Here is a 57671-nt window from a genome sequence, read left to right on the forward strand (position 1 = left end):
AGCGGCCATGGCTCAAGGGGAAGCGGGCGCAAGAGGCACCGAGCCCACGCGAAGGGCGCATCACGCAGGCGTGCATCGCACGCGTCATACCAGGCTCTCGCAGCGCAACCATATGACCGTTCATTGGCACGAGGTGCTCGATGCTCACGATAGCCTTGCTATGCAGGCGAGCCTGCCTGATAAGTCGTCCATCGTGTGCCGTGTGGGCCTGCTGCTGCTCGCTGGCGGGGCGGGTGCATGGCGCGTGCGCGAGGCGATGAACGCAACGGCTAAGGTGCTCGACATCACCTGCTCTTCGGATGTGAGTCTTACCTCGATCGAGTGCAGCTGCTTTGATGAGACCGGATCGTTCTCAGAGGTCGTCTCCCTTCCTACGACCGGCGTCAATACCGAGCGCATCTGGAACATGGAGCGACTCGTTCGCCGCATCGAATCGGAAGGTGCGGGCTTCACGGTCGGTAGGTTCCACGAGCTTATGGATGAGATCGAACATGCAAAGGGGCGCTACGCGCCTTGGCAGGCGGCCCTCGGCGCTGCGGCGGCATGTGCTGCCTTCGTCTTTTTGCTCGGTGGCGGACCTATCGAGATGGCTTGCGCGTTCGCGGGGGCGGGTGTGGGTGGCTATGTGCGGCGCATCATGCTCGACCGGCACCTGACGCATCTGGCGTGCGTGGGGTGCGGGGTTGCAGCGGCTTGCATGGTGTATCTCGCGGTGCAGCGCCTCATAGGTTTTGCCGTGCCCGCGGCGCTCGACTACAACGCGGGCTATATCGGCGCCATGCTCTTCGTGATTCCCGGGTTTCCGCTTATCAGCAGCGGCCTCGACATCGCAAAGCTCGATTTGCGCTCCGGCACCGAGCGGCTGGTCTACGCGCTTTCCATCATCGTCACGGCGACGCTCGTCGCTTGGCTCATATCCTCGTTCGTGGGCCTCAGACCCGATGAGTTCCAACCCCTCGGCTTGAGCCCGCTCGCGCTTGCGGCGCTCCGCATCGTGATGAGCTTCGTGGGCGTCTTCGGATTCTCGGTGCTGTTCAACTCGCCGGCGTCCATGGCGGCAACAGCCGGCGGGGTGGGCGCTATCGCGAACACGCTGCGGCTGACGCTCGTCGATATGGGCGTCACGCCCGAGGCAGCGGCCTTCGCGGGCGCGCTCGCTGCGGGGCTTCTGGCCTCGGTCGTGGTGCGCCGCTTGGGGTTCCCGCGCATATCCATCACGGTCCCATCCATCGTGATCATGGTGCCGGGACTCTACCTGTATCGCGCGGTCTACTTTATGGGCACCGTTGATGTGGTGGGGTCTATGGAGTGGATCTTTCGCGCGGTGATGATCATCCTGTTCCTGCCCTTGGGGTTGGGCCTTGCACGAGCGCTTACCGACCCTGCTTGGCGCCACTGCAACTGACGTCGCCCCGCGTATGGCCGGAGTTTTCAGGCGGCTGTCCTCGGACGCTCTTGCCCTTAGAGCGCACGAACGATGCGACCGCCGCCGAGCACTCGTTCTCCATCGTAGGCGACCACGGACTGTCCGGGGGCGATGGCGCGCTGGGGTTCATCGAATGAGATGCGAAGCGCTTCGCCCTGCGTGCCGGCAGCCTCATCGGGGTCCGGGATGGCGAGCCGCGCTGCCTGGCCCTCTTGGTGGTAGCGTATGCGCACTTGTAGCGTGGGGGCGTCTTGCTCGCTGCCGCAGGTAGCGACGACGGAGGCGCCCTCGACGGCGGGGACGCACCAGGTCCACGAGTCGGCAACGAGGGCGCTTGCGTAAAGATCGTCCTCGTTGCCTAAGGTGACGGTCCCTGACCGTGCATCGATGCGGGTCACATAGAGCGGATGGGCCGCTGCGACGCCGAGCCCCTTGCGTTGCCCCACGGTATAGCGGATGGCACCGCGATGCGTCCCCAGCAGGTTGCCCGCAGTGTCGACGATGGGGCCCTGCGCCAGCTCACGGCCGCGCCGCCGCTCGATGAAGGCGGCAAAGTCATTGTTGGGAACAAAGCAAATGCCCTGGCTGTCGCGCTTGCGCGCGTTCGCGAAGCCCTGTTCCTCGGCGATGCGCCGCACGTCGCGGTCCTTGACGAGCTCACCCAGAGGGAAGATCACCCGGGCGAGCGCCTCTTGGGAGAGCCCGTAGAGGAAGTAGCTTTGGTCTTTGGTGCGATCGTGCGCCTTGAGCAGGTCGAAGACGCGCCCGCCGCATCCGTCGCGTGCGGTAACGCGCGCGTAGTGGCCGGTAGCGAGATGGGTGCACTCCAGCTCGCGAGCGTGATTCAGCAGAGCGCCGAACTTGATGGCGCGGTTGCAAACCGCGCAGGGGTTGGGCGTGAGCCCCTGCTCATAGGCCTCGACGAACGCCTTGATGACATCGCGCTCAAAGGCTTCACGGCGGTCCAGCACATGGAAGGGCATACCTAGGCGCCGCGCGATCGCGCTTGCGTCGGCGATGTCCGCTTCGTTGCCGCAGGCGCGCCCTCGTCCCGGCGTGTCCTCGTCATAGAGTCGCATGGTCACACCGATGCACTCATAGCCCTGCTCTTTGAGCAGGTAGGCTGCTACGCTCGAGTCGACCCCTCCGCTCAGCGCCACAAGGACGCGCTTTGTCCCCATCCCCTGCATGCTTTCGCGGACTTACGCGAAAAGGGGTGTCGAGAGGTAGCGCTCGCCGGTGTCCACCAGCATGGCCACGATGGTCTTGCCCTCGTTCTCCGGCCTGCGGGCAAGCTCGAGCGCCGCCCAGAGCGCCGCGCCGGAGGAGATGCCCGCGAGCACGCCCTCGGTTGCGCCGAGGCGCTTGCCGGTCGCAAAGGCATCATCGCTCGAAACGGTCATGATCTCGTCGTAGACGTCGGTGTCGAGCACCTCGGGCACGAAGCCCGCGCCGATGCCCTGGATCTTGTGCGGGCCAGCCGCTCCGCCCGAGAGCACAGGGGAGTCCGCCGGCTCGACGGCAACCACGCGCACGTCGGGATTGCGCTCCTTGAGGTAGCCGCCTGCGCCGGTGATGGTGCCGCCCGTGCCTACGCCCGCGACGAAGATGTCGACCGTTCCGTCGGTATCCTCCCAGATCTCGGGGCCGGTGGTGGCGCGGTGCGCGGCTGGGTTCGCGGGGTTCACGAACTGCCCGGCCAGGATGCTCTTGGGCGTGGTGCGTTGGAGCTCTTCCGCGCGGGCGATGGCACCTGCCATTCCCTCGGCGCCTGGGGTGAGCACGAGCTCGGCGCCGTAGGCGCGCATGAGCTGCCGGCGCTCGACGCTCATGGTCTCGGGCATGGCGATGATGACGCTGTAGCCACGTGCTGCGGCGACGGAGGCGAGCCCCACGCCGGTGTTGCCCGACGTGGGCTCGATGATCGTGTAGCCCTCGTGCGGGCGGATGGCGCCCGCCTTTTCGGCAGCGTCGATCATGGCGCGGGCGATGCGGTCCTTTGCCGAGCCTGCCGGGTTGAAGCTTTCGAGTTTCACGAGGACGCGCGCGCCGAGCGCATCCTCGCGCTCGATGTTGGTGAGCTCGAGCAACGGTGTCCTACCAATAAGCTGGTCGATCGAGGTATAGATCTTTCCCATGTAAACCTCCTTAGGCGACGGCGAGGCAGCGCCCCGCCGGATTAATCCTTGTGGGTCTGTACCCATCGTGGGCCACGGCTATGATGGCACATGCATGTTGGATGTGTGCATCCACTTAAGATTTGCGTACTCCCAAGATCGTACACATGATGCTTACGATGATGGCTCCGCCAAACGCAGCGCCGAATCCGTCGATGACGATACCCGTCTCGAGCAGGTTGAGCGAGAGCGAGCTCGCGAGCTGAAGCATGAGGCCGTTCACCACAAGCTGGAAGATGCCGAGCGTGATGATCGTGAGCGGAAGGCAAAGCAACGTCATGATCGGTTTGACGATCGAGTTCACAAGCGAAAGGAAGAGCCCGGTGAATACGTAGCAGAGCCATACCTCTGCTGTTCCCATAACGAAGATGCCGGGTACGATGTAGTCGGCGATCGCGATGGCGATCGAGGTGAAGAGCCAGTTGAGCAAAAACGTCATGAGGTCCTCGCAAGCGGATGGCTGGTACGTTTCGAACGAGATTATGCCCTACCCGGCAGCTGGATTGACACGTAGGGCTGTGGAGAAATGGGGGAGGATATGGGCGAGGGGAGCGCCGTGCGATTCCGTTCCGGACCGGAGGGCGCCCGAGCCGTGCGGTTCACCTGCTTCGATACCATTATCGACCTGCAGGTTTATCCATCCTGCGGCAAGCAGGGCGAGCGGCTTCCGCGTGTCGGGTCCGGAAAGTGCTCGTTTCACATCGATCCTGACTGCCGTGCCGTAGCGCGCGATCGAGCCTCTTGTTGCGGGAGCGTTGTTCCGGACGCTGCCGCCGCGCTCGATGACGCCCTTACCGCGTGCGTCGCGCGTTGCCGGCGCTTCGAGCGCCTCCTCTCCCGTACCGACCCCTCATCCGACATTTCACGTGCTCACGCCGCGTCGCCCGATCCGGCGCCGGTTGCGCCGGAGACAGCCGAGCTTGTTCGTTTGGCGCTCCCATATTGCGCGGGGAGCCGCGGCTGCTTCGACATCACGATGGGCACGGTGACGTCGCTGTGGGATTTCCATGCAGGCATCGTGCCTTCCCGCCGTGCGCTCGCTGATGCGCTCGAGCATGTGGGCGTGGAAGCCGTCGAGGCTTCGCCTGCGGCTGCCATCGCTCCCTGGCTCGCGATCCGCGACCCCAAGGCCGTGCTCGACCTAGGCGGTATCGCCAAAGGCTACATAGCCGACGACCTTGCAGGCCTTCTTACGGCTTGCGGAATCGACCGTATGGCGCTCAATCTGGGCGGCAATGTGGTCGTGCGCGGTAGCGCGCCCGGGGCAGCGATCGCTGCCGAAAACGCAGCCGGTTGCAAGAACGATGCCTCTTGCGGCGAGCAGCGCGCGCCAGATGGCGCGTGCGGGAATCCTATGCCGTGGCATATCGGCATCGCCGATCCGCTCCACCCGGGCAGGCATTGCGCGGTCGTCGAGCTCGATGCAGGGTCAGTGGTCACAAGCGGAACCCGGGAGCGCCGCTTCTCACGCGGCGGGGTCACCTATCATCACATTCTCGACCCGCGTACCGGTATGCCCGCGGTGACCGATGCTGCGAGCGCGACCGTCGTGGCTGAGCGCTCGCTCGACTGCGATGGTTGGTCAACCACGGTGCTCATGCTCGGTGCCCAGAGAGGAATTGATTTTGCGGAGGGGGTTTCGGGCATCGAGGCGCTCACGGTCGATGAATGCGGTCGGGTGCGCTGGACGAGCGGGCTTGCTGGAAAAGTCGCCGTGGGGTAGGCGGGGGTAGGCGCTGCACTTTAGTTCGGTGGTGTGCTACACTGCTTTCGCTGCGCCTTGGCGCTTTGCGTTGGGATTCGGATGTCTGGTGGTGTTGCATGAATATCGAGTCGATGCTGGAGCGCGAGGACGTGCGACAGCTGGTTCACGCCTTCACGCTGCTTGATGGCGAGCGTGAGATAGAGACGTTCCTCGTCGACCTGCTCACTCCGCGGGAATTCTGCGATTTCGCCCAGCGTTTGCATGTTGCGCGTTGCCTCGACCAGGGTGAGTCCTACCTTGAGGTCCAGGCGCAGACGGGCGCATCGTCCACTACGGTGAGCCGCGTATCCAAGGCCTTGAACGGCGAGTACGGCGGTTACCGCCAGGTCCTCATCAAGCAGGGCGGCGGCGAATGAGCGGCGAGGAGATCGTTTTCGAGGCGGTGGGGCCCCAGGATGTGGAGGAGCTTGCCGAGCTTGCAGGCAGCATTTGGCGGGAGTTCTGGACCGACCGGCTGGGAAGCGGCCAGACGGAGTATATGATCGATCGCTTCCAGTCGCGCTCGGCGATCGAGCGAGATATGCGGGAGCACGCTTACGAGTACTGGCTCCTGCGCTCGGCCGAGGATGGCCGCGTGGTGGGCTATACGGGTGGTTGCGTTGAACCCGCGACCACCCGATTCTTCGTCTCCAAGATCTACCTGGTCGCCGCCGAGCGCGGCAAACACTTCGCGAGCGCCGTCGTGCGCTTCTACGATGCCCTGTGCCGCGAGCGCGGGCTTTCTGCCATGTACCTCACGGTGAACAAGGGTAACGAGCTAGGCATTCGCGCGTACGAGGGCAATGGCTTCGCGGTAATCGACGCCGTGGAAACCGATATAGGCTCCGGTTTCATCATGGATGACTACATTATGGAACGCCGCGTCGGATGAATCCCCCTGCGCCGGCAAACCGGCTCTCCGTCCGGTTTCGCCCCATCTGTCCGCATGGGCGTGTAGGATGGTGCATACCGAGAGAGGGAGGGTTATGGCGGTTCAGATTATCGACGCGGTCATCGGTGTCCGCCCTGATGCGCAAGAGATCGAGCTCCTTCGCGAACTCAGCGGGATATACGGTCGTGCGTCACTTGTGGTTCCGCATGCCGGCATGCGCGACGCGTGCCGTCGAGCGCTTGCGCTTGCGGGTGCGGGCGTTGGCGTCGACGTAGTCACGCCGTCCGCATGGGTTTCCGCACTGTGGGAGCTCTCAGGCGATGGCCGTCGGATCGTCGAGCCTGCCGAGCGCCGCCTCGTCTTGGCGCAGCTTCTTGGGGATGCCTCGGCAAGCGCTTCCGGTGGATCGCTGCCGTTCACGACCGGTTCGCTGGAGATGCTCGCCGCTGCCGCACGGCTCCATCTTCCATTTGCTTCGTCGTGCGACGGCGCCTCGCTAACCGCTTCTGAGCAGGCGGTGCTCGGCCTGCTCTCAAAATACGCCCGGCGCCTGGAGGAGCTTGGCCTCGTCGAGCTCTCGCAGGCAGCCGTTATTCTGGCTCATGAGGGCGAAGAGGGCGTGCCCGGCGTGCATGCTGTAGCTGTCCGTGCCCTCGACGATATGCCGGAATACCTGCTTTGCCTGTTCGACGCTTGTGCGCAGACCGCTCCGTTGGTGTTCATCGAGGATGGGCTCGCAGCCGATGTCGTCGGTAGCCTTGAGCAGCGTTTCGGATGCGCGTCCGTTCACCTCGAGCAAATGCATCATTCAGGTTTTGCGGGTGCAAGCTGCGTCGACCAGAACGCATCCGGCGTTCCCGCCGCGCCCGGATTATCCAGCGATGGTGCGGCAACCGCTCCCCGTGGACGCTCGTCTGCCGTGTTGCCCGGTTCCCGTCTGGAGTTCGCCGAGATTGCCGGCCCTTCTGCCCGGGCTAATGCATACGCGGGACTTATAGTTCGCTCCGTCGAATCCGCGGCTTCGCCTGCAACCAATGCTGCTGGTGAATTCCTTGCGGGCACCACCGCATCCGCTTTGGATGCGCCGACGATTGCGGTCGCCGCGCCGGATCCCGTTGCTGCATACCGCATGTTGGCGCCCCGTCTGGCGATTCACGGCATGTGCTCGGAACTCACGGTGCGACTGCCGTTTGAGGACACGCGTGCAGGTCAGGCGCTCTCGTCTTTTGAGGACCTCCTCCGTCGCATGGAATCCGAGGAGCCGAGTTCGTGGTGGCCTGCTCCGGAGGTACCCGACTGGATCCGCTCGCCGTTCTCGGGTCTGTCGCATGCAGCTCCCCGCATCGCTCGCATGCTCGATAGCCGTTTGCGCAAGACGCGCAAGCTCGATGCCGCAGCGCTCATGGCCGAGCTCAAGAGCTTGGAAAGCAGGGAGGCGAACCGCGAGCGCAAGCTAGCGGAGGAAGAGGGGCGCGAACCTAGGCCGATTGCCGTGGCGGCGGTCCCCGAGGCCCTTGCAGCGGGCCATCCTGCCCGCGCACTCTCCCTCATGGCAAAGGTTGCTGCCGCGGCCGGCGCGCACGCGTTTGGCCAAGAGGGGCGCGCCGCGCTCACGGCCGAGCTCTCCGCGCTCGATGCTGCCAACGCACTCATGGATATCGCTCGACACCTCGGCGTGTCTGAGGCCCAAGCTCTCCTCGCCCTGCCGGGTCTTTCGGTCGGTATCGACGAGGTTGCCGTAGCGGATGCCGGCGGACGTTGCGGGCACGTTCTTTTCTTGAGCGCGGAAGAGCTCGCACGGCGCACGGCAGGCACGTTCGACGCCGTGGTCCTCATCGACATGGATGCGGACGCGTACCCGCTTGCTCGCCGCGAGACACCGCTCGATATGCTCGCCGCCAAGCTCGACTGTCAAGGAATCCAAGCTGGATCATCGGTACGCCATCGTATCCAGATGCGGCGGGCGTGCTCTGCAGGGCGTTCTGCGGTCCTCGCGCACACGGCTCACGACCGCAATGGCGACGAGCGCTATGCCGCACTCGCATACGATGAGCTCAAAGCTGCTTTAGGCAACGACGCTTCTGTGGTGTCCGAGCTTCCGCACGAAGGGGCACTGTTCGCCAACCTCGACCCTGCGGGCGGTGCGGGCGCGCGTCTCTTCGAGGCAACGGTTCCCTCGGCGTATAGCCTGGCTCCCGATCTCGCGCGGTTCTTGTTGCTGCCTACGCGCAGCATGGGCGGGGTGGAGGTGCCGCGCACGCTCTCTGCCTCGCAGATCGAAGCATACCTTGCTTGCCCGTATAGCTGGCTGGTGGGCAACCGTGCGGCTACGAGACGGCTCGACGTGGGTTTTGGGCCCATCGAGATGGGCAATTTCGTGCATGATGTGATGCAGCGATTCCACGAGCGCCTCCAAGAGGAGGGCTTCATTCGCGTCGATAACGGCAATCTGGATGCTTGCTTGATGCAGATGGACCTCGCGTTCGCCGAGATGCGCGCCGACCATGCGCGCGGCAAGTACACGCATGGCAAGTACGCGCGCGAGGAGCGCCCTCGGGCGATTCGCGGTCCGCTCGTACCCCTTGATGAGCTTGAACGCAACCAGATCGAGTCCATGCTGCCTGTGCTGCACGAGGTGGTGCGACATGAGGCGGACCTCATGCCCGGTTTTATCCCTGCCTGGTTCGAGTACGCCTTCGACAAGGAAGGTATCGCTTATGCAGGGCGCCCCCTTGGCGGGCGGATCGACCGCATCGACGTTGCCCCTGCCGCCGGCATTCGCGTCGGGAGCTTCCCCGAGCGCAGCGAGCGAGATCGCTTCGTCGTGATCGACTACAAGAACCGCTCCTCGGTTGCGGCGCTGTCTTGCGCCGACCCAACCATGACGCTCGAGGAAGGCCATGAGCTCGATGCCGCCTGGCTTCCGGGCCGCGATGCCGATAAGGCTCCCAAGGTGCAAACCCTCATCTATGCCCAGGCGCTCCAGAGCATGGGGTTTGGCTCCGCCCAGGGTGCGCTTTACCTAGGGACGCGCGGGCCTCAGGTCGCCGGTCAAGTTACCGACACCCTTGCAGACAGCGAGCCTCCGTCGTTCCCCCATGATAAGGTTTCGGGGTTCCCGGGGGTCAAGTCGCCGCGCTCGCGTAGCGCTCTGCACGACGGGACCATGGCTTTCACCAGCTTGCTCGATCAGGTAGAGCAAGCGATCGCATCTGAGCTCGACGCCCTCGAGAGAGGCCGCATAGCGCCAGCGCCCGCCTCGGATTCCTGCACATACTGCCCACTTACGATGTGCGAGAGGAGGCGCTGATGGCGCGTATCCAGCTCGAGCCCAAGCAGGAGCGGATCGTCCGCACCCTGGAAGGGCCGCTCTTCGTGTCCGCCGGTGCCGGATCCGGCAAAACGTTCACCCTTACGCAGCGCATCATGCACGCTCTGCGCCCCGGTTCCAAACCGCGCGAGCTTTGGCGCGACCCCAATCGTCCCGAGCCGTTCTTGGAAAGCATCGACCAGGTGCTCGCCATCACGTTTACCGAGAAGGCGGCAGCAGAGCTCAAGCAGAGAATCCGCTCAGCGCTCATTGATGAGGGCATGGAGGTCGAGGCAGAGAAGGTCGACGACGCGTGGATCTCGACGATCCACGGAATGTGCTCGCGTATCATCCGCGCTCACGCGCTCGACGTAGGCGTAGATCCCGCATTCACCGTCGTCGGCTACGCCGACGATCTCAAGCGCCTTGCCGTTGAGCATGTAGTTCGTCGCGTCGCAGCCGATGACGTCCAGGGCAACGGGACGTTCTCTGAGATACTCGACGCCTTCGCGCTCGAGGGGGCTGGCGGCCCCTCCCAGGGTTTGGATAGCTTGTTCTCGATTCTCGTTGCCATCTTGGCGAGGGTCTCTGCAACGGTGGGCGGCCTTTCCGCGTTCCGCGAGATCGATCCTGCGCCGTCGCCGCGTTCCATCCTCGAGGCATACCGTGCCATTGCAGAGACCCCCTCGTATGCAAATGCTTCTGCCGCGCGCGTCGCGCTCGATGCGATCAACGCCTACCTTGCGTCTCCCCGCACCTGCGACGACCTGCGCGCTTGCTATGAAGCGGCTGGCGAGCTCTCGCTACGCGGAAAAGGCATGGGCAAGGACGAGAAAACCGCGGTGGAGGAGGTGCGCGCAGCGCATCCCGCATTTTTCGCCGACGCATACCTCGCTGCTCGCGCAAGCGCCCTTGACGAGCTCATGCCCCTCGTCGAGCAGGTGCGTGACGAATACGATGCCCTTAAGGCCGATCAGGCGATTCTCGATAACGACGACCTGCTCACGCGCGCTTTCGATGCGCTCAACAATGACGAGCGCATCCGCAGGGAGTTTTCCGGTCGCTTCAAGATGGTCATGGTCGACGAGTTCCAAGACACCGCTCAACAGCAGGTCGAGCTTGTGCGCCTGCTCTGCAGCACCGATGGTCGCGAGCTTTGTACGGTGGGAGATGCCCAGCAATCCATCTACCGCTTCCGTGGAGCGGATGTCTCGGTGTTTCGCGGCAAGAAGGAGGAAGTCGAGCGCGATGGCATCGTATGTGACCTCGATGTGAACTATCGAAGCCATGCGGACATTCTCTCGTTTGCCGACCGCATCTTCGAAGGCGGCAAGGATAATCCCCTTGGTCGCGATTTCCTTCATCTCGTCTCATGTGGGGAAGGTAAGCGCAAGGGAGCTCGCCAGGTCTCTGCAGAGACATCGCGGCGTCAGGCCGTTCTCGCTGTGGGGGGAACCTCGGATGACCGCGCCGCCGTCAAGGCGGCCGCGATAGCGGAGCGCTTTACGCACCTGCGCGATGCCGAGGGATTCAAGCCAAGCGAGATGGTCATTCTCATGGCGCGCCTTTCGAAGGCGGACGTCTACGCCGATGCCATCCGCCGGGCGGGCATGCCGTGCGTGGTCTCGGGCGGAACCTCGGTGTACCGTCGCGCCCCCGAGGTCGGGGTCATATCCGCATTGCTGGCGTTTCTTGCGAATCCTGACGATGGTGAACGCGGCATCACGCCGCTTATCACCTCGCCCATGTTCTGCTTGGGTGCAACGGAGCTCCTTGCGCTTTCGACCTGCGTGGACGCCGAGACCGGTGCGATAGATAGCAGGACCATCACCGGTGACGTGCTGCTCTCCGCCGAGATTCTCGACGATTTCGGCTCTCTGCCGCTCGTCGAGCGCATGCGCGATGTGCTCGGCCGTGCCCAGGTGCGTGTCGGGCGCGATCCGATGTCTGCCATCGTGCGCGACGCGGTTTCCGAGTCGGGATGGCTCGCCCGCCTCGAGCAAGGCGGGGCACAGGAGCGTGCCGTTGCCGCGAACCTTTTGAAGGCGATTGCAATCGTCGAGGAAGAGGAGGTGGGCCGCGCCTTCTCGCCGCGTCTGGTGGCCGATGCATTCGCTAGCCACATCGCAAATATGAAAGAGTCTCCGGCGACGCTGTCCGGGGAGGACGAGGACGCAGTGCGCATCATGACGGTGCACGCCTCCAAGGGCCTCGAGTTCCCCGTTGTAGCCGTTGCTGAATGCGATGGCATCCAAGCGAACAAGGATCGGATCCAGATGCTTGATCGCGATGGGGTTACAGCTTGGGTGGCGCTTCCCAATCGTTTTGAGCTCGCAACCGATGAGAGCCTGCTGAAGGATGCCATGGCTTCATTGAATGAATTGGAGAAGCAGGCTGCTGATGCTGGTGAGCGTCAAAACATGATTCCCGCTTCCGCCGCTCAGGCCTTTGCATATATGCGGCGCGAGAATATCGGGCTTGACTACGAGGAAGCGGCGCGTCTGCTCTATGTTGCCATCACGCGCGCTCGCGAGGTTGCGATCCTCGCCCTTGGTGCGCGCTATGCCTCCGAGCTCGAACCCGGGCACGCAACCTCGCTTGTGGGGGAGGTTCTCTCACGGATTCTCCCCGGACACGAGGATTTAGCAGGCCTGCCGGATCTGGGCAGCGACCGACTTGCATTCCCCGATGCGCACCCCGGCGATTTCCAGATGGTTCTGCTGGATGATCTTGTCTATCCTGCCAAGAAGAAAGGGGTGAAGAGACCGCAGGTCGAGTTCTCGGCTGCGGATTACCTGCCGCCAGCCGTCCTGGATGAGCAGGATGCCGCTACTGATGAAGCTGTCTGTGTTGATCGCACGGTGTTGCTAGTCGAACCCAAGCCCGTGGAGATCTGCATGGCTCCAGCTTCCGCTCGGCCGCGCGACTCGTACAGCTACTCTTCCATAGCGGCGATGTCCCACGCGGAGCTTGAAGATCGCAACGCGCCCGCCGCACCCTCCGACGATGATGTTCTTACCAATGAGGAAGTCATGCGGGCGAACCCGGATACCACCGGCGCCGCTCGGGGCAATAGGGGTGCCAGCGCCGCTCCGTCCTACGGGGGCGCCGTTTCTACCAGCGGCGACGGCGATCCTACGGCGCTCGGTTCAGCCTTCCATGCGGCAGCCCAATGGCTTATCGAGACGGGTGCCGAGACGGTTCCCGCAACGCGCATAGATGCGCTTTGCCGTTTCTGGGGCGTTACCGCTGCGCAACGTTCACGGCTCAATGCTGCGCTTGTGCGCTGGGAGCGCTCGGATGTGCGAGCTTTTATGCGGTCTTGGCCGCAGGTGCGCGCCGAGGTGCCCTTCTTTTCACTGGGGCTGGATGAGTTCCGTGAATCCTTTAGCATGTATGCGGAGGGTGCAATCGACGTGCTCTGCACCGATCCCGCGCGTCCCACCGAAGCGCTCGTGCTTGATTATAAGACCGGTGGCTCTCCAACAGAGACGCCTGAGTGCTTGCGGGAGAAGCATGCGCTTCAGGCGCGTGTCTATGCTGATGTACTCCATAAGGCGGGGTATGATCGCGTGTCGCTCGTGTTTGTACGCGTTGAGGTTGACGATCCCGGACGTCCTGGCGAGCCCCAGACGGTGACCTACCATCTCTAGCCATCGGCTGTTCCGGTATCTAGCAACAAGGGAGGGAGCAATTATCTTAGATTGCTCCCTCTTTTCCGTTCGGGGCAGCCTTTCGCATCGTATGCCTGCCCTATCGCGAGGCGTTCTTCAAGTTCGTGCGTCTTGGCGGTGGTAAAACCGCGAGCGCCCCAGTATCCGAGTCTGCTTAGCCGGAGTGTTCGCAGGTAGACGGTTTGCAATTGTGCGGTCTACTTCTCGATTCGGATAATATCCACCGCCAAGACAAACGATCTGCCTCCGGTTCCTTTCGCGTCTACCGTAATACTATGAGCATGGCTCCCAAGGGCCAGCGGTTGATATCGAACACGCTATGGTGCTTCCGCGAGCCGCGGCGGCACCCTCCAAGCGGTCCGCCCGCTGCGGTAGAATCGGGTACCGGAACGGAGGGCCATCCCAGAATCGTAGCCTGCTCTCGCTTCCAGATCTTGCATGTCAGCTGTACCAGCACGTTTCGAGGAGAGAGTACCTGTGGCTTTCGTTCACCTGCATAACCACTCAGAGTATTCCATGCTCGACGGCGCGACTCGCGTCGGAGACATGGTCGATCGGGCGGTCGAACTGGGCATGCCCGCCGTGGCGCTCACCGATCATGGATATATGTACGGTATTCCCGAGCTTGGCCTAGCGTGCGATGCGTACAACAAGAAGTCACCTGAGCGCCGCGTGTGGAACAACGACAAGAAACTCTTGGAAGCGGGGCGCGCCTCCGAGCTCAAGGCGCCGGATCCAGAGAAGGACCCGCGTGGCGCCGCGCAGCATCTGCGCGACCTCGAGGAGTGGGAGCGCTCGGGCTCGCTTGACGACGTCAAGCCCTACGTGATCAAGCCCATCTTTGGGTGCGAGGTCTACTTTACGCCGGACGAGACGCTTGCCCGCGACCGCAAGCCCGAGCTCTACCATATGATTCTCATCGCCCGCAACGAAGCTGGCTACGTGAACCTCATGCAAACGGTTTCCGAGGCGGCGGTCGGAGGCTTTTACTATAAGCCCCGCGTGACCTTGGACAACCTGCGTCGCCACCGTGAGGGACTCATCGCTACCTCGGCGTGCATTGCGGGCATCATCCCCAAGTGCATCGACCGCGGCGAGATGGATAACGCGCTCCACTGGGCGGAGACCTTCCGTGACACCTTCGAACCGGGCAACTTCTATATCGAAATCCAAGACCATGGCATCACCACGGACTCCGGTCTCACCGACGAGCAGCTTGATCGCCAGCTCATCGAGATTGCGCGGCAGATCGGCGTCAAGGTCATCGCTACCAATGACTTCCACTATCTCACACGCGAGGACGCACCGGTGCAGGACATCATGATGTGCATCGGCATGAACTCCAAGGTCGACGATCCCAACCGCATGCGCATGCAGGGTTCGGAGTTCTACATGAAGACCGAGGAGGAGATGCGCGCGCTGTTCCCGTACTGCCAGGAAGCTTGCGACAATACCGTTGAGCTCGCCGCGAAGTGCGATGTCGAGCTCGAGTGGGGCAAGATCATCCTCCCGCGCTACCCGTTGCTGGACGAAGGCGAGACGCATGAGAGCCAGTTCCGTCGTGAGTGCGAAGAGGGCCTTGCGAAGCGCTACGGCGCGGATTGGGAGACAAAGACCATCAACGGCATCTCCATCAAGGAGCGCTTCGAGTTCGAGTACAAGGTCATCTGCGACAAGGGCTTCGCAGCCTACTTCCTCATCGTAGCTGAGTATGTGCGCTGGGCAAAGCAGAACGGCATCGGCGTAGGGCCCGGTCGTGGTTCGGCTGCTGGCGCCATCGTTGCCTATGCCATGGACATCACCACCTTCGATCCGCTCGAGAACGGCCTCATGTTCGAACGTTTCCTCTCGCCGGAACGTACCGAGATGCCCGATATCGATATGGACTTCGACGATGAGCGGCGGCTCGAGGTAATCGAGCACGTCCGCCAGCTCTACGGTCCCGAGAAGGTCACGCACGTCATCACCTACTCGACCATCAAGGCCAAGCAGGCCATCAACGATGCCGCGCGCGTGCTCGACTACCCCGTTTTCAAGGGTCAGCAGCTCTCTAAGATGATTTCAAGCGATCCGTCGGTCAAGCTCAAGCAGGTGCTTACGCGCGTCGAGGGCAAGGAGGATCTCTACAATCCCGACTTTGCCGAGGCTTACGCCAAGGATGAGGACGCACGCCGCATCATTGACGCGGCGCTCTCCATCGAGGGCCTCACCCGTGGCGAGGGGGTGCACGCGTGCGCCGTGCTCATCTGCCGTGACCCGGTCAACGAGCACGTTCCCACAAAGCTCGACACCAAGGGCGGCGTGGAGATCACCCAGTACGAAGGACATACAGTCGCGGACATGGGTCTGCTTAAGATGGACTTTCTGGGCTTGCGCACGCTAACGGTCATCTCGAAGGCCAAGGCGAACATCAAGGCGAACTATGGTATCGATATCGATGTTGATGCGATTCCCTTCGATGACCCCGAGATCTTCAAGCTCATGCAGGGCGGTCACACCGCCGGCGTGTTCCAGATCGAGTCCGCCGGCATGACGGCGACCATCAAGAACATGAAGCCCACGGAATACAAGCACGTCGTCGCATTGATCGCCCTCTACCGCCCCGGCCCCTTGGGTGCCGGCATGGTCACGAGCTACATCAACCGCATGAACGGCAAGGAGCCCGCCGTCTCCTATGACCCGCGCCTGGACGACATCCTGGGCGAGACCTATGGCACCATGGTCTACCAGGAGCAGGTCATGAACATCTCGGTTGAGATGTGTGGCTTCTCCAAGGGTGAGTCCGACTCTCGCATCCGCAAGCCCGTTGCCAAGAAGAAGATCAAGATGCTCACCGAACAGATCTTCAACTGGGAAGACGGGCATGAGGAGACCATCTACGACCACTGGATGAACGGCGCCGAGCGCAACGACTACACGCGCGAGACGGCGCAGCGCATCTGGGACGACGTGCTCGAGTTCGCATCCTACGCGTTCAACAAGTCGCACTCCGCCGGCTACGCCATCCTCGTCATGCAGACCGCTTGGCTCAAGGCGCACTATCCGCACGAGTACATGGCTGCCGTGCTCACCAGCTACACGGGCAAGACCGAGAAGATCACGCACTACGTTTCGGCTTGCCGCCACGATGGCATTCCGGTACTGCCGCCTGATGTGAACGAGTCGGGCAGGGAGTTCACGGCTACCGCGGAGGGCGTGCGCTTCGGACTCGCCGGCATTCGCGGAGTGGGCGAGGGAGTGGCTGACGCCATCATCGCAGAACGCAGCCGTGGTGGCGCCTTCAAGAACCTGCACGACTTCGTCGACCGTGTCGACTCGAGCCAGGCCAACCGACGTGTCATCGAGGCGCTCATCAAGGCGGGTGCTTTCGACTCGACGGGTTATCCGCGCCGTCAGCTCATGAGCTTCGTCGATAAGGCCAACCCCGAGAACATCATCGATGCGGCGACTAAGCGCCAGAAGGACCGCGTGGGCGGCCAGACCTCGTTCTTCGACCTGTTCGGTGACATCGAGGGGTCGGGCTTCGAGGTGAGCGTGCCAGAGCCGGATGGTCAAGAATGGGACCGCCATATGAAGCTCTCCGCTGAACGCGACGTGCTTGGCATCTACGTCTCAGACCACCCGCTTCGTCCCTTTGAGTACGCGCTCGGCAAAGCGCGCGAGTTCACCTTGAGCCAGATCGACACGGGAGTAGAGCAGACGGTTCCTGGCAGCGACACGACGGTGAACAAGCCCATTCCCGAGGGCAAAGCGTTCTGGTTCGCAGGAATGGTGGCCGAGGTTTCCAAGCGCGTGACCAAAAAGGGTGATCCTATGGCGATCGTGCGCTTAGAGGACATGGAGGGCGAGGCCACCGTGGTCATGTTCCCCAAGGTCTACAAGGAATGCGAGAGCTTCCTTTATGGCGAGACCGATCCCGAGACCGGCGCGGTGCTCGCGGATTCGTTCATCCGTGTCCATGGCAAGCTGGAGCGCAGCGACCGCGGCGATCAGATCATCGCGCAGGAGGTGCTGCCGCTCGAGCTCAACGAGGAGACTAATCGGCCCAAGGTGTTCGAGGTCATGATTCCCAGTTCGCGTTTCTCGCAGGGGAGCATGGCGCGCCTCGCGGCGATCTTAGCGAGCAACCCCGGCGGCGACCGCGTGGAGATCTTTGTGGAGCAGAGCGACGGCCAGACCATGCGCGCCGAGATCCCCGCGCGCGTGAACGCCCGCTCGATCCCGCTCATCGCCGAGACCAAGGCGATCGTCGGCGACCAGGGCCGCGTGGCCGTGGTGTAGCGGCGAGGTATCGGGTGCAACACGAGCTGCGGCGACGCAGCGGTGAGGCGCGCTGCGCACGTCAGGGATTGTCGAGAGGAAGGGTGATGAGCGAGCGCTCCGAGCTTACATACGGTCCGGTCGAGGTTCTCGACGAGGTCGGTTCCACCAATGCCGAGCTCATGAGCCGCGCATTGGCCGGCGCGCCACACGGAGCGGCACTCAGGGCCCGTGTGCAGACCGCCGGACGTGGCAGGCGCACCCATAATTGGGCATCGCCTGAGGGCGGGCTTTACCTCTCCATCCTCATTAAGCCTTCGGTGCCCGATCGCGTGCTCCCCGGTTTACCGGTGGCATTTGCTTTGGGTGTGGTTCATGCGCTCGTTGGCATCGGATGCGCAGGCATCAAGCTCAAATGGCCAAACGACATCATTTGCACTCGTGGCAAGCTTGGCGGCATCCTTGTTGAGCTCAAGCACTCCATGGGCGAAGCGCTTGCAGTGTGCGGGCTGGGGCTCAACATCAGGGCGGTTCCTTTCGAGCCGAGCGACCCTTCCTCGCTTCCGGGGGCTGGTGTCGAGGATTGCTTGCCAGCAGGTAGCGTCGACTCCGCGCTGGACGACCTGGCTGTGGTGGTTCGCGATGCTGCGCTCGAAGCGGTCGATGCATGGACTAGCGCGATGGATGCTGCAGGCGTGGATGCGGAGCCGCTCACCGGAATTAATGCCGAATATAACGAGCTTCTGGCTTACCGCGACGAGCACGTGCGCGTGAGCACGCCCGATGGCAGCATTTCCCTTGACGGCGTGCTGGTTGGTGTTGATACCTGGGGCCGCGCCCAAGTCAAGCTTGCAGATGGTGCCATTCAAGCCTACGATGCAGCGCTCGTGTCCATCCGTCCGGTCGTATAACGGGCGGCGTTGTTTCCCAGCTGCTACCGTATGTTCGAAATAGACGAAACCTCTGTGCACTATCGGCGCACTTTCGCATCAACATAGGGCGAAAAGCGTGCCGCAAGCGCACAGAGGTTTCGTCAAAGCTTATCGGAAGCGGTATCGGCGGCTGCGGCATCGCTGGCCCGGCAACCCTGGCACGGCTGCCAGCGCCGGCGCCGCCAACATTAGCGGCGCCGGCCCGATCGCAGGGAGTGCCGGCGCCGGCAGCTCCGCTGCCCGCCCGGCGCCGCCGGGACGCGGCGCTACGCCACGTCGATGGAGACCTCGACCTCCTGCACGGGGACGTCGTAGAACGGGTCCTCGCGCCGGCCGAGGAAGTCGCGCGCCTGGTCGGGGAAGAGGGCGTAGTCGAGCACGTCTTCCTCGGTCTTGGCATAGGCACAGATCTCCTCGCGTGCCTTAGGGAGCTCGGGCTCCAGCAGATCGGCCGGACGGCAGGTGATGACCTCGTCGTCACCGATGATCTTCTCGCGAATCTCCTGGGAGATTGCTACGGGTGGACGGCCGTACTTCCCATGTACGTAGTCCTTGATCTCTTTGGGAACGACCTTGTAGCGCTCGCCGGAAAGGACGTTCATGAGGGCCTGCGAGCCCACCATCTGCGAGAGCGGCGTCACGAGCGGCGGGTAGCCAAGGTCGGCGCGGACGCGCGGAACCTCGGCGAGGACCTCGTTGTAGCGGTCGCTCGCGCCCAAGTCGGCCAGGTTGCTGATGAGGTTGGAGAGCATGCCGCCTGGCACCTTGTACAGCAGCGCCTTGGGCTCGACTTCCAGCACCTTGGGATTCAGGCCGCCGTCTTTAAGGAAGCGGTCCCGCACACCGGCGAAGTGCTTGGCGATTCGGTCGAGCTTATCTACGTCGAGCCCCGTGTCGTAGCCGAGGCCGTCGAGCGCGATGGCCATCGACTCGGTGCAGGGCTGGCTCGTGCCCTCGGCGAGCGGGGAGAGGCAGGTGTCGATGATGTCGGCGCCGGCCTCTACGGCCTTAAGGTAGGTCATCTGGCCGATGCCCGCAGTGCCGTGCGTGTGGACCTGCACGGGCAGGCTGATCGCGTTCTTGATCTCGCCCACGAGCTCGTAGGCGACCTCGGGGGTGAGCACGCCCGCCATGTCCTTGATGCAGATGCTGTCGGCGCCTGCGGCCGCCATCTCGCGGGCGAGGCCCACGAAGTAGGGGACGGTGTGCACGTCGCTCGTGGTGTAGCAGATGGCGGCCTGGACCTCGCCGCCGGCCTCCTTGGCCGCGCGGATCGAGGTCTGGAGGTTGCGCGTGTCGTTCAGGGCGTCGAAGATGCGCAGCACGTCGATGCCGTTCTCGACGGACCTCCTGACGAACTCCTCCACGACGTCGTCCGCGTAGTTGCGGTAGCCGAGCAGGTTCTGGCCGCGCAGCAGCATCTGGAGCTTCGCGTTCTTCACGTGGGCGCGGATGGTGCGCAGGCGCTCCCACGGGTCCTCGCCGAGGTAGCGCAGGCACGAGTCGAAGGTCGCGCCGCCCCACACCTCGAGGGCGTAGAGGCCGCAGCTGTCGAGGTCCTCGAGCACGGGCAGCATGTCCTCGATGGGCATGCGCGTGGCGATCTGGCTCTGCTGGCCGTCGCGCAGGATGGTTTCCATGAAGCGGATGGTGCGTCCCATAGGGTTCTCCTTTCGCGCTTCGCTCTATTCGTCTTTGCCCGGGCTGAAGATCTTCGACAGCGCGAGCGAGACGAGGTAGATGACGATCATGACGACGAAGATGCCGCCCCAGCCCACGCCGAGGAGCTCGAAGGCGGTCATGAGGTTCTCAGTCATATGCGAGCCTCCCTACATAAGAAGTCCGAGCACGAGGCCGCCGGCCACGACCGACGCGATCTGCCCGGCGACGTTGGCGGCGCTGGCCTGCATGAGGACGAAGTTCTGCGGGTCGGCCTCGGTGGCGAGCCTCTGGACCACGCGCGAGCTCATGGGGAAGGCCGAGATACCGGCCGCGCCCACCATGGGGTTGATCTTCTCCCTGCGGAAGAGGTTGAGGAGCTTCGCGAACATGACGCCGCCCACGGTGTCCATCACGAAGCCCACGAGGCCGAGCCCCATGACGACGAGGGTGTCGACCTGCAGGAAGTCGTGATACTCCATCTTCACGGACACGCAGAGGCCCAAGAGGATCGAGATGAGGTTCACGAGCTCGTTCTGCGCCGACTTGGAGAGCGAGTCGAGCACGCCGCACTCGCGCAGCAGGTTGCCGAACATGAGGAAGCCCACGAGCGGGAGCGACGCCGGCGCGATGAGGCCGGCGATGGCGCAGATGATGATCGGGAAGAGGACCTTCGAGGTTTTCGAGACCGCGCGCGGGTTGTAGGCCATGCGGATCCGGCGCTCCTTCTTGCTCGTGCAGAGCTTGATGGCGAACGGCTGGATGATGGGCACGAGCGCCATGTAGGAGTACGCGGCGACCATGATGGCGCCCATGTACCTGGAGCCGAGGCTGTTCGCCACGAAGATCGAGGTGGGGCCGTCCGCCGCCGCGATGATGCCCGTCGAGGCGGCGTCGGCGACGTCGAAGCCGAGGAGCGTCGCCACGATGATGACGAAGAAGATGCCGAACTGCGCCGCGGCGCCGAAGATCAGCAGGAACGGGCTCGAGAGCAGGGGGCCGAAGTCGATCATGGCGCCGATGCCGATGAACAGCAGCAGCGGGAAGAGCTCCGTCTCGATGCCCATGTCGAACAGGATCTGGAACGGGCCGGTCTCGCCGATCACGCCCGAGAACGGGATGTTCACGAGGATGGTGCCGAGGCCCATGGGCACGAGCAGCGTGGGCTCGTACTCCTTCTTGATGCCGAGGTACATGAGGATGCAGCCGATGAGCATCATGACGATGCGGCCGGGCTCGGCCGCAAGCGCCACAACCCCGGCGGTGAGCACGTCGGCTGCCGTGGTTAGGATCTCCAAAAGTCTCTCCTCTATCGAGGTGCGGCGGGGCGACAGGCCCCCGCGCCGCATGGTGCGTCTTGCGGAATGGCTACGCGTCGGGGCGGCCTGTCAGCTCCGCCGCGCGCCTGCGTGCTAGGCGATGGAGAACAGCTCGTCGCCGGGGTTCACCATGTCGCCCTTGGCGACGGCGACGGAGGCGACGGTGCCGGCCACCTCGGCCACGACCTCGTTCTCCATCTTCATGGCCTCGAGCACCATGACGGGCTGGTTCACCTCGACCCTGTCGCCGACGGCGACGTGGATGTCGACGATCTTGCCGGGCATGGCGGCCGCCTGGACGTGGGCGCCGGCCGGCGCGCTCGGGGCCGCCGGGGCGGGCGCGGGCTCGGGCTCGGGCGCCGGGGGTCCGGGCGGCCGCGACGGGCGCGGGGCCCGCGGGGGCGCCGACCTCCTCCATCTCCACGAGGTACTGGGTCCCGTCGATCGAGATCTTGAACTTACGCAGCATGGTTCTCCTCCGTAACCTTCTGTTTATAGATGTGCTTCACGGTAAAAGAGCTCTTTTCCAGAGCTCCCGCGGCAAGTGCCGTTGCTATGGCGGCAACACGCCGATGCTCGGGGTTCGCCGCGAGCACCCGCTTTACCACGAGCTTGCTTTCTGCGTTGGCCCCCGCTGCGATCGCCGAGGCAATAATGCAGGCTTCTAGGTGCTCGCGCGGATCAGCCTCCAGATAGGGAGGCACCTCATCCCATTCGTTCATCGGGCATCCAGGTGCGACCTCGGCGCGCTCAGGCGTCGCTGCGGTTTTCGTCGCCTCGCACTGAGAGGCGGGATGCGAGAACCGCTCGCTCAGCCAAGAGAAAAATCCCATATGACCGTCCTTTCTAGCACGCCGCCAAGCCAGCTCTCACGTGCGGCGTGCGCGCATGTGTAGATATTGTATAGGCACTGCAAACAAATGGCGGGAATGATGCCGGGTTAATCGGTGGCCGGGTCGTGGGCGCACTTTCGTTTCCCCTGTGTTGCTCCAAAAACCTCGGAGCTTGGTCTATAAGCTTCATTCGGCGAACGGTAGAGGATGGTCACCGAATGGAGAGCTTTTCGGTGAACGGTTGCTTCCGTGCATCGTAACGGCACCGTATCAAGTACCGCTTTAGCTCCCGCATGCTCCGCGTGGAGGTATGTGGACTCGGTGGCTATGACTAGCTGCCATGCCCGCCGGGCATAATGGCAGGGACTCAAAAGCGCCGCAGCATATTCGTTGGAGGTATGACATGGCAACGTTTTTCAAGAATGCCGATGGCAAGATCCTGGCGGCACTCGATGCCGTTTCCGCGCCCGAGGGTTATGAGGCACTTGAGGCGAACACCACCGACGCCGCGACCGAGAAGCACGTTCCGGTAATCGAGGCTCAGCGCGATGGGCACGTTCTGTGCGTCACGGTTGGTGAGGTCGAACACCCCATGGAGGAGAAACATTACATAGAGTGGATCGCCCTCGAAGCGGATGATCGCTTGGAGATTCATCGCCTGAAGCCGGGCCAGACTCCGCGCGTGTTTTTTCCCGCGGGCCCCAAGAACGGGACGGTGTACGCCTGGTGCAACCTGCATGGTCTGTGGAAGGCGGACTTCTAATCCATCGGTCGCGCATAGCATCGAGTTCGGGGCCGTCGATTGACGGCCCCTTTTTCGCACACAAAGCGCTGTGCGGCACGTACACTGGTAGATAGTTCGCTGCCTCTGCAATCGGGGAGGGAAGGCATTTCATGAAGATCGCGCTCGCGCAGATCGATATGCGTCTCGGCGATATCGAGGGCATCTGCTCGCGTATCGAGAGCCAGGCTCTGCTTGCTCGCGAGCAGGATGCACGGCTGCTATGCGTTCCCGCTCCGCTTTTTGGCGGGACGGCGCCCGGGATGCTCGCTGAGTCGGCAGGGTACGTCCACGACCTGCTCGCTGCGCTGTCCAAGCTTGCTGGGCATTGCGGGCGTTTAGGCATTACCGCGTTGGTTCCTGCGGTAGTCTCGCACGAGGACGCGCCCATCCTCGAGCTCTTCATGCTCAAGAAGGGGAGGGTAGTTCCTGTTCGTACGTTGGCTGCCCTGCGTCGCGGGCAGGCGTCTGAGGAGCTCTGGCGTCCGGTGGTCTTCGATGTGGACGGGGTCCGTTTGGCGGTTACCTTCGATGCCCAACGCGACCTTGAGGAGCTCCCCCAAGGTGTTGATGTGCTCGTCTACTTCCAAATGGTGCCGTTCAATCTTGCAGATGAAGCGACGGCTGCTGTTGCGGCGGTGGCGGATGGCCATTATCGCGAGCAGGTGGCGCGACGCGGCCTATGGTTTGCGTGCATGGCGCCCGTGGGCGGATTCGATGATGCCGTGTTCACCGGCGGTTCGTTCGTTATGGACGATAGCGGCCGCGTGGTTGCTGCGGCACCCTGCTTTGAGGAGGCGCTGCTCGTACAGGAGATCAGTCGCGGCGTGACCGTGCCGTGCCTGGAGGGTCACGAGCTGCCCCATTACGAACGCAATGAGTGGTTGTGGGAGGCGCTCAGGCTCGGGCTTGCGGATGCGGTCGATGCCCTGGGGAGCTCGCGCATCGCGCTGGTGCTCGCCGGGGATCTTCCTAGCTCGCTTGCGGCGGCGCTCGCCGTCGATGCGTTGGGGCCCCGCAACGTCATCGGCTTGTTCATCGCGCGCCAGCGCATCGTTACCCCATCGCAGGAAGCAGCGGAGGCGGTCCGTGCCCAGCGTGTGCGTGACCTAGCTTCCCATCTGGGCATTCGCCTCGTGGAGCGCATCGAGCCCGATGCTACGCTCGTGCTCGACCGAGACGCTGCCGCGCAGCTTGGGAATTCTTCTGCCTTCGACCGGTTGTTCCTCGCTGATCTTGCACGTGAGGAGGGCGCGGTTCCCGTGAGCGCCATCACCAAGACGCACGTCGCGCTCGCCCCCACCATGATCGAGGGAGCTCTTTCCGGCGAGGTCGCGCCCTTTGGGGACGTGTACCTCACTGCGCTTGAGTTTCTCGCGCGCTCGCGAAACCGGGCGGGTGAGGTGGTTCCCCGTGAGCTGGTGTCGCTCAAGGCGGTTGCGATGTCGATGAGCGAGATAGTCGCGCATGCGGTATGGTCCGAGCGCACTGAACCATCCTATGCCGGCAAGATGGCGGAGCTTTTGGCGGGACTCGAGCCGAGCCAGATCGATGGCGTCCTCGAGGCGCATGTCGATCGCGGGCTTTCGCTCGATGAGATTCCGCTCGCGACTTCCGAACCTGAGGCCTGCGCCTTGCTGCTCATGCTCGTGAGGCGGGGCGAGCCGGCGCGCCGCGCCCTGCCTATGGCGTTCGCGGTCTCAGCGTGCTCGTTCGAGGTCCGGGCATGGCCCCGCGGACTCGCATGGTCCGATCTTGGACGCAAGGGCGCCGAGCAACTCACGCTTGCTGCCGTTGCGCAGGCGGAGATCGAGCGGGCCGAGTCCCGCGGCGCCGAGATGAACGCTCGCATGCGCAGCGAGTTGATGAGTCTTATCAGCGGGCTTTTGGGCATCAGCCCAGAGCAGCTTGAAGAGCTGGGCACGGAGGAGGGCCAGCGCCGGTTGGGCGAGGGCATTGCGCGCTTCGAGAGCCACATGCAAGAGGTGTTCGGGCAAATGGCCGAGGATGGAGGCTATGACGCCTCGGATGATCAGACGGGCCAGATCCCCCCGCATGCATCCGGTATGCGCGGCTTCCCGTTTTTCTCGATCAACTGAGTGTTCCCTGCTCGACATACTGGACGGGGTCGCTTCTGCTGTGGTAACATAGAACAAATGTTCGAAACTAAGATGCGAGAGGCTCCCGATATCGGGTAGCAGCATCTAGAGGAAGGGGCCGCATGGTCATCCTGGGTATCGATCCGGGTTTGGCGAATACCGGCTGGGGTGTCGTCGAGGAACGGCTTGGTTCGTGCCGCTGCCGCGCCTACGGGTGCATCCATACCGCGGCCGATGATGATTTGGCGCAGCGCTTGAGGCGCATCGTGGACGATCTGGCTAAAGCCATCGAACGCTACCAGCCCGATGCCGCGGCGATCGAGGGGGTCTACTTCGGCGTCAACGTGCGCTCGGCCATCCCCACGGCACACGCGCGCGGGGCGGCGCTCGTGGCGTGCAGCCTTGCAGGGGTGGAAGTGGGCGAGTACACGCCCATGCAGATCAAACAGGCGGTCGTCGGTACCGGTGCGGCGGACAAGCGGCAGGTTACCTATATGGTGCGCAATCTTCTCATGCTCGACCACGACCCCAAACCCGACCACGCGGCAGACGCGCTCGCTTGTGCCATCTGCCATGCGAACCTCGTTCGAACCAGGGCGCTTACCGGAGGCGCATACATCAAGGAGAAGGGAAACCCGTACTCATGATCGCTCAGCTGCGCGGAACGCTTGTAGAGGCGACGCTCTCCACCGCGGTGATCGACGTCGCGGGCATCGGATTCGAGGTGGGTATCTCGGGCCTCACTGCGGCGGCGTTGCCCGCTTTGGGCGAGGAGGTGCGCCTGTTCACGCGCATGCGCGTCGGCCAGGATGCCGTGGCGGTCTATGGGTTCGCCACCCGTGATGAGCGGACGGTCTTCGATCGGCTCGTCGCCGTGGCAACGGTGGGGCCGCGTCTCGCGCTCGCGGTGCTCTCCAAGTACTCGGCATCGCAGCTCTACTCTATCGTCATGGCCGAGGATGAGACCGCTATGGCGGCGGTGCCCGGTGTCGGCAAGAAGAAGGCGCAGCGCCTCATCCTAGAGCTCAAAGGGTCGCTCGCCAAGGATACCGAACTGGCCGGTGCGCCCATGCCGCTTCCCGGGCAGGCGGTTCTCGGGCTTGCAAGCGCATCTGACCTTGATGATGCCCATGCCGCGCTGCTCTCCATGGGCTTCAGCCCGCAGGAGGCCGACCTTGCGCTCGAGGGGTATGATGGTCGTGGTATGCGGGTCGAGGATCTCCTCGCCGCCGCGCTCAAGCGACTCGGGATGGATGCATGATGTGGGAAGATACCTCGCAGGACCTATGGGCGGGTGATGCCTCGCGCAGCCCCTTGGGTGCTGCTTCGGCACCTGCCGGCCAACATGGCGATCGGTTCGTGACGGGTAACCTCACGGGAGAGGATCTGGATGTCGAGCGCTCGCTGCGCCCGCAGAAGCTCGATGACTACTGCGGTCAGGAGCACATCAAGCAGAGCCTGCGCATTCTTATCGAGGCTGCCCAGAGCCGCGGGGAGACGCTTGATCATGTGATCTTCTCGGGCCCTCCGGGCCTGGGCAAGACCACGCTTGCCACGGTGGTTGCCAACGAGCTGGGCGCCCAGATCAAGACCACTTCCGGCCCCGCCATCGAGCGCACGGGTGATCTTGCGGCCATCCTCACCAACCTGCAGCCCGGTGACGTGCTTTTCATCGACGAGATTCATCGCCTCAACCGGTCTGTGGAGGAGATTCTCTATCCTGCTATGGAGGATTTCGCGCTTGATATCGTGATCGGAAAAGGACCTGCCGCCCGGTCGATCCGTCTCGAGATCCCTCGATTCACGCTCGTGGGCGCTACCACGCGCTCAGGCATGCTCACCGGGCCCTTGCGCGACCGCTTCGGCATTTCGTTCAGGCTCGACTACTACGGCATCGATGACCTTGCGCAGATCGTGCTGCGCTCCGCTGCCATCTTGGGCGTCGCGGTTGATCATGATTCCGCACTTGAGATCGCGTCGCGTTCCCGCGGTACGCCGCGTCTGGCGAATCGCCTGCTCAAGCGCGTGCGCGATTACGCGCAGGTGCGGGGGAGCGGGCAGGTTGTCCTGCCGATCGCCCGCGAGGCGCTTGAGTTCTTCGAGATTGACGAGCTGGGCCTCGATTGGATGGATATTCGTATCCTGGAGACGCTTGCCAAGACGTTCCGCGGCCGTGCGGTTGGTCTCACCACCCTCGCGAGCGCTGTGGGCGAGGATCCATCGACGCTCGAGGATGTCTACGAACCCTATCTGCTGCAGCGAGGTCTTATGGTTCGCACCCCGCAGGGCCGCATGGCGACCCTGGCGGCATTCGATCACCTGGGCGTGGAGCCTCCTGTCCGCTGAGTTCGGTGGATGGGGGATCGGGCGGCCATGCTGGGTGGGACGGATTTGAATAGATGAGCCTACGTTTCTAGAAGAGGAGATCCATATGCCTTGCACCACCATCCTGATAGGCAAAGGGGCGAGTTACGATGGGTCGGCCATCGTTGCTCGTAACGAGGACTCGCCCAACGGCATGTTCCAGCCCAAGCGGTTGTGCGTGGTCGCGCCTGAGGAGCAGCCCAGGGTCTATACCGCTACCACCTCCAAGCTCACCATCGAGCTTCCCGACAATCCCCTGCGCTATACCGCGGTACCCGATGCGGTGCCCGGGCACGGCCCTTGGGCGGAGGCCGGCGTGAACGCGCTCAACGTGGCGATGAGCGCGACCGAGACCATCACCTCCAACCCGCGCGTGCTGGGCGCGGACCCGTTGGTCGAGTACCGTCCTGCTCGGGGCGTCGAGGGAGAGCCAGGTTATGTGCCCGAGCAGCCAGGTGGCATCGGCGAAGAGGACATGGTGACCCTTGTGCTGCCCTATATCACCAGCGCGCGCGATGGCGTGCGGCGCTTGGGCGCCCTGCTGGAGCGGTACGGCACCTACGAGATGAACGGTATCGCGTTCTCCGATGTCGACGAAATCTGGTGGCTCGAGACGATCGGCGGCCACCATTGGATAGCGAAGCGCGTCCCCGATAACGCGTACGTGACGATGCCCAACCAGCTTGGAATCGATCGGTTCGACCTTGCGGATGCCGAGGGCGCTCAGGTCGATCATATGGCGAGCACCGATTTGAGCGCGTGGATGCGCGAGCACCACCTCGATCTCTCGCTGAGCTGCGACGGTGCTGCGCCGGGTGTCTTCAACCCACGTGAGGCATTTGGCAGCCATAGCGACTCGGATCACGTGTACAACACGCCGCGTGCTTGGTATATGCAGCGCTGCCTGAATCCGCACGATGAATGGGACGGGCCCGCTGCGCGCTACACGCCCGAGTCGGATGACATCCCTTGGGCCCGTGTTCCCGAGCGTAAGCTCACCATCGAGGATGTGAAGGATGTGCTTTCGTCGCACTATCAAGGCACGCCGTTCGATCCCTATGGAACCCTGGGCACGCAGCAAAGCCGCTCGCGCTATCGCACCATAGGTATCAACCGCAACGGCCAGCTCGCCGTGCTGCAGCTGCGCCCGTACGCACCGGAGGCTTGGCGTGCCGTACAGTGGATGGCGTTCGGCTCGAATCCCTTCAACGCGCTGGTACCCTTCTATACGAGCGTGGATGCTTTGCCGGAGTACCTCGGCAATACGACTTCCCGCGTGACGAGCGAGAGCTTCTACTGGGCGAATCGCCTCATCGCGGCACTCGCCGATGCGCGCTTCCACGAGAACTCCGCGGCTATCGAGGGCTATCGCCAGGAGATGGCCGCGCTGGGCCATGCCATGTTGCACCGCACCGATGCTGCGGCTGCAAAGATCGCGGTCGATGAGGTGCCGGCGTTGCTCGAGCGCGCGAACGACGACCTTGCTAGCGAGCTCAAGCGTGCGACCGAGGAACTCTTGGGCAAGGTGCTCTACACCACGAGCTGCGCGATGCGCAACGCCTTCTCGATGTCGGATAACGAACGGTAATCCACGCGCTGCGTCCCGTTTTCTCGCCGCTGGGCCTGTGCGCCGCGCCTTCTGTCAACCAAGGGTGCCAGGGCTTAGAGTGGGCCACGTTAGGCGCTGGCAGCTTGGGGTACAACAGGGGCAATAGATCCAACCAAGGGAGGAATCATGGACAAGACCTTCGAGGAGCTCGTAACCGGAATGGTCGACGTGAGCTTGGGCGCTGCTGCCATGGCGGCCGACAAGGGCAAGGAGCTTTTTGACGATCTATCCGCGCGCGGGGCGCAGGCACGAGACGAGGCTGCGCAGAGCGAGTTCGGTCGTTCCATGGCCGATGTGTTCAAGCAAGCCGGCGGGATGTTCGAGGATGCCACCGACCGCTTGGGGGAGCGCGGCGCTTCCGTTGCCGAGCGCATTCTCGACGAGCTGATCGTTGCGCGTGTGCGACCGCTTTCTGCGACTGAGCGCACTGCGTTTGTGACGCATGTGAACGAGCTGGTGGCCTCAGTGCCTGAGGCTGCGGTGACCGTGCCGGTGGAGTCTGTGGAGGATGGTCCGGCATCCGTGGAGGACGCAGCTGGTGAGTCCGATGCCCCTGCAAGCGAGGAGCAGGGCGCCTAGCTGCCCGGTTATCCATGGATGCCAAATCGAAGGAGCGGCCCCCTGCGGAACCGCTGATTCCCGAGGAGCCCATATACGGTGAGGAGCCAGTGCCCGAGCCTGAGCCGAGCACCTGGCGCCGCGAGCGCGCTGCCGACGCCTTCCCAGAAGAGCCCGAGGTCATGGCTGATACGGAGAAGTATCAGCTCACCATGACCGGGCGCCGTCGGCGCATTGCGCAGATTTTCGAGATTGCGCGTAAGTATGAGGTGTGGCGTACGCTCACCCCCGTTCGCCTCCGGCGCATGCTCGAGGAGCTCGGTCCCATGTTCGTCAAGATGGGCCAGATTCTCGCCAATCGCTCTGAGATTCTGCCGCAGCGCTTCTGCGATGAGCTTCGTCGCCTGCGCACCGAGGTCGACCCGGTCCCCTACAAGGTTGTGCTTGAGTGCCTGGAAGCCGAGTACGGCAAGAAGCTCGGTGAGGTCTTCGACGCTATCGATCCCAAGCCGCTCGGCAGCGCCTCTCTCGCACAGGTGCATCGCGCGCGTCTTGTCACTGGCGAGGATGTCGCAGTGAAGGTGCAGCGTCCTGGCGCGCAGCAGGTCATGGCCCAGGATATCGACATCATGCGCTCTCTTGCGCGGCATATCTCTCGCTTCATCAAGACCGAGCAGTTCATCGATTTGCGTGATGTGGTCGAGGAGCTGTGGCAATCGTTCCGCGAGGAAACAAACTTCCTGGCCGAGGCACGCAACCTCGATGAGTTCTATGCTTTCCACAAGGGTTCTCCAGCCATTTCATGTCCACGGTCGTACATGGACCTCTGTACCGAGCACGTGGTGGTGATGGACTACATCGAGGGCATCTCCATCGCCGCGCCCGACATGCTCAAGGCGGCAGGCTACGATCTCGAGCAGGTGGGGGAGCGCATCGTCGACGACTATGCGACGCAGGTGCTCGACGACGGCTTCTTCCATGCGGACCCGCATGCGGGCAACATCATCCTCGCAGACGGCGTGATCTACTTCATCGACCTCGGTATGGTCGGACGCATGTCCGCGCATGACCGCGGTGTAGTGAAGGACATCATCTTCGCGGTGGCAGAAGGTGACGTGCCAAAGCTCAAGGATGCTTTCATGCGCTTCGCGATCTCGCGTGGGGAGACCTCGCAGATCGACCACACCGCCTTCCTTACCGATCTCGACTATATCGTGGAGGATTTTGGCGGTCGCGACCTGAAAGACCTCGATATCGGGCGTTTCCTCACCTCGCTCATCAATCTGGCGCGTAAGAACGATATCGAGCTTCCCAGTGTGGTCACGATGTTCGCGCGCGGAATGGTGACGCTCGAGGGCCTGCTCACCGAGTACATGCCCGATGTCAACATGATCGAGATCATCCAGCTGCATATCGCTCACGAGAAGAGCGTCTACCAGCGCGCTCGCGAGGCGGCTGAGGAGCTTGCCCTGGGTACGGGTCGTGCCCTGAAGGGCAGCTTGGAGGCCATGGAGTACCTGGGGCTCGCATCGCGCATGCTCACGCGCGGTCAACTCAAGATCAACGCAGAGGTCCTAGGGTCCGAGGAGGTCTTGCGGCGCGTGGGCGGTATCGTTGACCGCATGTCCATGGCTATCGTGATTGCCGGCTTGTTCATCGGGTCCTCAGTGGTGTATTACGCCAAGATCGAGCCGGTGATCTTCGGCATACCCATCATCGGGTTCTTGGGATACCTGTCTGCGCTCCTGCTCGCCCTTATGCTCGGGCGTGAGATCTGGCGCAACAGCCGCGGCAGACGGCGCTGACGGAAGCTAGAGGGCTGTTTGCTGCTTGGCGAGCGGGTTTGTCACCGTGATTCGGCTCCAGGGAAATCAACTTATCAACTTTAGCAACGTTTATCGCGAGTGCATCGAGTAGGCAAGCGGATAATCGAAGAGCAATGCCTGGTAGTCAGGTTGCGCATTTCATCTTTACTTGCGATTTACGCGCGCAGCGTATGCAAAGTTGAGAAGTCGAACGTGGACAAGCGCTGCTAAGCGGGATTTTCGATTTTGATGTTTGAGAAACTGTGTGCTTCGCGGTCGTACTCGAATACGAGGATGCAGCAGTTGCCGAGTGCGACATCCTGCTCGCAGCGCGCCCGACCTGCCCAGATGGTTTTGAAGAGTTTGCTGATGGAGCCATGGCTTATGGCGAGGGCGTTGCCTTCGCAACTTTGCATGAGGTCATCGAGAGCATGCGCGATGCGGAAGCGTGCGCCTGCCTGCGACTCACCGCCAGACATGACGGCGACATCGCCTGGGTCCCATGGGCTCACAGGCAGGAGCTCAACGGGTCCCGCCTCATATCCACCGTAATCGCGCTCCATAAGGCCGCGCATACTAAGCCGGGGAACAGCAGAGAGGGTGGGCATCTGCTCGATGACGATATCGAGCGTTGCCTGCGCGCGGCCAAGGGGAGAGGCGGCGGCAAGGCAGAACGTCTCGTTCTGCTCGCGCAGCCAGGCGGCAGCGCGCTTTGCCTGCTCGATGCCTTCGTTGGTGAGGGGAGAGTCGCAGCGTCCCTGGAGAATATGCTGCGTGTTGTAGACGGTTTGCCCGTGGCGCATAAGGTAGAGCTTCTGCATGGTTGCCTCCTGTGCGCATGCCGCGCTCCCGCGGCATGACGATTTGCTAGATGAGTTTCTCGTAGGCGATGCGCGTCAGATCGCTTTCCATACGGCCATCGGACTGCAAAGAGAAGTGGCCAATCTCCTGGAATCCCTGCTTGGTAAGGAAGCTGCGCATGGCTGCGTTGCCCGGATGCGTGTCGATGCGCAAGCTGGTTTTGCCGGCGCGCTTTGCGAGCTCAGTTGCCTTGGAAAACATGAATGCCATGATACCTCTGTTGAGTGCAGCTTGAGCGGTGGCGCAGCGGTGAATCGCAGCGTACGTGGGGGCTTCGGCTGCCTTGCCGTTGCTGGTGAGCCAGGGAAGATCGGCGGACTCATATTCGAGGTCGTGTCCTTCGAGCAGAGCAAGGGTGCCAAGCGCGGTGCCCTTGTCGTCTTCGGCCACATAGCAGGAATTGAGCTCGATGTCGCTCGCGACGCTATCGATGTTGGGATAACCGCATTGCCACTGATCGATGCCGAAACGAGCAATCGAGCGCTTGCCGTCTTCGATGATATCCATCACGCGCGCGGCATCGTCCATCACAGCGCGGCGCATAACGAGGCTGTTCATAAGGCGATATCTTTCTATTGACGATTCGGTGCCGAGCACCGGTTTGATGCGGTCGAAACTATAAGAGCTCACAGATTATGCACCACCGCGCCTCATTTGGCGAGGAGGTTTTGTGCACGTTCCAAACCTTGACGAGCGCTTGATGTGACCTTGAGGCCTGAGCTGGCAAGCGCGGGCCCCATACTCCCGCCGCGCGAGCGCAGCGATGCGCTCCGTCCGAAACCGCCCGAGGTACGGGCGAGCATCTTTTAACTAGAGAGGCCCTTTTCCGACATCTCCCTCCCAACGCCCCCTGCCCCCGAGTCGAAGGGTGTGCGCAGGGGCGGAGCCATATGCTTCCGGCGCAGTTCCGCAGGAAAAGAGCCCTGGAAGGGGCTCTTTTTCGAGGACTGTCTGAGTACGGGAGCATATGGCCCCGCCCCGCCGGGAGCAAACCCTTAGAACGAGAAGAAGTCGAAGCGCGGCGGCAGCACCTTCACCGCATGCTCACCCGGCTTCTCGCCTAGGGCTTGGATTAGCTCGTCCGTCGTATCGAAGATGTGCTCCCACGAGAAGAAGGCATTGGGATCCATATCGAAGTACTCGCAGATGAGCTCGCAGCCGCGCGGCACGATGCCGTGCATGAGCACGGTGGCCACGCGCAGCTCGTGATAGGCATCTACAAGCGCCTGGCGCATGAGCTCGTCACCTGTCTCCTGGTCCTCCTCCTGTATGGCCTTAGCGGCCTTGCTCGCGTCGCTCCAACGCTTGTTCGCACCGCGCAGGAAGGCATCGCACACGCTCAGCGCGCGGTGGAATTCGAAGCGGTGCATGGCATCCTCAAAGGCAAGGATGGCCTGCTCGGCGCTTTCCGCCGCTTCGGTACCGGGCTCTCCTGCGGGAATGCATCCCGTGCGTACCGCACTTTTGTCGCCTTCTTTTGCTGCCACGCCGTAGAAGCAAGAGCGCGCTAGGCGGTTGAATACGCCAGTGAGGAGCGTCCCCTCTTTGAGCACGGGGTCGATCACGCGCTTGTCGTCGCGAGCCAGAAGCGGAGAGCCGTCTGCATTCTTGCCGGTCTCGCGGAGGTCGTACGCCTTGGGGCTGAAGCTCACCGGCTTGTCGCCCAGGCCAAGCGAGAGGAAGTGCGCGCGCAGCTGCTCGGCATCGTAGTGGGAGAGGAGCTCGCTCGCGGGCGGTGGCGGAGTCTTGCCGCTAGAGCTTGCCTTCTTGCCCATATAGAGCACATGATAGTTGGCCACAAGCGTGCTTTGCTGCATGTTCCAGTTGAGTGCCTGCCACAGTGCGGTCTGCGCCACGCCATAGAAGTAGATGTTGTCTTGGCCAATGAACTGGTATGCGTGCGCATCGGGCGAGCACCACCAGTCGCGCCAGTCGAGCGCGGTGTGGCCCCAGGCGCTCTCCATGAGCGGTGCGGCATCTGCGCAGGGCGCTTCAAGCAGCTCGGTGTCCTTCTCGTCGCAGCCGATTTCACCCTGGCGTTCGGCGTCGCGGGCAAGCACCGTGCGCGTGAAGCTTACAGGTGCCCACAGGCTCTCGGGCCACACCCAGCAGGTGAGGCCGCTGCAGCCGCAGGAGTCATCCACCGGCACACCCCATTCGATGTTGCCCGTGATGCGGAACGGCACGAGCGCCTTACCCGAGCGGAAGCGCACGCCACCGGCGCCGAGTACCTCGTGCGCGGCGTCGCGCTCACGCCAGCTGGGGAACACCACGGTGAACGAGCTCTTGTTGCCCTCGGGCTCGATCACGGTGTGCGCCGGCAACTGGTCCTCAACGGCGTCGAAGGCCTCGCGGAACTTGTTCTGGATATAGAGTTGAGGCTCGCCGAGCCACTCTTCCATGGTCTGTATCACGACGGGGCGCACGGTCTCGTTCTGCTTGAGCGCTTCGGTGTACTCCTTTAGGTAGTCAAGGAAGGCGGGCAGGTCAAAGTAGAGGTTATCGACCGGGCGGAGCTCGGGCGTCTTTCCGGTTAGGGCGGAAACGGGAGCGATGAGCTCTTCGGGCTCAAACTGATGCCCAAGGTCGCACTCATCGGCATAGGCCTTTTCAGACTTGCAGCCCTGGATGGGACAACGGCCGAGCACCTGGCGACCGTTTAGGAACTGCCCCGCCTCGGGGTCGAAGAACTGCTTGGTGGTGAGCTTGTGGAGCACGCCCATCTCCTGCAGGCGGTGCAGGATCTCGTCGGTGACCTCCTCGTGCACATGCACGGCAGGAGGCAGGGCGCTGCCGGCGTACAGGTCGCACGAAACCTCGTATGCTTCGAGCGTGGACATCTGGCGATCGTGGTTCTCTTGAACGTAGTCGCTGATGTTGTGCTCGTAGCCCTGCTCGTCGCGCAGCTTACGGTAGCTTTCCATAATGGGCGAGCCGTAGCAGTCGGTTCCCGAGACGAAGATCACGTTCTCACGGCCAAGGCGGTCGCGCAAGAAGCGCGCAAAGAAGTCCGCTGGAATGAAGACGCCGCCCACATGGCCAAAGTGAAGATCCTTGTTGCCGTACGGCATGCCTGCCGTGACGACGGCGCGCTTGGGCCAGTTGGGGCGGTTGTCATGAAAGAGCTTGGATGCCATGCAGATCCCCCTGCTCGTTGGTGTACGAATTGCCGCGTCGCAGCATTGCGGCAGCGATAGCCCCATAGTATCGCACAAGGAGGCGGTTTACGTGTATGCTGGCACTATGAGAAAGATTGCCGACATACATACCTTCGAAGACGAGAGCTTTCTAAAAACGGTCACGTGCCTATCGGTTGCGGCTCTGGTAGCGGGTCTGTTGGTGGCACTCGCCGTGGCGCTCGGTGTTGCCATGTGCGCGCCGCAGCTCTTCGATCCCGAGCTTACCGCCATGTTCGATGAAGGAGGGTTTTTGCGATTCTTGGCTTGGCTCGTGGGCGTTAGCGCGGCAACGATGCTCTCACTCGGCGTGCACGAGCTGGTGCACGCCGTATTCTTCAAGGCGTATGCACCTGCGGGGGCGCACGTGACCTTTGGGGCGAACTGGAAACTTGGCATGCTCTACGCTTGCGCCGAAGGTATCGTCTACACGCGTCGGCAGTATCTGGTGATCGCGCTTGCCCCAAGCATCGCGGTGACAGCTTTGTGTCTTGTTTTGGGCTTCGTGCTGGGGCATCCCGTCGCGGGGTCTTTCGTCGCGGTGCTGCATCTAAGCGGATGCTCGGGTGACTGGGCGTACGTGCGCGAAATAACGGGAGATCCCGCTATCACGCACTGCGAGGACACCGATTACGGCGTGTGCTTCTACGGCGAGGATGCATGCGGTGAAGGTGACGGGGGAAAGGTGGACGCATGACCAGGCTGCTTCTGCACGCGTGCTGCGCGCCGTGCTCGCTCGAGCCCACGCGCCTGCTCATGGAAGAGGGCTTCGAGCCCACCATCTGCTGGACCAATCCGAACATCCAGCCTGCTGAGGAGCATGACCGCAGACTTTGCGAGCTACGCCGTTGGTGCGCATTGGAGGGCATCCCGCTCATCGAGGCGGCTGAGGACTATGCGCGCTGGGAGCGCGGCGTGGCGCCCATCGGCGCGCTCGACCGTAGGCGTCGCTGCCGGGCGTGCTATGCGCTGCGTCTTGCCGAAGCTTGCCGCGTGGCCGAGCGCGAGGGGTTCACGCACATCGCCACGACGCTCGCCGTCTCGCCCTACCAGCTGTTCGACACCTGCAACGAGGTGCTTGAGCGTCTGGCTTCCGCGCACGGGCTCACGTCGGTCATCCGCGACTTCCGTCCGTGGTATCCCGAGGCGACGCGCCGCTCGCGCGAGCTCGGCATGTATAGGCAAAACTACTGCGGGTGCCGCTTTTCGGCTGCCGAGGCGGCGCTCGACCGCGCTCGCTTACGCGACGAGCGCAAGGCGGCTTGTGCGCGGAAGAAGGAGAGCTAGACTTCACGCGTTGCCGTCTATTCTCGTAAAGTGAAAAATGCCGCAGTCTGCATGTTGAGGGTTTATGCAGCCGCGCTCGGGGTTAACATGGCGTCGATCCAATAGGTTGCGAGCATCTACATCATCGTGACCTGCGCGGCGCTGCTCTACGGCGGCATGTCCGATTCTATCGGATGCCCCGTGACAAGCTACGTCGAGGGGCACCCGGACGTGTTTATGACGGCATGCACACCGCTTTCATGGCTTCTAGCGTTCATCGTGGGCGCGAGCGCGATACAGGCAAGCAGACGTGGCGTAACGCGCGTTCTGCAGAGTGAGAGCGCCTGACAAGAATCGGCGTTAGGATGGTCGTACGCTGGGGCCCGGGCACACGCTGAGGCGTAGGCTACGCAGCACATAAGGTCGGCGCGAAGGCCGCTCTTTGCTAGCTCTTGCGACGCTTGCTGTGAGCCGGTCGGAGGACGATGCTCACAAACAGGTACACACAGTAGCCGAAGAACACGGCGCACACGGCACCGAGGATCAATTCGGTAAGGGCGATCGGGGTTATCGCGTGCATAACATGGCTCCTTCCTGTGGCGGGTTCGAGGTGTTCGGCACCCGTGGGATTCATGGTCGGAAGTCCGGGTTCTTCACCGCATGAATCACCTGAAACGTGCGAAGTTCAAGCGAATCCAAGATTCCTCGGCAGCGACATACGAGTGTCAGAGTGACTCCGCAGGTATGCTCTGCTGTCGAATTCAGTACAGCACGTGAGTGGTAAAGACGACATTAAGCTCGAGCGCCCGGATATTAAAATGTCATAAAGATGCAGGTAGACAGCGCAATACCTAATGAGAACGAATGCGTCTCGCCCGCATTGCCGCGCTATACTGAGGGGCAACGAGAAGGGAGGCGGCAAATGGGCGAGGCGAGCGCGCGACCGCGACGCGAAGGGCGAGCAGCGGCGCATCTTGGCATCATGTGCGCGCTCTTGGCGCTATCGACTGCGATCGGTCTCGGCTTTCACGAGCTGGGCTTTGCCGATTCGAGCATCATCTCGCTCTTCATCCTCTCGACGCTGCTCACCGCTACGGTCACATCGGGACGCTTGTACACGCTGCTTTCGTCTGCGCTCTCGGTGGCGCTCTACAATTTCTGCTTCGTCGTGCCGCGCTTCTCGCTCGAATCGCTCGACACGAGCTACCTTGTCACGTTCGCCATCATGTTCGTCGCTGCCATCGTTGCCTCGGAGCTCACGAACCATATCGCGCGAAACGCCCGCGAGGCGCGGCGGACCGCGTATCGCACGAGCGTGCTCCTTGAGACGAACCAGCTGCTCCAGCAGGCGGATGGCCCCGAAAGCATCGCGCGAATAGCTTTGGGCCAGCTCTTGAAGCTTCTTAACGGCCCGGTGGCGTTCTATCCTGCCGAGGGAGACGGTCTTGGCTCGCCGCTGGTGGGTGACGGGGTCGATGAGGCGATGCCGGCATCGATTGCCGAGAACGCTCGTGTGAACGCATTGCGCGCGCTCCGGTCTTCCAAGCTTGCGAGAGATGCCGCTTCGGCGGGTGCCGCTCCCGCTTCCGCGCCGCCCGCGACCGCCGATGCTTTGGAAATCGTCGCCATCCCCATAGGAGATGGCTTGTTTTTACCCGTGCGCACGCACGACGAGGTGTTCGGCGTGGTGGGCATTCGTGCTGCCGAGCGCGACATCGACTCGTTCGAGCTCTCCGTCGCTCGTTCGATCATCGGTGAGTGCGCGCTCGAGCTCGCTCGAGAACGGGAGGCGCGCAAGCGTGAAGAGGCCGCTGTGCTCGCGCGCAACGAGCAGCTCCGAGCGAACCTGTTGCGCTCGCTTGGCCATGACCTGCGCACGCCACTCACGGCGATCTCGGGTGCCGCGGCGATTCTACGCGATGATTCCGGTCGTCTTGCACCCGAGCAGCGTCGCGCGCTTCTGGACGACGTGTACCACGACTCGCTTTGGCTCATCGATATGGTCGAGAACCTGCTCACCATCACGCATTTCGATGAAGGCACCGTCAAGCTCGCCTTGAGCTCCGAGCTCATCGACGACATCTTCGAAGCCGCTGCGTCGCATCTTGCGAACCAAGCGGGCGAGCACCGCATCGTCATCGGGCCCGCGGAAGAGATCCTCCTCGTGCGCATCGATGCAAGCCTCATCATCCAGGTGCTCATAAACCTCGTGGGCAACGCCATCAAGTACACCCCGGCAGGTTCGACCATCCAGCTGTACGCACGGCGCGAGGGGGCGTTCGTGCGCGTGACGGTCGCAGACGACGGGCCGGGCGTGGCGGACGACGACAAACCACATGTGTTCGACCGCTTCTATTCCGGCGCGAGGGCAGAACGGCCGGCGGATGCGCGGCGGAGCTTCGGCTTGGGGCTCGCGCTCTGCCGTTCCATCGTCGAGGCGCATGGCGGTGCTATCGAGGTGCACGACAACGTGCCCCATGGTGCCGTCTTCTCGTTCACGCTTCCAGCAGAGGAGGTTGCGATTCATGGATAAGGAATCGAAATTGGCGGCGTCGGCGGCTGCGGACGGCGCGAGGGCGCTCTCCGTCCTCGTGGTTGAGGATGATGCGGCGGTGCGCCGTCTTATCACGACGGCTCTTGCCATGCATGGCTACCACGTGGAGGCCGCCGCCACAGGCGAGGCGGCGATTTTCGAGGCTGCGTCGCATGGCCCAGATCTCGTCCTGCTCGACCTGGGTCTTCCGGATGTGGACGGCATCGCCGTCATCAAGAAGCTGCGCTCATGGTCGAACGTGCCGATCATCGTGATCTCGGCGCGCATCGAGGAGGCGGACAAGATCGAAGCGCTCGATACGGGGGCGGACGACTATCTCACGAAGCCGTTTTCTGTGGAAGAGCTCCTCGCGCGCGTGCGCGCCTGGCAGCGGCGCGCTCGCATGTCGCTCGGTGACGACCCGGGCGAGAGCGTGTTCGAGAACGGCCCCTTGCGCGTGGACTATGCGGCGAGATGCGCGTATCTGGGCGGCGAGGAGCTGCATCTCACGCCCATCGAGTACAAGTTACTCGTGCTCATGTGCAAAAACGTGGGAAAGGTGCTCACCCACACCTATCTCACGCATGAGATATGGGGCACGTCGTGGGACTCCGACATCGCGAGCCTGCGCGTCTTCATGGCGACGCTGCGGAAGAAGATCGAGCGCGAACCGTCGCAGCCGAAGCTCATCCAAACGCATGTGGGCGTCGGCTATCGAATGCAGCGCCTCTAGCGTCGCCGGCGCTCCAGGCGTCCCCGGCGGGCTCGCATGACGCCCGAGGTTGCGGCGAAGACCGGGAAAGCGCGCCCCCCGCGCGGCGTCCGAAGGCTTGAACGGCAAGATCGGGTTGCCTGCGCAGCCGGGCATTAAGATGCCACAAAGATATGGCCAAACCCCTTGAAGCTGCTTTTTCACGTGACTAAGATGCTTTCGCAATCGCGGGTGTGCTGCCGGCACCCCGCGATCAGGGAAGGAGAGGTTTCATGGGAAGCAGTTTGGGCTCAGGTGCCCCGGCATCCGTCGCCGCAACGGATCTGGATGCGCTCGATGCCATCCGCAAGGCACCCATCGACGGCGTGTTCGGCGAACTTGAGACGGCGCGCGTAGGGCTCGCCTCGGACGAGGCGGTCGTACGCCAGGGGCGCTTTGGGAAGAACGTCATCCAAAGCGAGAAGAAGAAGTCGCCCGTCATCGCGTTCCTCGCGAACTTCACACACCTCATGGCGGTGCTTTTGTGGGTCGCGGGCACCATCGCGTTCATCGCGGGGCTCCCGGAGCTTGGCGTCGCCGTGTGGCTCGTGAACATCATCAACGGGGTGTTCAGCTTCTGGCAGGAGGCGCGTGCGAGCCAGGCGACCGAGGCGCTCAAGAAGATGCTGCCGGCGTATGCCACGGTGATTCGCGACGGCCAGGAGCAGAAGATTCTGGCAGAAGACCTCGTGCCGGGCGACGTCATGCTCCTTGCCGAGGGCGACAAGATCTCTGCAGATGCGCGCGTCATCGCGAGTTCGGACTTGCAGGTGAATCAATCCACGTTGAATGGCGAATCCACCCCGTCCCGCAAGACCGCGGACGCGGTGCTCGAAGAGGGGCTTTCCGCCGCGGAGATTCCCAACCTCGTCTTCGCTGGCACGAGCGTGTCTGAGGGCAACGGTCGCGCCGTGGTGTTCCGCATTGGCATGGACACGGAGTTCGGCAAGATCGCGAGCCTCACGCAGAACATGCAGGCGGCGGAGAGCCCGCTCACGCGTCAGCTCAACCGCCTCACGAAGCAGGTCACGATCTTTGCCATGTGCATGGGCATCGCGTTCTTCTGCCTGTCCCTGTTCGTGGTGCACGAGCCGTTCGCGTCTTCGTTTATCTTCGCGCTCGGCATGGTCGTGGCATTCATTCCCGAAGGCTTGCTGCCCACGGTGACGCTTTCGCTCGCTATGGCGGTGCAGCGCATGAGTCGCCGGAACGCCCTGGTGAAGAAGCTCGATTCCGTGGAGGCGCTTGGCTCCACGAGCGTGATCTGCACGGATAAGACCGGTACGCTCACGCAGAACGAGATGACCGTGAACCATCTGTGGACGGCGACGCGCGAATACGAGATCACCGGCGTGGGGTACGCGCCCGAGGGTCAGATAGAAGCCGAGGGACGCAGTTGGCGCGCTGTGGACGATGCCGACCTCGAGCTCTTGCTCGAAGGCGGGTTGCTCTGCGGCAACGCACGCCTCGCCGAGCCGGAAGAGGAGGGCAAGCGCTACGAGGTTTACGGCGACCCCACGGAGGCGTGCCTCATCGTGTCCGCGCAGAAGGGCGGCATCGATCGCGCCGAGCTCGAGGCGCGCATGCCCCGCGTGAAGGAGCTGCCGTTCGAGAGCCGCCGCAAGCGCATGACGACCGTGCATGCTCTTGAGTACCCGCTGGACGGGGCGCGCCGCATCGCGTTCACGAAGGGCGCGCCGAACGAGGTCGTGCGGCTTTCGACCCATGTTCGTGTGAACGGCGTGGTCGAGCCTATGACCGAGGAGCTCCGTGCACGCATCATGGAGGCGAACGACACGTACGCCGCCGACGGCCTGCGCGTGCTCGCGGTGGCGTACCGCCCGCTCGACGGTGCGAACGCGGAGGCGGGTGTCCCCGATGCCATGAGCGATTACACGCCCGAGAATATCGAGTGCAACCTCACCTTCGTGGGGCTCGAGGTCATGATGGATCCGCCTCGTCCCGAAGTCGCCGCAGCTGTGGCCGAGTGCCGCCGCGCGGGTATCCGCATCGTCATGATCACGGGCGACTACGGTCTCACCGCAGCGAGCATCGCACGGCGCCTGAAGATCGTGGAGGGCGATGGCCTTTCCGTCATCTCGGGCTTCGAGCTTTCCAAGATGGATGACGACGAGCTCAAGCGCAGGCTCGCTGGCCAGGTGGTCTTTGCCCGGATGGCACCCGAGCAGAAGCTGCGCGTGGTCACGGCGCTCCAGGAGATGGGTGAGATCGTGGCCGTGACGGGCGACGGCGTGAACGACGCCCCCGCCCTCAAGAAAGCCGATATCGGCGTCGCCATGGGCATCACGGGAACGGACGTGGCCAAGGAAGCTGCGGACATGATCCTGACGGACGATAACTTCGCATCGATCGTCGCCGCCATCGAGGAGGGCCGAGCGGTCTACAGCAACATCCGCAAGTTCCTTCTCTACATCTTGAACTCCAACGCACCCGAAGCCGTGCCCAATGCCGTATACCTGCTATCGGGCGGCGCCGTGCCTCTGCCGCTCACCACGATGCAGATCCTCACCATCGACCTGGGCACCGATATGCTCCCCGCGCTCGGCCTTGGAACCGAGCCGCCCGAGGAGACCGTCATGGATCAACCCCCGCGCGATCCCAACGAGCGCCTCCTCAACCGCCGCGTACTCGTGAAGGCCTTCCTGTGGTATGGCCTCATGGGCTCCATCGCCGCCATGGCGGGCTATTTCCTGGTGAACGTGCTCGCCGGCTGGCCGGGCATCCCGCTCGCCGGTTTGGGCAACGACGGCGACCCCGTGTACATCCAGGCGACGACCATGACGCTCGCGGGCATCATCTTCGCGCAGATCGGCCAGGTCATGAACTGCCGTACCGAGACCACCTCGGTATTCAAGATCGGACTCTTCTCGAACCGCCGCATCCTCATAGGCATCGTGTTCGAAGTGGTGCTGCTCGTAATCCTCACCACGTTCCCGCCGCTGCAAGGCGTGTTCCACACCGCGCCCCTGGCCTGGCAGGATTATGCGTTCCTCTGCTGCATCCCGCCTGTGGTCATCGCCATCGAGGAGATTCGCAAGGCATGGCTGCGCCGCCGCGAGCGGGCACGTGCCGCCGCGAAGCGCTAGAGTTGAGGGTATACACCATCTGAAAGGTGGAGATTATGAACGTCATTATCGTAGGCATGGGCTTCATCGGATCGGGGCTCGCGTGGAAGCTCGCGCGGCAGGGATTCTCGGTCACGGCGGTCGACCAAGACCAGAAAGCACTTGATGCGCTGGGCGATTCGTTCCCCGGCAAACGCGTGTGCGGCATCGGCCTCGATCGCGATGTGCTTCTGCGCGCGGGAATCGACCGCACGGATGCCGTCGTTTCCTGCATGCGCTCCGACGAGGCGAACATCGTGGTGGCGCACGTCGCCCGCTCGACGTTTCGCGTGCCCCGCGTCATCGCGCGTCTGCACGATCTTACGAAGGCCGATACGTACCGTCGCCTGAACATCCAGACGGTCTCGCCCAATGCTTGGGGCATCGCGCGCATCGGCGAGCTCCTTACCTATAACCATCTCGATAACGTGTTCGAAGTGGGATCGGGCGATGTGCGCCTGGTTCGCGCGGACGTGCCGGCGCTGCTCGACGGCGCCACGGTGCGCGAGATCTCCGCGCTCGGCGAGGTGCAGATCGTGAGCGTCTCGCACGATAACGAAACGTTCATCCCCACGCAGGGCACCGTGCTCGCCGCCGGCGACATCATCTACGCTGCCGTGGCGACCTCTGCCAGCAGGAAGTTCAAGCAGATGCTCGGCATCACCGATTAGGAGGAATCATGCAGGTCATCATTGTCGGCGGCGGCAAGACCGGCGCCCATCTCGCCTCCCGCCTCACGGACGACGGCATCGCGGTCACGGTCATCGAGCAGCGCGCTGAAGTCGTCGAGCGCGTGCGTCAGATATGCCCGAACGTTTCCGTTATCGAGGGGAGTGGTTCGGATCCCGAGGTCTTGGAGCGCGCGGGCGTGCGCATCGCGGATGCTGTCGCGGCTGTGACGGGATTGGACGAGACGAACCTCGTGACGTCGATGCTCGCGAAGATGGAATATGCGGTGCCGCGCGTTGTGGCGCGTGTGAACAATCCGGCGAACGCGTGGATGTTCACGGCGGTGAACGGTGTGGACGTGGGTGTGAACCAGGCTGAAATCACGGCGCGCTTCGTGATTGAGGGCATGGACGTGCATGACATGTACACGCTCATGAAGCTCGGTCGAGACGAGCACAGCATCGTACAGGTGGCGGTGGGTGCGCATGCCCGCGTGGCGGGACTCGCCCTCAAGGGCATCCCGTTCCCGGCGGAGACCATCGTGACCGCCGTGGAGCACGAGGGCAACCTCATCGTGCCGAACGGTGATACCGTCTTGGAGTCGGGCGATGAGGCGATCATCTTCACGAGCGAGGAAGGCCGCGACGAGATTCGCCGACTCTTCTCATAAAGGCAGCGTGCGGCTACCTCGCTTCAGAACGGGTCGTTTCGCTTCGGCATCCGTGCTAAGCTATTCAGCCGGATAAGAAAGCGAGGTAGCCATGCGTACCGATGATTTCGATTACAACCTGCCCGAGGAGCTCATAGCCCAGGCACCGGCGGAGCCGCGCGATTCGTGCCGCCTGCTGGTGCTGCACCGCGGCGAACCACTTGCGACCACGGGCGACGTCGTGCCGCTCGACGCGGGCGGTAGCGTGGAGCACCGTCACTTCTACGACATCATCGACTACCTCGAGCCGGGCGACCTGCTCGTCGCGAACGAGACGCGCGTCATGCCGGCGCGTCTCATCGGGCGCAAGGCGAAGACGGGCGGTATGGCCGAGACGCTTCTGCTCAACCGCCGTGAGGACATCGATCCGCTCGGGCACGTGTGGGAATGCCTTGTGAGTCCCGGCAAGCGCCTCAAGCCCGGTGCGGTCATCGAATACCGCGCGGGCGGTCCGCATGCGCCGGAAAGCGCGCCGGTGGTGCTTGCGGGCGAGGTCGTCGACTTCGTGCCCGATAGCCGCGGGGGCCGCTTGGTGCGCTTCACGCCTATGGGCGAGAACGCCGCGGGAGCCCCGCGCACGCTCGATGAGGCCATCCATGCGGCGGGACATGTGCCGCTGCCGCCCTACATCACCGACTACGAGGGCGATCCCGAGAAGTACCAGACCGTATACGCCATGAACGAGGAGCATTCCGCTGCTGCCCCCACGGCGGGTCTCCACTTTACGCCCGAGCTCATCGAGCGCATCAAGGCCAAGGGTGTTGGTTGGGCTACGGTCGAGCTCGAGGTGGGTATCGACACCTTCCGCCTCGTCGAGGAGGACGACCCCACCGAGCACGTCATGCACACCGAGCGCTACCACGTGTCGCGCGCGGTCGTCGACGCCGTGCACGCGACGAAGGCTGCAGGTCACCGGGTGATCGCCGTGGGCACGACGGCCGTGCGCTCGCTCGAGAGCGCATGGGAGACGGACGCCCCCGCGAGCGAGCCCGCGGTCACGGCGCGCCGCTTCGAGGACGCCGCCGATTCCGCGGCCGTCACGGGGACGGGCGACATCGTCGAGCGCGCCGACGCGACGACGAACCTCTACCTCATGCCCGGCTCGACCTACCATGTGGTCGATGCGCTCATCACGAACTTCCACGTGCCGCGCTCGACGCTCATGATGCTCGTCTCGGCTCTCGCCACGCGCGAGCAGATCATGGATGCCTACGAGCAGGCGGTCGCGGAGCGCTACCGCTTCTTCAGCTTCGGCGACGCGATGTTCATCGAGTAGCGCGCCCGCTCGGCGTGCCAACGCGGCATGACAGGGCACTTGCATAATCAGGCGCCGGCATGACGAGGCGCGGATATGACTAGGTATTGATATGGCAAGGCACCGGTACGGTTGGGGCTTATAGGACAAAAAGTGTGTCTCGATAGAACACGTGTCCTAATCCAGCCAGAAGGGGTACGGGTTCTTGTGGTGCAGCTCCTCCCAGACGGCCCGGTCGCCCCACTCCGGCCCGCCGTCCTCGCGCTTGGGCGACGCCGAGTAGGTCCTGTACAGGAGGTCGATGTCGTCGTCGGTGGGCATGGAGCGAAGGATCTCCCTCGCCGGCCTCGGGCCCTCGGTGTGCATGTAGCACCACCAGAAGACCGCCTTCACGCGCCGCATGAGCGACAGCCCGCGGTGGTTGCGCAGGACTTCCCTGAGCTGCGCGTTGACGCCGCCCTCGATCGGGTTGTTGGTGCGCGGCAGCGGCCCCTCCGCCGTGAGCGCGGGGTCCAGGTAGGTGAACAGCGTGCCGGCGCTCACGAGCCTCGAGAGCGACGACCTCGCCTTCCTGAGCCTCTCGTGGGTGAACTGGCGCCGGCCGTCGACGTAGGAGACGTCCTCGAGGAAGTCGGCCCAGAACCCGCACCACTGCAGGTAGCGCTCGACCCACCAGTCGGCCTGGCGGAGGGTGTCGAGGTGCATGAGCTCGATTGACAGCGCGTAGAGCTCCCTGCCCGCCTGGAGCCTCGGCCTCGTCGTCGTATAGCGCCTCACCTGCGAGAACGCGTGGAAGAGGCACCTCTGGACCCTCGTGCGCGGCCATGCGCGGCGCCTCGCCTTCTCGAAGCCCGTCCCGCCGTCGCACACCACCACGTCCGGGGCCGGGATGGGCGCCATCAGCGCCTCCCACGCCCTCGATGCCTCCGCCTGCGCCATGTACCACGAGACCACGTGCTCGCCGTCGTAGGCGATCAGCACGACGAGGTCGCGGGCGAGCCAGATGCCGTCGACGAAGAGAACGCGGCGCACCTCGCCCGTGGGCTCCGGCATGGGCCAGATCGGCCAGAAGCCCGCGGCGAGCCTCCTGAACGTGCGCCCCTGCCCGGGCATGTCCGCCTGCGTCGCCTTCGAGAGCAGCCATGCCAGGAACTCGTCGAGCCTCGCCGCCGCGTCGTCGTAGGAGACCGTGGTCGAGGCGCCGCACGCCCCGCACCTCCACCTCTGCGCGCCCGCGCTCGTCTTCCCGTTCCTCTTCATCTTCGCCCCGCAAGAGGGGCACCTGACCGCCTTCATCCCCAGCTCCTCGGTAATCGGGGTTTTAACGGCCTGATTTTCAGTCATCTACCTGCGGGACAGGAGCGAATCCGGACACACTTTCTGTCCGAGTGGTTAAATTCCCCCTGGAGATTTAAGCGCGTGAAAAAGGGGCATCGACCTGCGTCGATGCCCATGATTCGGACACACTTTTTGTCCTATAAGCCACGGTTGGATACCGGCGCCTTGTCTTTTCGCGTAGCGGCTACCGGTTCATCAAGAAGATGACGAGTGCGACGATCGCGATGACTACGACGGCGACGGCGACGATGACGCCTATGAACCGCAGGCGCGAGCCGCGGGTCCTCAGGCGCACGTCATGCTCGACGCCGGCGAGCTGCTCAACCTGGGCGCTTTTGACGCCAAAGGCCGCGCGGTCGTTTTCCAGGCGGGTGGCGAGCTCGGCTGTGACCTCGGGATGCGCGTGGATGTCGTTCGCCTCATCGAGGAGCGCCTGCGCCTCCATCGCCTCGTCCTCGGCATCGGCCGCTTGCTGCTCCTGCTCGCGCTTGGCCTTCTCCTGAGCGGAGATCTGGTCGCGCAGCGCGCGCTGGCGCTCGGCGGCGTCGTCCTTGGCCTCGCGATAGACGTTACGCGCCTCGTCGGCCGCTTCGCTGATCTCGCGGAACTGCTTCTTCGCCTCGTCGATGGGCTTTTCCGCCTCGCTCACCGCCCAGCGGGCGCGCTCGAGCTCCTCGGCGAGCTCCTGGGTCACGCGCGGGAGGTCGTCTTGGGCGGCTTGCAGGTCGCGTGCGGCATCCGAGATGTCAGCCTCAAGCTCGTCGGCGCGCACGCTGTAGGCCGCCGAGTTCGCCGAGGGGTTGCGCTGGATCTCGGCGTATTCCTCTCGGAGCATGGCGAGGCGGTTCGAGGTGCTCTCCACCGCCGCCTTGGCCGCGGCCACGCCGTTCGTGTTGTCCGCCTCCGCCTTCTCGAGGTTACGCTTGGCATCATCGAGGCGCCGCTGCAGGCGGCTGCCGCTCTCGCGCGCGGAAGCCTCACGCGCCTCTGCCGCTTCGAGGGCGGCTTTCAGGCGCTTCTCGTTCTGCGCATCGGCATCCTTCATCTTCTTGAGCTCATCCTTGAGGCGGTCGATCTCGCCCTGGAGCCGCTCCTGCTCGAGCTCGCAGGCGGCGATAACCTTCTTCGCTTCATCCTTGCGCGCGCTTTCGGTCGAGATGATCTCCTCGTAGCGAGCGGCCACGTCCTGGCGATGGGCGAGCTCGGCCTGTTCGTCCTCGATCGCATCCCCGATGGCTTCGAGCTCATCGCGGGCCGCCGCGTGCGCGCGCCTGGCTGCGCTCATCTCGCGCATGGCCGAAGCTCCCTGCGTGAAGAAGGTCCCCACGGCATCGACGGCGGAGGTGAGCTGCTGAGCCGCCTCATCACCGGGCGAGGCGTCGCCTGTGCCAGGATCCGGGGCGAGCCCGCCATCATCGGGTTCATGTGCGCTTGCGTCAGGCGTCTGCTCGGTCCAGGGGCTGGGATCGAGGCCCTCGGACTGCGGCTCGGCCTGTGTGAGGTCTTGCTGGGTCGTTGCAGCTTGCTGGGTAGGCGCGGCCTGCTGCGTGGATGCGGCCTGCTGATCGATGTGATCATCCTGCGGCTGCGTGTTCTGCTCAAGATCCATATCTGCCCCCGTGATCGTCGTTGGCGGGCCGGCGGAGCCGGACCGATGATGGGTCTATACCCGCTATACGCCTTCTATGATAGCCGGCTTCACGGACGGAACCGGCGGGCGTGCGGGATTTCGCGCGCGACGTGCTCGCTTGAGTTCGTCTGTGCGGCTTGCCTCCTGTTTCCGGGCCCGATGTGCTGGGGAAATCCGTTCACGGGCTCGAATCAACCGCTTACGAACAGGTGCCAAAAGATCGGCGTCAAAGGCATAAACGAGTGCTAGCTGGGAATATTCAGCAATGAAAAGCAAGGTCGCTTCAGAGAAGTAAGCGACGACCGAAGGAGGCGATTCCAATGGGCACAGAAGAGATAGCACAAGCGTTCGAGCTCGTTGGATGCGACTCCAAGGCTAGTTCGTAAGGGTCTATGCAGAAGGCAAGCCATTGGATTCCGTCGCAACACGGAAAACAGCCGATGAAGAGACGCAAACAGGCTCGAAGGCATCTATAGCGGCAGGGTTCCCGGTGCAGAGGAGCAAGGGAGCCGAGGAGCTGGATAGATGCATTGGGGTGAGTCCACCGTAATAGACACGCCGGAGGGGCGGTGAGCGAAAGCGCACCGCCCCTCATCATGTTGAGTGGTCGCCGATGGGCGCGTCCGGGGGCAAGGTCTCCGAGTGCAACGCTCCAAAGTGTCTACATCGGGGTATCTCGATGGCGCCTTCTTTTGTCGAGATACCCCGGTTTAGACAGAATTAGCTCGTACAACCTCAAAAAGTATCCCGATCACAGCATCTCGGCAAAACATGAAGCTTGGGTTGGTGCGTCGAAGTGCGCCTAGATGGCCATTTCACTGAGGGACACAGTCGGGATGCACTTCGGAGGCCGCTAGTAGCCGAGCTCCTCGCCGATGAGGACGACCCTGATGCGGCCCTCGTGGCGCGAGTGGCGGGTCACGACCATCTGGCAGCACATGCAGCTCTTGGAGTGGCACTCGGCGCAGGTCCCCGTGAGCTCGCAGGGGGTGCCGGTGTGCAGGCGCGCGGCGTTGAGCGGGCAGGTGATGGTGCGGATGCGCTTGAAGCCGGCCTCGACGTCGGCGACGAGCTTGTTCATGCCGACGAGCACCACGACGTGCTCGGGGCCGTGCAGCAGAAGCGACAGGCGGTCGCTGTTGCCGTCGATGTTCACGAGCTCGCCGTTCACGGTGAGGGCGTTCGCGCTCATGAAGAACCAGTCGGCGCAGACGCGATCGCGCCACATCGCGCGCTTCTCCTCGGGCGTGGTCGCCGTCGTGCGGTCGAGCATCCGGTAGACGCCGGCCTCGTCGAGCGCCGCCTTCATGCCGGTCTCCTTGAAGGTCTCGGTCCCGCCCCAGGTGACGGAGTCGCCCTCGGCCATCCAGGAGCGGACGAGCTCGACGGCCTCGGCGCTCGAGGGGCAGAAGTAGCCCTCCATCCCGTGGTGGCCGAGGTTCTTGATGACGGTTTGGGCGGTCGTCGCGTACGCGGCGCGGACGGTGTCGGTGAGCTGGGCCATGGGTTCTCCCTTCGACGGTGATGCCCTTATGGTAGCAGGATGCCCAGGTGCCGGAACGTTGCGCGACGCGCGATAACCAATCCGTAAGGTGTCCAAGCCAGCTGCGACGTGGGGCAGGTGCGCGTGCCTTGGGAACATGCCGAAAGAGAGCCTGTATCTGGTATGATGGCGTATCGCCGCGGTGGGTCGGGGTTTAAGGCGACCGGGCCGATCCACGACCTCCGCCGCATAAACGTCAGCCAAACGAGGAAGGTGCCCCATGGACCAGTCCCTCTTCACCTACGACATCGTCGCCGAGGACCCCGCGACCTACGCCCGCGCGGGTGTGCTCCATACGCCGCACGGCGACATCGAGACCCCGATCTTCATGCCCGTGGGCACGCGCGCCACGGTGAAGGGCGTGCCCTGGGAGACCGTGCGCGACCTCGGTGCCCAGATCGTGCTCTCCAACACCTACCACCTCGCTATGCGCCCCGGTGCCGACCTCATCGCCGAGATGGGCGGCCTGCACGACTTCATGAACTGGCACGGGCCCATCCTTACGGACTCGGGCGGCTTCCAGATCTTCAGCCACTCGGACGCCGTCAAGCTCTCCGACAAGGGCGTGCGCTTCATCGCGACCGATTACGACGGCAGTCACGTGTTCTGGAGCCCCGAGGACAACATGGCCATCGCCCAGAAGCTCGGCAGCGACATCTGCATGCAGCTCGACCAGTGCATCGGCTATCCCGCCGAGCGGCGCGACGTCGAGCGCGCCATGGACCTCTCGAGCCGCTGGGCCGAGCGCTGCTATCGCGCGCATACCCGCCCCGACCAGGCGCTCTTCGGTATCGTGCAGGGCGGGATGCACCTGGACCTGCGCGTGAGGAGCCTCGAGCGCCTCGAGGACATGGGCGACTTCCCGGGCTACGGCATCGGCGGGTACTCGGTGGGGGAAAGCCACGAGGTCATGTTCGAGACGCTCGAGCCGCTCGCTGCTGAGTACATGCCGCGCAAGAAGCCCCGCTACCTCATGGGCGTGGGCAATCCCACCACACTCGTGCGCGGTGTGGCCGCAGGCATCGACATGTTCGATTGCGTGCTGCCCACGCGTACCGGGCGCATGGGAACGGCCTTCTCGAGCGAGGGGCGCCTGAACTTCCGCAACGCCCGCTTCGCGCGCGACCCGCGTCCCGTCGATGAGCGGTGCACCTGTCCGGTCTGCACGGGCGGCTACACCCGCGCGCACATCCGGCACATGGTGGCGCAGAAGGAGATGCTCGGCGGCATCCTGCTCTCGATGCACAACATCTACTACCTGCTCGATCTTATGCGCCGCGCCCGCCGCTCGATCATCGAGGGGACCTACGGGGAGTTCGTGCGCGCCTGGATGGACTCGCCGGCGGCCGCGGACTACTAAAGGCGCGCTCAAAGGGCGCGCTCAGAGCGTGACGGTGGCCTACGCGTGCCTACGTGCCGTCGCGCTCGCCGGTCTCCGCGGTCGCATCGAGGTCGGCGAGCTCGCCGAGGTCCTCGAGGGTGATGCTCGACGCATCCACGAGCGATGCGGGCGCCGCCGCCTGGCCCTCCCAGGTCGCGGGAATGCCGCCGGCGAGCTGCTCGCGCACGCTCTGGCCGCGCAGCTGGCAGAACGCCTCGATCGTAGAGGCACCGGTGAGGAACTCCCCATAGGTGCAAAACGCCGTGGGATCCTCGGCCACATAAGGGGCGATGAGCTCGACGGCGGTGGCCACGCGCTCGGAGAGAAGCCCGCTTTCCACGTAGCCCGCGACGAACTCGTCGAGGTGGGCATGGTAGCGGTCGCGGTACTCGGCATGCGCCATAAGGTTCGTGAAGAGCGGGCGCTCGGCGAGGACCTCGGGCGCGGCAGGCTCGTCTATCGGCAGGTTCACGTAGGTCCCCGCGTCGTCGGGCAGCTCCCTTCTGCCCAGCGCGTACGTGCCAAAGGCGAGGTTGTAGTCCCACGGCAGCATGGCGATGCGGCCATCCTCCTCGTAGAGCAGGTAGTTGTGGCCGGTCGACCCTAGGTAGCCGTCGAGGTTCGCCACGAAGGTCTGCACGGCGAAATAGCGCAGCACCAGATCGACATCCACCGAGCGCTCGATGCTCGCGCGGTCGCCCGCCGCAAGCAGCCGCAGGGCCTCGATGAGGCGCCCCTCGGCATCGGGATCGAGTGCCACGCGCGCCCTGTCGAAGATGCCGGGATAACTCGCGGGGTCGTCGTCTGTGTAGCGCAGGGCGACGTCGGCGTTCTCATCTTCGAGCGAGCGGTAATCGGGCTTGTAGAGCGCGCCGTGGCCCGCGCCCCACAGGCGCTCGGTGTAGGCGTCCTCGGGGTCTTCCACGGCGAGGAAGAGGCCCCAAGGCTCTCCGTTCACCGTCACCCAGGTGAAGCTCGTCGCCGGAGCGGGCACGCCCATATGGCGCATCATGTCGTAGGCGAGGTAGGTCTTGAGGTAGCTGTTGTCTTGGAAGGCGGCGTCGAGCGAGAGCTTGTCGAGGCCGTAGTAGGTGAGACCACGCTCGTAGTGGTCGAACTCGACTTTGAGGCTGTAGCGCGACAGGCCGCGCTCGGCCATGTGGCCAAGCGAGTTGTTGCCCTTGGCGCGCAGGCCCACGCCTCGTATGCGCTCACCATCGATGACGAGGTCGCAGCGGGTGTAGGTCTCGGTAGGGGCGGCGGCGATGAAGGCGTCCCAGTCATCGATCACGATGTCGATGGTGTGCACGCGTTCCGCAGCGAAGAGGCGTTCCATGTACGCGTCAGCGCGCGCCGGCTTGATGGCCCCCGTCGCCCCGGCCACGATGAAGACCGCTGTGAGCAAGACGGCGCACAGCAGGGCGATGGCGGTCGCCGTATCGGCGCGCTTGGTGCCAAACATTCCCTTACCCCAGGTAATCGCCGTTGTAGGAGACGAGGGTGGCGTCGGTGACACCCTCCACGGCGCAGATAGCCTCGGTGAAGGAGGTCTCGGCGTCTTTGAGGCGCAGCTCGTAGGTGAGCTCGAGGGTGGCCGGTCCATCGCCTGCGCCGATCACGTTCTTGGCTTTGAGGGCGTTCGCGCGGGCGCACTCATCGAGCTTCGCCTTCACAGCGCCCTCGGCTTGGTCTGCCGTCTCGCCCGCGATGCGCACCACGAGCAGGTAGGGGCGGTCCCACGCGTGTGTGTTGGTGACGAGCAGCATCACGAGACCGATGAAGATGCATGCCGCGAGTGCGAGCACGAGGAGGCCCGCTGCGAGCACGATGCCCGTGGCGATGCACCAGAACAGGTAGACGATGTCGAGGGGCTCTTTGACGGGGGTGCGGAAGCGCACGATGGAAAGGGCGCCCACCATGCCGAGCGAGAGCAGCACGTTGCTCGATACCGCGAGGATCACGAGCGTGGTGATGAGTGTGAGCGCCACGATGGTCGCTTCGAAGCTCGTGGATTGCATGAGGTTGGTCGTGGTCTTGCGGTAGATGAGCGCTATGAACAGACCCAGCGCGCAGGCGAGCGCGAGGGCGAGGGCTGCATCGAGCAGAGGGACCGCGTCGATGCGGTCGAGGAACGATGAGCGGAAGATGTCGTTGAAGGTCATGGTTCGTCCTGTTCCTGGATGGTACATGCGGTTCAAGGTGCGGGTGCGGTGTTACGATGGGCGTCTGGCGAAGCGGCCGCCGGGTAGAGTGGCGATCGTCTTGCAGCGCGGTCGCCTGGCGAAGCGGAAGCCCGTCACTATGACTTCGAGCGAGCCTCACTCATAGCGGCGGGCAAGCGCGTACTTGGAGTACGCGGTGCGCGAGCAGCCGCTGAGGTTCACGGCATCGCGGATGATATCGGGCAGGTAGGCGTCGTACTTCACCTCGAGTACGACGGATCCGGGGTTCACGGGTGCGAGCAGCCGCGAGGCGTCGAGGAAGCTCTCTACGCTTGGGCTCGAGCGCACGTCGCGGTCGATCGTGATGCGCACGTTGCCCGGCCGGTAGCAGAACGCCTCGCGCTCGTAGGCGACGATCGTCGCCGGCTTGAGCGCTTGGGCGCGCGCCGATGCGACGAACTCGGCAAGCACCTCGTCATGTTCTGCGAGCGCAAGCAGGCCGGGCGTGCTCTCGCCTGCGATGAGGGCGCGTGCAACCTCGCGCGGCACCGTGGTCTTGCTCTTCGTACCGAGCCCGTTGAGCTTGAACTTCTTCTCGAGCAGGACCGGGGAGTCCGGTATGCCCGCCGTCGCGTCAACGCCCCAGGGCTCATAGGTGCGCAGCCGCCACTTGGCACGGCGCGAGAACCCCTCAAGCTTCTGCCTGAGCGCGTCGTCGTAGAGCGTGTCGAAGTAGAGGCTCCGCACCGTGTAGCGGCCGGAAGCCCCGGCATGCCGGTCCCGGGGAAGCAGCATGCCGAGGCGTCGCGCCAGAAGATCCGCCTCGATCGGCGAGATGGGGTACTTCAGCTCATGCCTGGGCTGGACCCTTCTGGTTCCGGGGGCGAGCATCAGTCGTCGTAACCGGAGTCGCCGTGGCCGGAGTTGCCTCCGTCGTCGTAGTTGCTATAGCCGGAGTTGCCGCCGCCACCATAGTTGCTGTGGCCGGAGTTGCCGCCGCCAGAGGGCTGCGGGGTCGGTTGGGGCGCGGGTGCAGGCGTGGGCGCGGGCGCCGGGGTCGAGGTGCCGCCACCGCCGCCGGAGGTGCCGCCACCGTAGTTGCTGTAGTTGGTGTAGCCAGAGTTGCTCTGTGCGGGCGCCTCGTAGTCGGTCACGCCGTCGTTCAGCGGGCCGTAGTCGGAGTCGTAGTAGTCGGTCACGCCGTCGTTTTCAGGGCCGTAGTCGGAGTCGCTGTAATCCGTCCAACCGTAATTGCTCGCGCCGGTGACCTGCATCGGAGCGGTGCGACTCTGGCTTACCACGTAGGTCTGGGTATCGCTCACGATGTTGCGCAGGAAGTCATTGGACGGCAGCGAGGATCCATCCTCCACCTCGAGCTCGATGGCGTTGCCATCCGCCTCGACTTCCTCGACGAGGAAGCCCGCCTCATTGATGCGCGCCACGAGCGCGGAGACCGCCGCGCGGCACTCCTGCCCTTCGAGCGAGGCAAGGTCGAGGCCCATGGCCTGGGCGTCATCGTTCAGAGCGTCCACCCCGACGACCATACCCTGGGCGTCGTAGTGAATCGCGAACTCGGGATTGACGCGCAGGATGAGCGTACCCCCGCCCTCGGGATAGGGAAGCTCGGGCTCGGGACTCGGCTCGACGGCTGCCTGCTGCGGTGCAGGTTGCGCGTTTTGCGAGATCGCGAAGATCGCACCGCCGCCGATGATCACAGCGAGCAGCGCGGCGAGCATGATCACAAGATTCTTGTTCGTCATGTTGTTCACCCCTCGGTCGTGTGCGGTCTTTCCACAGGGTTTTACCGGTGGATGGCTCCCCTCAACGGGAAGTCAGTTACCTGCCAAGGGGTAGCCACTCCTCTTGTACCACGTGGTGACGCGTAACGCTTCTGAAAGCCGCGTAAGCGTTTTGTAAGGGCTCGCTAACGAATTGTAAGCTGAGCGCCTATAAGCCGTTTGTGGTTCTATTGGCGCCGCTCACCGAAACGTCAACAGGGGAATGTAGGGGCCGGTGCTCATTCCGGCGATGTTGGGTGCTGAGGGGCGGGGGTCCAGGTGCGCGCGACGGGTGGGCGCGTGCGCGACAGGGGGTCTGGCACCCTGGGTACAACAAGACCGGTGTGCGGCCCGCCACCGCGCCCGGTTCTAAAGAGAGCTCGCCCTCTCCGCCCATCTTCTAGGAGGTTCCCATGGATTCCGAAGACCGTCTGCCTCACTACGATCACGTCGAACCCTCCGTACCCGCGCCCGAGGGGACCTATCATCGCGGTCCCGTGATGATGCGCGGGCGCATGATTCCCGCGGACACCACCTACGGCAACCTCCTCGCGCCCGAGAAATCCACCGACTGGCTCCACATGGATCCTTGGCGCGTCCTGCGCATCCAAGCGGAGTTCGTCGACGGTTTCGGTGCGCTTGCGGAGCTTGGACCCGCGGTCGTGGTGTTCGGCTCGGCCCGTGCGCGCCCGACCGATTCCTCGTACGCTCAAGCGCGCAGGGCAGGCGAGCTCATCGCACGGCGCGGCATAGCGACCATCACGGGCGGCGGCCCCGGCATCATGGAGGCGGCCAACCGCGGGGCTGCCGAGGCCGGCGGAGTGTCGGTTGGGCTCGGCATCGAGCTTCCGTTCGAGGACCGGTTGAACGACTGGGTCAACCTGGGCATGTCCTTTAGGTACTTCTTCGTGCGCAAGACCATGTTCGTTAAGTATTCCAGCGGCGCGATCGTGTTCCCAGGTGGCTTCGGCACGCTCGATGAACTGTTCGAGCTGCTCACCCTTGTCCAGACGCACAAGGTCAAGCGCACCCCGGTGGCATTGGTGGGCAAAGCGTACTGGGGAGGCCTCTTCGATTGGATCGAGGGGGCCGTCAAGGGGGCGGGCATGATTTCGCCGCTCGACCCCGAGCTCGTACAGCTCACCGATGATGTGGAGGAGGCTGTCGAGATCGCGGCAGGCGGGATCGGCCGCGAGCGTCCCGAGGCATGACGGATGGCCTATACTCGTTTGATAGCTGGCCTTACCGCGACTTTGATGCGAGGTTGATCACATGGATCGTCGACAGAACCGTCCCGCCCAGGCAAATCGTTCCAACCCGCGGCGCGAAGCGCGCCGTGCGGCCGCCGAGAAGCATACCGCCGAGGTCGCCGAGCGTCTGGCCAAGGACATCGAGCGGTCCCGCGCCGGCGTTGTCCGCTATGACGGCGCACCCAAGGTGGAGGTCACCGAGCCCTGCGTGCCCGAGGTCGCGGTGGTGGCGCAGGATGCCATCGCCGCCGTGCTCGAGAACGGCCGCGGCTACGCGCAGTTCTGCGATCTCGCGGTCCTCGACTTCGCGTCCTTCGTGAATCCCGGCGGCGGCTATATCAGGGGCGGCCTTGCCCAGGAGGAGGCGCTGTGCACCGAGTCCTACCTCTATAACGTCTTGGACGGCGAGCGCGACTGGTACCAGGAGAACCGGCGCCGCAATATCAACTGCGAGCTCTACCGCGAGCGCGCGCTCGTGGTGCCGGCGGTGCGCTTCGAGCGCGGCAAGATGCACGCCTACGCGGATGTGATCGTGGCGGCGGCGCCTAACGCCCGCCGTGCGCGCGAGGAGTACCGCGTTGCCGATGATGCGCTCGCGGCGGCCATGCGCGACCGCATCTGCTTCGTGCTCGACATCGCCGACGCCCTCGGGCACGAGAAGGTCGTGCTCGGGGCCTATGGCTGCGGCGTCTTCGGGTGGGATGCCGAGCAGGTGGCAGAGCTGTTCCGCGCGGAGCTCGCCGGTGGCACACACGGGGTGAAGCAGGTCGTCTTCGCCATCCCGCGCACGCGGTATGACGAG

Annotated in this window: 46 protein-coding genes (1 of these 46 only partly in view); 27 read left to right on the plus strand and 19 right to left on the minus strand. The window is 63.8% G+C overall.

Annotated features, from left to right (window positions below; genetic code table 11):
* The first annotated feature begins 7 nt into the window (after positions 1-7).
* Positions 8-1405, plus strand: a complete 1398-nt coding sequence (locus tag C1717_RS03220) for a threonine/serine exporter family protein (protein ID WP_102371819.1) — start codon at positions 8-10, stop codon at positions 1403-1405.
* Between the two features lie 56 nt (positions 1406-1461).
* Here C1717_RS03220 and mnmA read toward each other — a convergent pair whose 3' ends face one another.
* The 3 genes from mnmA to C1717_RS03235 all read right to left on the minus strand — a co-directional run bounded on the left by mnmA (position 1462) and on the right by C1717_RS03235 (position 4042).
* Positions 1462-2616, minus strand: coding sequence for a tRNA 2-thiouridine(34) synthase MnmA (gene mnmA, locus C1717_RS03225; RefSeq protein WP_281255269.1), 1155 nt, complete (start codon positions 2614-2616; stop codon positions 1462-1464).
* A gap of 12 nt (positions 2617-2628) precedes the next feature.
* A complete protein-coding gene (gene cysK, locus C1717_RS03230; RefSeq protein WP_102371821.1) occupies positions 2629-3564 on the minus strand; it encodes a cysteine synthase A in 936 nt (311 codons plus the stop codon).
* Positions 3565-3679: 115 nt separating this feature from the next.
* Positions 3680-4042, minus strand: coding sequence for a phage holin family protein (locus tag C1717_RS03235; RefSeq protein ID WP_102371822.1), 363 nt, complete (start codon positions 4040-4042; stop codon positions 3680-3682).
* 99 nt (positions 4043-4141) lie between these two features.
* Here C1717_RS03235 and C1717_RS03240 point away from each other — a divergent pair, with 99 nt between their 5' ends.
* The 7 genes from C1717_RS03240 to C1717_RS03270 all read left to right on the plus strand — a co-directional run bounded on the left by C1717_RS03240 (position 4142) and on the right by C1717_RS03270 (position 18394).
* Positions 4142-5326, plus strand: coding sequence for an FAD:protein FMN transferase (locus C1717_RS03240; protein ID WP_102371823.1), 1185 nt, complete (start codon positions 4142-4144; stop codon positions 5324-5326).
* Positions 5327-5424: 98 nt separating this feature from the next.
* Positions 5425-5724 (plus strand): YerC/YecD family TrpR-related protein, encoded by a 300-nt coding sequence (locus tag C1717_RS03245; protein ID WP_102371824.1) that lies wholly within the window; start codon positions 5425-5427, stop codon positions 5722-5724.
* Positions 5721-6239, plus strand: coding sequence for a GNAT family N-acetyltransferase (locus tag C1717_RS03250; RefSeq protein WP_102371825.1), 519 nt, complete (start codon positions 5721-5723; stop codon positions 6237-6239). The genes C1717_RS03245 and C1717_RS03250 overlap by 4 nt, the downstream gene beginning before the upstream one ends.
* 94 nt (positions 6240-6333) lie before the next feature.
* Positions 6334-9549 carry a PD-(D/E)XK nuclease family protein gene (locus tag C1717_RS03255; RefSeq protein ID WP_180965824.1) on the plus strand — a complete coding sequence of 1072 codons (3216 nt, stop codon included), beginning with the start codon at positions 6334-6336 and terminating at the stop codon, positions 9547-9549.
* Positions 9549-13202: a UvrD-helicase domain-containing protein gene (locus C1717_RS03260; RefSeq protein WP_102371827.1), complete on the plus strand. Its 3654-nt coding sequence runs from the start codon at positions 9549-9551 to the stop codon at positions 13200-13202. Before C1717_RS03255 ends, C1717_RS03260 begins: the two co-directional genes overlap by 1 nt.
* 498 nt (positions 13203-13700) lie before the next feature.
* Positions 13701-17504 carry a DNA polymerase III subunit alpha gene (dnaE, locus tag C1717_RS03265; RefSeq protein WP_102371828.1) on the plus strand — a complete coding sequence of 1268 codons (3804 nt, stop codon included), beginning with the start codon at positions 13701-13703 and terminating at the stop codon, positions 17502-17504.
* An 86-nt stretch (positions 17505-17590) separates the two neighbouring features.
* Positions 17591-18394 (plus strand): biotin--[acetyl-CoA-carboxylase] ligase, encoded by an 804-nt coding sequence (locus tag C1717_RS03270; RefSeq protein WP_102371829.1) that lies wholly within the window; start codon positions 17591-17593, stop codon positions 18392-18394.
* Between the two features lie 287 nt (positions 18395-18681).
* Here C1717_RS03270 and C1717_RS03275 read toward each other — a convergent pair whose 3' ends face one another.
* From C1717_RS03275 to C1717_RS03290, 5 genes are all read right to left on the minus strand, one after another.
* Positions 18682-20076 carry an oxaloacetate decarboxylase subunit alpha gene (locus C1717_RS03275; RefSeq protein WP_102371830.1) on the minus strand — a complete coding sequence of 465 codons (1395 nt, stop codon included), beginning with the start codon at positions 20074-20076 and terminating at the stop codon, positions 18682-18684.
* Between the two features lie 24 nt (positions 20077-20100).
* Positions 20101-20232, minus strand: coding sequence for an OadG-related small transporter subunit (locus tag C1717_RS10885; RefSeq protein ID WP_281255270.1), 132 nt, complete (start codon positions 20230-20232; stop codon positions 20101-20103).
* A gap of 12 nt (positions 20233-20244) precedes the next feature.
* On the minus strand, positions 20245-21372 hold the full coding sequence (locus C1717_RS03280; RefSeq protein ID WP_245859406.1) for a sodium ion-translocating decarboxylase subunit beta: 1128 nt from the start codon (positions 21370-21372) through the stop codon (positions 20245-20247).
* A gap of 114 nt (positions 21373-21486) precedes the next feature.
* Entirely contained in the window at positions 21487-21678 is a 192-nt protein-coding gene (locus C1717_RS10670; RefSeq protein WP_219722266.1) for a biotin/lipoyl-containing protein, read from the minus strand.
* A 173-nt stretch (positions 21679-21851) separates the two neighbouring features.
* Positions 21852-22226, minus strand: a complete 375-nt coding sequence (locus C1717_RS03290) for a hypothetical protein (RefSeq protein ID WP_102371831.1) — start codon at positions 22224-22226, stop codon at positions 21852-21854.
* 403 nt (positions 22227-22629) lie between these two features.
* Between C1717_RS03290 and C1717_RS03295 the strand changes: the two genes are divergently transcribed.
* The 8 genes from C1717_RS03295 (at position 22630) to C1717_RS03330 (ending at position 31442) form a co-directional block, all read left to right on the plus strand.
* Positions 22630-22989 (plus strand): desulfoferrodoxin family protein, encoded by a 360-nt coding sequence (locus C1717_RS03295; protein WP_102371832.1) that lies wholly within the window; start codon positions 22630-22632, stop codon positions 22987-22989.
* A 131-nt stretch (positions 22990-23120) separates the two neighbouring features.
* Positions 23121-25106, plus strand: a complete 1986-nt coding sequence (locus C1717_RS03300; RefSeq protein ID WP_102371833.1) for an NAD(+) synthetase — start codon at positions 23121-23123, stop codon at positions 25104-25106.
* Between the two features lie 122 nt (positions 25107-25228).
* The gene (ruvC, locus tag C1717_RS03305; RefSeq protein WP_102371834.1) at positions 25229-25753 is read left to right on the plus strand and encodes a crossover junction endodeoxyribonuclease RuvC; all 525 of its coding nucleotides are present in this window, start codon (positions 25229-25231) and stop codon (positions 25751-25753) included.
* Positions 25750-26367 carry a Holliday junction branch migration protein RuvA gene (gene ruvA, locus C1717_RS03310; protein ID WP_102371835.1) on the plus strand — a complete coding sequence of 206 codons (618 nt, stop codon included), beginning with the start codon at positions 25750-25752 and terminating at the stop codon, positions 26365-26367. Before ruvC ends, ruvA begins: the two co-directional genes overlap by 4 nt.
* Positions 26367-27452: a Holliday junction branch migration DNA helicase RuvB gene (gene ruvB / locus C1717_RS03315; protein ID WP_102371836.1), complete on the plus strand. Its 1086-nt coding sequence runs from the start codon at positions 26367-26369 to the stop codon at positions 27450-27452. The genes ruvA and ruvB overlap by 1 nt, the downstream gene beginning before the upstream one ends.
* Before the next feature lie 85 nt (positions 27453-27537).
* Positions 27538-29058, plus strand: coding sequence for a C69 family dipeptidase (locus C1717_RS03320; RefSeq protein WP_102371837.1), 1521 nt, complete (start codon positions 27538-27540; stop codon positions 29056-29058).
* 147 nt (positions 29059-29205) lie between these two features.
* Positions 29206-29658 carry a hypothetical protein gene (locus tag C1717_RS03325; RefSeq protein WP_102371838.1) on the plus strand — a complete coding sequence of 151 codons (453 nt, stop codon included), beginning with the start codon at positions 29206-29208 and terminating at the stop codon, positions 29656-29658.
* A gap of 14 nt (positions 29659-29672) precedes the next feature.
* Complete coding sequence (locus C1717_RS03330) at positions 29673-31442, plus strand: ABC1 kinase family protein (protein WP_102371839.1); 1770 nt, start codon at positions 29673-29675, stop codon at positions 31440-31442.
* Positions 31443-31669: 227 nt separating this feature from the next.
* On the opposite strand, the gene C1717_RS03335 is transcribed toward C1717_RS03330, so the two are convergent.
* The 3 genes from C1717_RS03335 to C1717_RS03345 all read right to left on the minus strand — a co-directional run bounded on the left by C1717_RS03335 (position 31670) and on the right by C1717_RS03345 (position 35440).
* Positions 31670-32263 (minus strand): histidine phosphatase family protein, encoded by a 594-nt coding sequence (locus tag C1717_RS03335; protein ID WP_102371840.1) that lies wholly within the window; start codon positions 32261-32263, stop codon positions 31670-31672.
* Positions 32264-32309: 46 nt separating this feature from the next.
* Positions 32310-32861 (minus strand): GNAT family N-acetyltransferase, encoded by a 552-nt coding sequence (locus C1717_RS03340; RefSeq protein WP_102371841.1) that lies wholly within the window; start codon positions 32859-32861, stop codon positions 32310-32312.
* Positions 32862-33298: 437 nt separating this feature from the next.
* The gene (locus C1717_RS03345) at positions 33299-35440 is read right to left on the minus strand and encodes a class I tRNA ligase family protein (protein WP_102371842.1); all 2142 of its coding nucleotides are present in this window, start codon (positions 35438-35440) and stop codon (positions 33299-33301) included.
* Positions 35441-35546: 106 nt separating this feature from the next.
* Here C1717_RS03345 and C1717_RS03350 point away from each other — a divergent pair, with 106 nt between their 5' ends.
* Entirely contained in the window at positions 35547-36176 is a 630-nt protein-coding gene (locus C1717_RS03350; RefSeq protein ID WP_219722267.1) for a DUF3267 domain-containing protein, read from the plus strand.
* The gene (locus tag C1717_RS03355; RefSeq protein WP_102371844.1) at positions 36173-36766 is read left to right on the plus strand and encodes an epoxyqueuosine reductase QueH; all 594 of its coding nucleotides are present in this window, start codon (positions 36173-36175) and stop codon (positions 36764-36766) included. The genes C1717_RS03350 and C1717_RS03355 overlap by 4 nt, the downstream gene beginning before the upstream one ends.
* 424 nt (positions 36767-37190) lie before the next feature.
* Here C1717_RS03355 and C1717_RS10890 read toward each other — a convergent pair whose 3' ends face one another.
* On the minus strand, positions 37191-37325 hold the full coding sequence (locus tag C1717_RS10890; RefSeq protein ID WP_273189799.1) for a hypothetical protein: 135 nt from the start codon (positions 37323-37325) through the stop codon (positions 37191-37193).
* A gap of 342 nt (positions 37326-37667) precedes the next feature.
* Here C1717_RS10890 and C1717_RS03365 point away from each other — a divergent pair, with 342 nt between their 5' ends.
* From C1717_RS03365 to queA, 6 genes are all read left to right on the plus strand, one after another.
* Positions 37668-39278, plus strand: coding sequence for an ATP-binding protein (locus C1717_RS03365; RefSeq protein ID WP_180965826.1), 1611 nt, complete (start codon positions 37668-37670; stop codon positions 39276-39278).
* Positions 39271-40011: a response regulator gene (locus tag C1717_RS03370; protein WP_102371847.1), complete on the plus strand. Its 741-nt coding sequence runs from the start codon at positions 39271-39273 to the stop codon at positions 40009-40011. Before C1717_RS03365 ends, C1717_RS03370 begins: the two co-directional genes overlap by 8 nt.
* Before the next feature lie 251 nt (positions 40012-40262).
* Positions 40263-43136, plus strand: a complete 2874-nt coding sequence (locus C1717_RS03375; protein ID WP_102371848.1) for a cation-translocating P-type ATPase — start codon at positions 40263-40265, stop codon at positions 43134-43136.
* Positions 43137-43171: 35 nt separating this feature from the next.
* Entirely contained in the window at positions 43172-43825 is a 654-nt protein-coding gene (locus C1717_RS03380) for a potassium channel family protein (protein ID WP_022349872.1), read from the plus strand.
* A gap of 8 nt (positions 43826-43833) precedes the next feature.
* Positions 43834-44493: an NAD-binding protein gene (locus tag C1717_RS03385; RefSeq protein ID WP_102371849.1), complete on the plus strand. Its 660-nt coding sequence runs from the start codon at positions 43834-43836 to the stop codon at positions 44491-44493.
* Between the two features lie 91 nt (positions 44494-44584).
* Positions 44585-45808: a tRNA preQ1(34) S-adenosylmethionine ribosyltransferase-isomerase QueA gene (queA, locus tag C1717_RS03390; RefSeq protein ID WP_102371850.1), complete on the plus strand. Its 1224-nt coding sequence runs from the start codon at positions 44585-44587 to the stop codon at positions 45806-45808.
* 156 nt (positions 45809-45964) lie between these two features.
* Here queA and C1717_RS03395 read toward each other — a convergent pair whose 3' ends face one another.
* From C1717_RS03395 to C1717_RS03405, 3 genes are all read right to left on the minus strand, one after another.
* On the minus strand, positions 45965-47083 hold the full coding sequence (locus C1717_RS03395) for an IS1249 family transposase (RefSeq protein ID WP_102371851.1): 1119 nt from the start codon (positions 47081-47083) through the stop codon (positions 45965-45967).
* Positions 47084-47309: 226 nt separating this feature from the next.
* Complete coding sequence (locus C1717_RS03400; RefSeq protein ID WP_102371852.1) at positions 47310-48734, minus strand: coiled-coil domain-containing protein; 1425 nt, start codon at positions 48732-48734, stop codon at positions 47310-47312.
* An 874-nt stretch (positions 48735-49608) separates the two neighbouring features.
* Positions 49609-50259 carry a lactate utilization protein gene (locus C1717_RS03405; RefSeq protein WP_102371853.1) on the minus strand — a complete coding sequence of 217 codons (651 nt, stop codon included), beginning with the start codon at positions 50257-50259 and terminating at the stop codon, positions 49609-49611.
* Between the two features lie 259 nt (positions 50260-50518).
* On the opposite strand from C1717_RS03405, the gene tgt reads away from it, so the two are divergent.
* Positions 50519-51658, plus strand: a complete 1140-nt coding sequence (tgt, locus tag C1717_RS03410; RefSeq protein ID WP_102371854.1) for a tRNA guanosine(34) transglycosylase Tgt — start codon at positions 50519-50521, stop codon at positions 51656-51658.
* A gap of 49 nt (positions 51659-51707) precedes the next feature.
* On the opposite strand, the gene C1717_RS03415 is transcribed toward tgt, so the two are convergent.
* The 4 genes from C1717_RS03415 to C1717_RS03430 all read right to left on the minus strand — a co-directional run bounded on the left by C1717_RS03415 (position 51708) and on the right by C1717_RS03430 (position 55601).
* Positions 51708-53141 (minus strand): CotH kinase family protein, encoded by a 1434-nt coding sequence (locus C1717_RS03415; RefSeq protein WP_102371855.1) that lies wholly within the window; start codon positions 53139-53141, stop codon positions 51708-51710.
* A 4-nt stretch (positions 53142-53145) separates the two neighbouring features.
* Entirely contained in the window at positions 53146-53841 is a 696-nt protein-coding gene (locus C1717_RS03420) for a DUF4956 domain-containing protein (RefSeq protein WP_102371856.1), read from the minus strand.
* Between the two features lie 156 nt (positions 53842-53997).
* Positions 53998-54732, minus strand: coding sequence for a polyphosphate polymerase domain-containing protein (locus C1717_RS03425; RefSeq protein WP_102371857.1), 735 nt, complete (start codon positions 54730-54732; stop codon positions 53998-54000).
* Entirely contained in the window at positions 54732-55601 is an 870-nt protein-coding gene (locus C1717_RS03430) for an anti-sigma-I factor RsgI family protein (RefSeq protein ID WP_102371858.1), read from the minus strand. The genes C1717_RS03425 and C1717_RS03430 overlap by 1 nt, the downstream gene beginning before the upstream one ends.
* Before the next feature lie 518 nt (positions 55602-56119).
* Between C1717_RS03430 and C1717_RS03435 the strand changes: the two genes are divergently transcribed.
* Together C1717_RS03435 and C1717_RS03440 are read left to right on the plus strand one after the other, a co-directional pair.
* Positions 56120-56830: an LOG family protein gene (locus C1717_RS03435; RefSeq protein WP_245859519.1), complete on the plus strand. Its 711-nt coding sequence runs from the start codon at positions 56120-56122 to the stop codon at positions 56828-56830.
* A 61-nt stretch (positions 56831-56891) separates the two neighbouring features.
* Positions 56892-57671, plus strand: partial view of a TIGR02452 family protein gene (locus C1717_RS03440; protein WP_102371860.1) — the 5' portion only. Its footprint extends 162 nt past the window's final position; the window shows 780 of its 942 coding nt (coding positions 1-780); it begins with the start codon at positions 56892-56894; the stop codon falls past the right edge of the window.

It is taken from the genome of Enorma phocaeensis, from assembly GCF_900186505.1.
GTDB classification, from domain to species: Bacteria; Actinomycetota; Coriobacteriia; order Coriobacteriales; family Coriobacteriaceae; genus Enorma; species Enorma phocaeensis.

What these genes read in the sequence shown, in the direction of transcription:
- C1717_RS03340 (WP_102371841.1), bottom strand. Translation starts at nt 32,861, where the DNA reads ATGAACAGCCTCGTTATGCGCCGCGCTGTGATGGACGATGCCGCGCGC.
- C1717_RS10885 (WP_281255270.1), bottom strand. Translation starts at nt 20,232, where the DNA reads ATGACTGAGAACCTCATGACCGCCTTCGAGCTCCTCGGCGTGGGCTGG.
- queA (WP_102371850.1), top strand. Translation starts at nt 44,585, where the DNA reads ATGCGTACCGATGATTTCGATTACAACCTGCCCGAGGAGCTCATAGCC.
- C1717_RS03370 (WP_102371847.1), top strand. Translation starts at nt 39,271, where the DNA reads ATGGATAAGGAATCGAAATTGGCGGCGTCGGCGGCTGCGGACGGCGCG.
- mnmA (WP_281255269.1), bottom strand. Translation starts at nt 2,616, where the DNA reads ATGCAGGGGATGGGGACAAAGCGCGTCCTTGTGGCGCTGAGCGGAGGG.
- cysK (WP_102371821.1), bottom strand. Translation starts at nt 3,564, where the DNA reads ATGGGAAAGATCTATACCTCGATCGACCAGCTTATTGGTAGGACACCG.
- C1717_RS03425 (WP_102371857.1), bottom strand. Translation starts at nt 54,732, where the DNA reads ATGCTCGCCCCCGGAACCAGAAGGGTCCAGCCCAGGCATGAGCTGAAG.
- C1717_RS03270 (WP_102371829.1), top strand. Translation starts at nt 17,591, where the DNA reads ATGAGCGAGCGCTCCGAGCTTACATACGGTCCGGTCGAGGTTCTCGAC.
- C1717_RS03415 (WP_102371855.1), bottom strand. Translation starts at nt 53,141, where the DNA reads ATGTTTGGCACCAAGCGCGCCGATACGGCGACCGCCATCGCCCTGCTG.
- tgt (WP_102371854.1), top strand. Translation starts at nt 50,519, where the DNA reads ATGGACCAGTCCCTCTTCACCTACGACATCGTCGCCGAGGACCCCGCG.
- C1717_RS03400 (WP_102371852.1), bottom strand. Translation starts at nt 48,734, where the DNA reads ATGGATCTTGAGCAGAACACGCAGCCGCAGGATGATCACATCGATCAG.
- C1717_RS03300 (WP_102371833.1), top strand. Translation starts at nt 23,121, where the DNA reads ATGAAGATCGCGCTCGCGCAGATCGATATGCGTCTCGGCGATATCGAG.
- ruvB (WP_102371836.1), top strand. Translation starts at nt 26,367, where the DNA reads ATGTGGGAAGATACCTCGCAGGACCTATGGGCGGGTGATGCCTCGCGC.
- C1717_RS03355 (WP_102371844.1), top strand. Translation starts at nt 36,173, where the DNA reads ATGACCAGGCTGCTTCTGCACGCGTGCTGCGCGCCGTGCTCGCTCGAG.
- C1717_RS03240 (WP_102371823.1), top strand. Translation starts at nt 4,142, where the DNA reads ATGGGCGAGGGGAGCGCCGTGCGATTCCGTTCCGGACCGGAGGGCGCC.
- C1717_RS03260 (WP_102371827.1), top strand. Translation starts at nt 9,549, where the DNA reads ATGGCGCGTATCCAGCTCGAGCCCAAGCAGGAGCGGATCGTCCGCACC.
- C1717_RS03245 (WP_102371824.1), top strand. Translation starts at nt 5,425, where the DNA reads ATGAATATCGAGTCGATGCTGGAGCGCGAGGACGTGCGACAGCTGGTT.
- C1717_RS03430 (WP_102371858.1), bottom strand. Translation starts at nt 55,601, where the DNA reads ATGACGAACAAGAATCTTGTGATCATGCTCGCCGCGCTGCTCGCTGTG.
- C1717_RS03350 (WP_219722267.1), top strand. Translation starts at nt 35,547, where the DNA reads ATGAGAAAGATTGCCGACATACATACCTTCGAAGACGAGAGCTTTCTA.
- C1717_RS03320 (WP_102371837.1), top strand. Translation starts at nt 27,538, where the DNA reads ATGCCTTGCACCACCATCCTGATAGGCAAAGGGGCGAGTTACGATGGG.
- C1717_RS10670 (WP_219722266.1), bottom strand. Translation starts at nt 21,678, where the DNA reads ATGCCCGGCAAGATCGTCGACATCCACGTCGCCGTCGGCGACAGGGTC.
- C1717_RS03435 (WP_245859519.1), top strand. Translation starts at nt 56,120, where the DNA reads ATGATGCGCGGGCGCATGATTCCCGCGGACACCACCTACGGCAACCTC.
- C1717_RS03325 (WP_102371838.1), top strand. Translation starts at nt 29,206, where the DNA reads ATGGACAAGACCTTCGAGGAGCTCGTAACCGGAATGGTCGACGTGAGC.
- C1717_RS03330 (WP_102371839.1), top strand. Translation starts at nt 29,673, where the DNA reads ATGGATGCCAAATCGAAGGAGCGGCCCCCTGCGGAACCGCTGATTCCC.
- C1717_RS03235 (WP_102371822.1), bottom strand. Translation starts at nt 4,042, where the DNA reads ATGACGTTTTTGCTCAACTGGCTCTTCACCTCGATCGCCATCGCGATC.
- ruvC (WP_102371834.1), top strand. Translation starts at nt 25,229, where the DNA reads ATGGTCATCCTGGGTATCGATCCGGGTTTGGCGAATACCGGCTGGGGT.
- C1717_RS03255 (WP_180965824.1), top strand. Translation starts at nt 6,334, where the DNA reads ATGGCGGTTCAGATTATCGACGCGGTCATCGGTGTCCGCCCTGATGCG.
- C1717_RS03395 (WP_102371851.1), bottom strand. Translation starts at nt 47,083, where the DNA reads ATGAAGGCGGTCAGGTGCCCCTCTTGCGGGGCGAAGATGAAGAGGAAC.
- C1717_RS10890 (WP_273189799.1), bottom strand. Translation starts at nt 37,325, where the DNA reads ATGCACGCGATAACCCCGATCGCCCTTACCGAATTGATCCTCGGTGCC.
- C1717_RS03380 (WP_022349872.1), top strand. Translation starts at nt 43,172, where the DNA reads ATGAACGTCATTATCGTAGGCATGGGCTTCATCGGATCGGGGCTCGCG.
- C1717_RS03420 (WP_102371856.1), bottom strand. Translation starts at nt 53,841, where the DNA reads ATGACCTTCAACGACATCTTCCGCTCATCGTTCCTCGACCGCATCGAC.
- C1717_RS03405 (WP_102371853.1), bottom strand. Translation starts at nt 50,259, where the DNA reads ATGGCCCAGCTCACCGACACCGTCCGCGCCGCGTACGCGACGACCGCC.
- C1717_RS03345 (WP_102371842.1), bottom strand. Translation starts at nt 35,440, where the DNA reads ATGGCATCCAAGCTCTTTCATGACAACCGCCCCAACTGGCCCAAGCGC.
- ruvA (WP_102371835.1), top strand. Translation starts at nt 25,750, where the DNA reads ATGATCGCTCAGCTGCGCGGAACGCTTGTAGAGGCGACGCTCTCCACC.
- C1717_RS03365 (WP_180965826.1), top strand. Translation starts at nt 37,668, where the DNA reads ATGGGCGAGGCGAGCGCGCGACCGCGACGCGAAGGGCGAGCAGCGGCG.
- C1717_RS03335 (WP_102371840.1), bottom strand. Translation starts at nt 32,263, where the DNA reads ATGCAGAAGCTCTACCTTATGCGCCACGGGCAAACCGTCTACAACACG.
- C1717_RS03295 (WP_102371832.1), top strand. Translation starts at nt 22,630, where the DNA reads ATGGCAACGTTTTTCAAGAATGCCGATGGCAAGATCCTGGCGGCACTC.
- C1717_RS03220 (WP_102371819.1), top strand. Translation starts at nt 8, where the DNA reads ATGGCTCAAGGGGAAGCGGGCGCAAGAGGCACCGAGCCCACGCGAAGG.
- C1717_RS03385 (WP_102371849.1), top strand. Translation starts at nt 43,834, where the DNA reads ATGCAGGTCATCATTGTCGGCGGCGGCAAGACCGGCGCCCATCTCGCC.
- C1717_RS03290 (WP_102371831.1), bottom strand. Translation starts at nt 22,226, where the DNA reads ATGGGATTTTTCTCTTGGCTGAGCGAGCGGTTCTCGCATCCCGCCTCT.
- C1717_RS03275 (WP_102371830.1), bottom strand. Translation starts at nt 20,076, where the DNA reads ATGGGACGCACCATCCGCTTCATGGAAACCATCCTGCGCGACGGCCAG.
- C1717_RS03250 (WP_102371825.1), top strand. Translation starts at nt 5,721, where the DNA reads ATGAGCGGCGAGGAGATCGTTTTCGAGGCGGTGGGGCCCCAGGATGTG.
- C1717_RS03375 (WP_102371848.1), top strand. Translation starts at nt 40,263, where the DNA reads ATGGGAAGCAGTTTGGGCTCAGGTGCCCCGGCATCCGTCGCCGCAACG.